Annotated in this window: 56 protein-coding genes (1 of these 56 running past the window's edge); 31 read left to right on the forward strand and 25 right to left on the reverse strand. The window is 52.9% G+C overall.

All coding sequences use genetic code 11. The annotated features are described in order from the left end of the window. Positions 1-159: 159 nt before the first annotated feature. Entirely contained in the window at positions 160-540 is a 381-nt protein-coding gene (locus tag LIO64_RS06070) for a hypothetical protein (protein WP_290548545.1), read from the reverse strand. A gap of 8 nt (positions 541-548) precedes the next feature. Beyond that, a complete protein-coding gene (locus LIO64_RS06075; RefSeq protein ID WP_290548546.1) occupies positions 549-905 on the reverse strand; it encodes a hypothetical protein in 357 nt (118 codons plus the stop codon). 545 nt (positions 906-1,450) lie between these two features. On the opposite strand from LIO64_RS06075, the gene LIO64_RS06080 reads away from it, so the two are divergent. From LIO64_RS06080 to LIO64_RS06090, 3 genes are all read left to right on the forward strand, one after another. Next, complete coding sequence (locus tag LIO64_RS06080; RefSeq protein ID WP_290548547.1) at positions 1,451-3,316, forward strand: SLC13 family permease; 1,866 nt, start codon at positions 1,451-1,453, stop codon at positions 3,314-3,316. Positions 3,317-3,439: 123 nt separating this feature from the next. Further along, positions 3,440-3,676: a hypothetical protein gene (locus tag LIO64_RS06085; RefSeq protein WP_290548548.1), complete on the forward strand. Its 237-nt coding sequence runs from the start codon at positions 3,440-3,442 to the stop codon at positions 3,674-3,676. An 87-nt stretch (positions 3,677-3,763) separates the two neighbouring features. Then, positions 3,764-4,276 (forward strand): hypothetical protein, encoded by a 513-nt coding sequence (locus tag LIO64_RS06090; RefSeq protein WP_290548549.1) that lies wholly within the window; start codon positions 3,764-3,766, stop codon positions 4,274-4,276. 38 nt (positions 4,277-4,314) lie between these two features. Here LIO64_RS06090 and LIO64_RS06095 read toward each other — a convergent pair whose 3' ends face one another. Beyond that, positions 4,315-5,346 (reverse strand): glycosyltransferase family 10, encoded by a 1,032-nt coding sequence (locus tag LIO64_RS06095; protein WP_290548550.1) that lies wholly within the window; start codon positions 5,344-5,346, stop codon positions 4,315-4,317. A 421-nt stretch (positions 5,347-5,767) separates the two neighbouring features. Continuing rightward, positions 5,768-6,769, reverse strand: coding sequence for a glycosyltransferase family 10 (locus tag LIO64_RS06100; protein ID WP_290548551.1), 1,002 nt, complete (start codon positions 6,767-6,769; stop codon positions 5,768-5,770). Positions 6,770-7,224: 455 nt separating this feature from the next. On the opposite strand from LIO64_RS06100, the gene LIO64_RS06105 reads away from it, so the two are divergent. After that, positions 7,225-8,307 carry a glycosyltransferase family 8 protein gene (locus tag LIO64_RS06105; protein WP_290548552.1) on the forward strand — a complete coding sequence of 361 codons (1,083 nt, stop codon included), beginning with the start codon at positions 7,225-7,227 and terminating at the stop codon, positions 8,305-8,307. 342 nt (positions 8,308-8,649) lie between these two features. On the opposite strand, the gene LIO64_RS06110 is transcribed toward LIO64_RS06105, so the two are convergent. Both LIO64_RS06110 and LIO64_RS06115 read right to left on the reverse strand, forming a co-directional pair. Beyond that, positions 8,650-9,399, reverse strand: coding sequence for a hypothetical protein (locus tag LIO64_RS06110; RefSeq protein ID WP_290548553.1), 750 nt, complete (start codon positions 9,397-9,399; stop codon positions 8,650-8,652). Between the two features lie 59 nt (positions 9,400-9,458). Further along, complete coding sequence (locus LIO64_RS06115) at positions 9,459-10,613, reverse strand: glycosyltransferase (RefSeq protein ID WP_290548554.1); 1,155 nt, start codon at positions 10,611-10,613, stop codon at positions 9,459-9,461. 299 nt (positions 10,614-10,912) lie between these two features. On the opposite strand from LIO64_RS06115, the gene rfaD reads away from it, so the two are divergent. From rfaD to LIO64_RS06135, 4 genes are read left to right on the forward strand one after another with little or no spacing between them, the layout of a single operon-like run. Then, complete coding sequence (gene rfaD, locus LIO64_RS06120) at positions 10,913-11,899, forward strand: ADP-glyceromanno-heptose 6-epimerase (RefSeq protein ID WP_290548555.1); 987 nt, start codon at positions 10,913-10,915, stop codon at positions 11,897-11,899. Between the two features lie 20 nt (positions 11,900-11,919). After that, on the forward strand, positions 11,920-12,894 hold the full coding sequence (locus tag LIO64_RS06125) for a glycosyltransferase family 9 protein (protein ID WP_290548556.1): 975 nt from the start codon (positions 11,920-11,922) through the stop codon (positions 12,892-12,894). Further along, positions 12,891-13,916 carry a glycosyltransferase family 2 protein gene (locus LIO64_RS06130; protein ID WP_290548557.1) on the forward strand — a complete coding sequence of 342 codons (1,026 nt, stop codon included), beginning with the start codon at positions 12,891-12,893 and terminating at the stop codon, positions 13,914-13,916. The genes LIO64_RS06125 and LIO64_RS06130 overlap by 4 nt, the downstream gene beginning before the upstream one ends. Before the next feature lie 21 nt (positions 13,917-13,937). Beyond that, the gene (locus tag LIO64_RS06135) at positions 13,938-14,921 is read left to right on the forward strand and encodes a glycosyltransferase family 8 protein (protein WP_290548558.1); all 984 of its coding nucleotides are present in this window, start codon (positions 13,938-13,940) and stop codon (positions 14,919-14,921) included. Between the two features lie 13 nt (positions 14,922-14,934). Here LIO64_RS06135 and LIO64_RS06140 read toward each other — a convergent pair whose 3' ends face one another. Together LIO64_RS06140 and LIO64_RS06145 are read right to left on the reverse strand one after the other, a co-directional pair. Continuing rightward, entirely contained in the window at positions 14,935-15,147 is a 213-nt protein-coding gene (locus LIO64_RS06140; RefSeq protein WP_290548559.1) for a hypothetical protein, read from the reverse strand. Between the two features lie 87 nt (positions 15,148-15,234). After that, complete coding sequence (locus LIO64_RS06145) at positions 15,235-16,086, reverse strand: metallophosphoesterase (protein ID WP_290548560.1); 852 nt, start codon at positions 16,084-16,086, stop codon at positions 15,235-15,237. Between the two features lie 220 nt (positions 16,087-16,306). On the opposite strand from LIO64_RS06145, the gene LIO64_RS06150 reads away from it, so the two are divergent. From LIO64_RS06150 to LIO64_RS06185, 8 genes are all read left to right on the forward strand, one after another. Further along, on the forward strand, positions 16,307-16,474 hold the full coding sequence (locus LIO64_RS06150) for a hypothetical protein (protein ID WP_290548561.1): 168 nt from the start codon (positions 16,307-16,309) through the stop codon (positions 16,472-16,474). Positions 16,475-16,561: 87 nt separating this feature from the next. Then, the gene (locus LIO64_RS06155; protein WP_290548562.1) at positions 16,562-17,575 is read left to right on the forward strand and encodes a bifunctional oligoribonuclease/PAP phosphatase NrnA; all 1,014 of its coding nucleotides are present in this window, start codon (positions 16,562-16,564) and stop codon (positions 17,573-17,575) included. Continuing rightward, positions 17,572-18,306 (forward strand): tRNA pseudouridine(55) synthase TruB, encoded by a 735-nt coding sequence (gene truB / locus LIO64_RS06160; RefSeq protein ID WP_290548563.1) that lies wholly within the window; start codon positions 17,572-17,574, stop codon positions 18,304-18,306. Before LIO64_RS06155 ends, truB begins: the two co-directional genes overlap by 4 nt. Positions 18,307-18,310: 4 nt before the next feature. Continuing rightward, positions 18,311-19,246: a riboflavin biosynthesis protein RibF gene (ribF, locus tag LIO64_RS06165; protein ID WP_290548564.1), complete on the forward strand. Its 936-nt coding sequence runs from the start codon at positions 18,311-18,313 to the stop codon at positions 19,244-19,246. Positions 19,247-19,319: 73 nt separating this feature from the next. Then, entirely contained in the window at positions 19,320-19,658 is a 339-nt protein-coding gene (locus LIO64_RS06170; protein ID WP_290548565.1) for an aspartate 1-decarboxylase, read from the forward strand. A 41-nt stretch (positions 19,659-19,699) separates the two neighbouring features. Beyond that, a complete protein-coding gene (gene secG, locus LIO64_RS06175; protein ID WP_290548566.1) occupies positions 19,700-20,194 on the forward strand; it encodes a preprotein translocase subunit SecG in 495 nt (164 codons plus the stop codon). Positions 20,195-20,358: 164 nt separating this feature from the next. Further along, positions 20,359-21,000: a prepilin-type N-terminal cleavage/methylation domain-containing protein gene (locus LIO64_RS06180; protein ID WP_290548567.1), complete on the forward strand. Its 642-nt coding sequence runs from the start codon at positions 20,359-20,361 to the stop codon at positions 20,998-21,000. A 157-nt stretch (positions 21,001-21,157) separates the two neighbouring features. Then, positions 21,158-22,225 carry a 3-deoxy-7-phosphoheptulonate synthase gene (locus LIO64_RS06185; protein WP_290548568.1) on the forward strand — a complete coding sequence of 356 codons (1,068 nt, stop codon included), beginning with the start codon at positions 21,158-21,160 and terminating at the stop codon, positions 22,223-22,225. Positions 22,226-22,334: 109 nt separating this feature from the next. Here LIO64_RS06185 and LIO64_RS06190 read toward each other — a convergent pair whose 3' ends face one another. From LIO64_RS06190 to guaB, 6 genes are all read right to left on the reverse strand, one after another. Next, a complete protein-coding gene (locus tag LIO64_RS06190; RefSeq protein ID WP_290548569.1) occupies positions 22,335-22,817 on the reverse strand; it encodes a hypothetical protein in 483 nt (160 codons plus the stop codon). Positions 22,818-23,026: 209 nt separating this feature from the next. Further along, positions 23,027-24,013 (reverse strand): AEC family transporter, encoded by a 987-nt coding sequence (locus LIO64_RS06195; protein ID WP_290548570.1) that lies wholly within the window; start codon positions 24,011-24,013, stop codon positions 23,027-23,029. Between the two features lie 54 nt (positions 24,014-24,067). Further along, on the reverse strand, positions 24,068-24,715 hold the full coding sequence (locus LIO64_RS06200; protein WP_290548571.1) for an HAD hydrolase-like protein: 648 nt from the start codon (positions 24,713-24,715) through the stop codon (positions 24,068-24,070). Then, the gene (locus tag LIO64_RS06205; protein WP_343230505.1) at positions 24,712-25,317 is read right to left on the reverse strand and encodes a sugar O-acetyltransferase; all 606 of its coding nucleotides are present in this window, start codon (positions 25,315-25,317) and stop codon (positions 24,712-24,714) included. Before LIO64_RS06205 ends, LIO64_RS06200 begins: the two co-directional genes overlap by 4 nt. Positions 25,318-25,389: 72 nt before the next feature. Then, entirely contained in the window at positions 25,390-26,913 is a 1,524-nt protein-coding gene (gene guaA / locus LIO64_RS06210) for a glutamine-hydrolyzing GMP synthase (protein WP_290548573.1), read from the reverse strand. Positions 26,914-26,925: 12 nt separating this feature from the next. Continuing rightward, positions 26,926-28,377 (reverse strand): IMP dehydrogenase, encoded by a 1,452-nt coding sequence (guaB, locus tag LIO64_RS06215; RefSeq protein ID WP_290548574.1) that lies wholly within the window; start codon positions 28,375-28,377, stop codon positions 26,926-26,928. A 194-nt stretch (positions 28,378-28,571) separates the two neighbouring features. Here guaB and LIO64_RS06220 point away from each other — a divergent pair, with 194 nt between their 5' ends. From LIO64_RS06220 to LIO64_RS06270, 11 genes are all read left to right on the forward strand, one after another. Beyond that, positions 28,572-29,066, forward strand: coding sequence for a low molecular weight protein-tyrosine-phosphatase (locus LIO64_RS06220; protein WP_290548575.1), 495 nt, complete (start codon positions 28,572-28,574; stop codon positions 29,064-29,066). 333 nt (positions 29,067-29,399) lie between these two features. Continuing rightward, positions 29,400-30,065 (forward strand): hypothetical protein, encoded by a 666-nt coding sequence (locus LIO64_RS06225; RefSeq protein WP_290548576.1) that lies wholly within the window; start codon positions 29,400-29,402, stop codon positions 30,063-30,065. 718 nt (positions 30,066-30,783) lie between these two features. After that, positions 30,784-31,386, forward strand: a complete 603-nt coding sequence (locus LIO64_RS06230) for an RHS repeat-associated core domain-containing protein (RefSeq protein WP_290548577.1) — start codon at positions 30,784-30,786, stop codon at positions 31,384-31,386. Between the two features lie 178 nt (positions 31,387-31,564). Then, complete coding sequence (locus LIO64_RS06235; protein ID WP_290548578.1) at positions 31,565-32,095, forward strand: hypothetical protein; 531 nt, start codon at positions 31,565-31,567, stop codon at positions 32,093-32,095. Positions 32,096-32,325: 230 nt separating this feature from the next. Then, positions 32,326-32,553 carry a hypothetical protein gene (locus tag LIO64_RS06240; RefSeq protein WP_290548579.1) on the forward strand — a complete coding sequence of 76 codons (228 nt, stop codon included), beginning with the start codon at positions 32,326-32,328 and terminating at the stop codon, positions 32,551-32,553. Positions 32,554-32,975: 422 nt separating this feature from the next. Continuing rightward, positions 32,976-33,491 carry a hypothetical protein gene (locus LIO64_RS06245; RefSeq protein WP_290548580.1) on the forward strand — a complete coding sequence of 172 codons (516 nt, stop codon included), beginning with the start codon at positions 32,976-32,978 and terminating at the stop codon, positions 33,489-33,491. A 364-nt stretch (positions 33,492-33,855) separates the two neighbouring features. After that, positions 33,856-35,121, forward strand: a complete 1,266-nt coding sequence (locus tag LIO64_RS06250; protein ID WP_290548581.1) for a hypothetical protein — start codon at positions 33,856-33,858, stop codon at positions 35,119-35,121. A 193-nt stretch (positions 35,122-35,314) separates the two neighbouring features. Next, positions 35,315-35,824 carry a hypothetical protein gene (locus LIO64_RS06255; RefSeq protein ID WP_290548582.1) on the forward strand — a complete coding sequence of 170 codons (510 nt, stop codon included), beginning with the start codon at positions 35,315-35,317 and terminating at the stop codon, positions 35,822-35,824. 296 nt (positions 35,825-36,120) lie between these two features. Beyond that, a complete protein-coding gene (locus LIO64_RS06260; protein WP_290548583.1) occupies positions 36,121-36,375 on the forward strand; it encodes a hypothetical protein in 255 nt (84 codons plus the stop codon). A 144-nt stretch (positions 36,376-36,519) separates the two neighbouring features. Next, complete coding sequence (locus tag LIO64_RS06265) at positions 36,520-36,822, forward strand: hypothetical protein (RefSeq protein WP_290548584.1); 303 nt, start codon at positions 36,520-36,522, stop codon at positions 36,820-36,822. A 323-nt stretch (positions 36,823-37,145) separates the two neighbouring features. Continuing rightward, positions 37,146-38,201: a glycosyltransferase gene (locus LIO64_RS06270; RefSeq protein WP_290548585.1), complete on the forward strand. Its 1,056-nt coding sequence runs from the start codon at positions 37,146-37,148 to the stop codon at positions 38,199-38,201. Positions 38,202-38,231: 30 nt separating this feature from the next. Here the strand turns inward: LIO64_RS06270 and LIO64_RS06275 are convergent, their stop codons facing one another. From LIO64_RS06275 to obgE, 3 genes are all read right to left on the reverse strand, one after another. After that, positions 38,232-39,257, reverse strand: a complete 1,026-nt coding sequence (locus tag LIO64_RS06275; protein ID WP_290548586.1) for a hypothetical protein — start codon at positions 39,255-39,257, stop codon at positions 38,232-38,234. 130 nt (positions 39,258-39,387) lie between these two features. After that, entirely contained in the window at positions 39,388-40,545 is a 1,158-nt protein-coding gene (locus tag LIO64_RS06280; protein WP_290548587.1) for an aminoglycoside phosphotransferase family protein, read from the reverse strand. A 28-nt stretch (positions 40,546-40,573) separates the two neighbouring features. Then, complete coding sequence (gene obgE / locus LIO64_RS06285; protein WP_290548588.1) at positions 40,574-41,680, reverse strand: GTPase ObgE; 1,107 nt, start codon at positions 41,678-41,680, stop codon at positions 40,574-40,576. 618 nt (positions 41,681-42,298) lie between these two features. Here obgE and LIO64_RS06290 point away from each other — a divergent pair. Next, positions 42,299-42,895, forward strand: coding sequence for an FHA domain-containing protein (locus LIO64_RS06290; RefSeq protein WP_290548589.1), 597 nt, complete (start codon positions 42,299-42,301; stop codon positions 42,893-42,895). 25 nt (positions 42,896-42,920) lie between these two features. On the opposite strand, the gene LIO64_RS06295 is transcribed toward LIO64_RS06290, so the two are convergent. Then, complete coding sequence (locus LIO64_RS06295) at positions 42,921-43,469, reverse strand: methylated-DNA--[protein]-cysteine S-methyltransferase (protein WP_290548590.1); 549 nt, start codon at positions 43,467-43,469, stop codon at positions 42,921-42,923. 144 nt (positions 43,470-43,613) lie between these two features. Between LIO64_RS06295 and LIO64_RS06300 the strand changes: the two genes are divergently transcribed. After that, a complete protein-coding gene (locus LIO64_RS06300; protein ID WP_290548591.1) occupies positions 43,614-44,531 on the forward strand; it encodes a glycoside hydrolase family 16 protein in 918 nt (305 codons plus the stop codon). 427 nt (positions 44,532-44,958) lie between these two features. Here the strand turns inward: LIO64_RS06300 and ilvE are convergent, their stop codons facing one another. Further along, on the reverse strand, positions 44,959-45,825 hold the full coding sequence (gene ilvE / locus LIO64_RS06305) for a branched-chain-amino-acid transaminase (RefSeq protein ID WP_290548592.1): 867 nt from the start codon (positions 45,823-45,825) through the stop codon (positions 44,959-44,961). 211 nt (positions 45,826-46,036) lie between these two features. Here ilvE and typA point away from each other — a divergent pair, with 211 nt between their 5' ends. Beyond that, positions 46,037-47,872: a translational GTPase TypA gene (gene typA, locus LIO64_RS06310; protein WP_290548593.1), complete on the forward strand. Its 1,836-nt coding sequence runs from the start codon at positions 46,037-46,039 to the stop codon at positions 47,870-47,872. Positions 47,873-47,945: 73 nt separating this feature from the next. Continuing rightward, complete coding sequence (locus LIO64_RS06315) at positions 47,946-49,046, forward strand: polysaccharide pyruvyl transferase family protein (RefSeq protein WP_290548594.1); 1,101 nt, start codon at positions 47,946-47,948, stop codon at positions 49,044-49,046. A 95-nt stretch (positions 49,047-49,141) separates the two neighbouring features. Here the strand turns inward: LIO64_RS06315 and LIO64_RS06320 are convergent, their stop codons facing one another. The 6 genes from LIO64_RS06320 to LIO64_RS06345 form a co-directional block, all read right to left on the reverse strand. Further along, positions 49,142-49,540, reverse strand: coding sequence for a hypothetical protein (locus LIO64_RS06320; protein WP_290548595.1), 399 nt, complete (start codon positions 49,538-49,540; stop codon positions 49,142-49,144). 112 nt (positions 49,541-49,652) lie between these two features. Beyond that, complete coding sequence (gene fbaA / locus LIO64_RS06325) at positions 49,653-50,684, reverse strand: class II fructose-bisphosphate aldolase (protein WP_290548596.1); 1,032 nt, start codon at positions 50,682-50,684, stop codon at positions 49,653-49,655. 87 nt (positions 50,685-50,771) lie between these two features. Next, a complete protein-coding gene (locus tag LIO64_RS06330) occupies positions 50,772-52,424 on the reverse strand; it encodes a beta-N-acetylhexosaminidase (protein ID WP_290548597.1) in 1,653 nt (550 codons plus the stop codon). 191 nt (positions 52,425-52,615) lie between these two features. Further along, complete coding sequence (locus LIO64_RS06335; RefSeq protein WP_290548598.1) at positions 52,616-54,142, reverse strand: trehalase family glycosidase; 1,527 nt, start codon at positions 54,140-54,142, stop codon at positions 52,616-52,618. A 309-nt stretch (positions 54,143-54,451) separates the two neighbouring features. Next, a complete protein-coding gene (gene lysA, locus LIO64_RS06340) occupies positions 54,452-55,741 on the reverse strand; it encodes a diaminopimelate decarboxylase (protein WP_290548599.1) in 1,290 nt (429 codons plus the stop codon). Between the two features lie 3 nt (positions 55,742-55,744). Further along, on the reverse strand, positions 55,745-55,964 hold the final stretch of the coding sequence (locus LIO64_RS06345) for an AI-2E family transporter (RefSeq protein WP_290548600.1). 893 nt of this gene lie beyond the right edge of the window; 220 of the gene's 1,113 nt are visible here — the last part of the coding sequence; its start codon lies beyond the right edge, outside the window; its stop codon occupies positions 55,745-55,747.

Raw genomic sequence — 55,964 nt, forward strand, 5'->3', positions numbered from 1 at the left:
TTCTTTGGCTTGCGGCTCTGTTGACGGCTCATCCACCGATTTTGATGAAGAGCCTGATTTTCTCGATTCCTTTTTTTCTCTTGATTCAGCCTTACGGATGCTCTCCTACCGATGTTGAAGAAGAGCCAGAAAACAATGTGGAAAGGAGTAAGGTTGTTTTCATGGCATTTGGAGGTAGACTTGGGCAGTGTCCAGTTGCCAAGCGCCGTCACTTAGGAAACCTAGTGCAGGAAGTAGGAGGATGCCTCCTGCCGCGTCCAGAATGCCAGTGGTGGATATGCTGTAGTTGATGGGCGCACTGGCGAAGCGGTTGCCCTTGATGGCGGTGATGGTATGAGTTTTTCCCTTGGAGAGAAGAGTGGTGGCTTGTCCGTGCCCAACGTAGGCATTGTCAACATAGATGGCCGCGTCTTTTTCAGATGCGGTGATGGAAACGGATTGTTTGCCCGAAACCATGAGGGAACAGGAGGAGGTGATAGAAGAGGCGACAGCCAATAATGAGGCTGTCGCCCGGAAGAGTAGTTTTTGTAGAGAGGTCATGAAAGGGTTTAGTCTTTTCTCATGATGGGATCACCTTCCGCGACGAAGGAAATCTGCCCATAGATGAAAGGTATGTAAAACCATTTTTCTTCAAGCGTGGCATTGGTGAGACCGACGCAGTTTGGACCGTTTTTTTCAATGGCGTTATCAATGGCTTCCTTGACGTTAGGGAAGCCCGTGGGGAAGAAAAGAACGATGTGTTTTTTGTCTTCCCCTTTGGAACGTACATTGTAGTTGGTGGTGTACCCGGCAGTATGTTTCAGGTCCATGTTTTTTGTGGAGGCGACTGTGAGATCAGCCAAACGGTTGGTGCATGATACGGCCAGGAGAGCGAAGCTAGCTAACAGCAAGTGTTTTATCTTCATATCTATACAGTCTGAAATGTTTCAGTTATGTATGCAATATGTTTTCGTAGGACGTATATATTATGTTTGTTATATCTTCATTTCTTATTTTTCTAACAAATAATGTATGTTTCCTGCAGAAGGTAGTGTTAAGCCTCCTCCCTGTCCCGAAGGCCACGGGGCGCAGCATCCCAGTAAAGTGACTGGACGCCGCATTCAGCAAAGAGGAGCAATATAAATGGAAACCAAGGGGAGGAAAATGGATAGAGTTCTATGAGCGAACTGGTAATGCAGGAATGACTTGCCTCCTCTGTGGAATAAGCCAAGCAATCTTGAGGAAATGGTTAAAACGTATCATAAATACAGTTGCTATCCATTATACCCTTTCTGTGATTCGTGATGTTCGCGGAAGGGAAAGGGGCAGTCTGCGTACGGCGCATGGGCCGTTTTCCTTTGCCGGATGAAGTCACGTTGCCATCACGGATGACTTGTTCGGCCTATCGACAAGGCAAACGGGAAATGTTAGAAAACCTCCTTTATTAATTTTTACCTCCGCCGTTCTTGACATGTTGACCACGCTGCTCATTCTGGGAGTATCCGCCGTTTTGTTTGTTCAGGGGAGAATCCGTTCGGATATTGTCGCGTTGTGTGCCCTGTTGTGCCTGATCGTGTTTGGGATTTTAAGCCCGGACCAGGCGCTTTCCGGTTTTTCCAATTCCATTGTGGTCATGATGGTGGGGCTTTTTGTAGTGGGGGGAGCCATTTTCCGGACGGGCCTGGCTAAAATGCTGGGCGGCAGGATCGTAAAGCTGGCCGGCAAGAGCGAACTGCGCCTGCTGGTGCTGACCATGCTTGTTACAGCCGGGATAGGAGCGTTTGTCAGCAATACGGGAACGGTGGCCCTGATGCTGCCCATCCTGGTGAGTCTGGCCGCGGACAATGGCATTCAGACCAGCCGCCTGCTCATGCCCATGGCGTTTGCCAGCAGCATGGGGGGCATGCTGACGCTGATTGGAACGCCCCCCAACCTGGTTATCAACAACCAGCTCCAGGAGGCCGGATTGGAGGAGCTGGGCTTTTTCTCGTTCACTCCTATCGGCCTTATTTGCATCGTGACGGGCGTTGTGGTACTGATCCCGCTCAGCAGGAAGTTTCTGGGCCATCATGAGGACAGGACGGAGCATGAGGCCAAGGGCAAGTCCCTCAGCCAGCTGATTGACGAGTACCAGATCATTAACAATCTTTACCGCCTCCGGGTGCTGGATGAGTCCCCGTTGACGGAGCATCCGCTGCAAGACCTCCATATTCCGGACCGTTACCATGTCAACATCGTGGAAGTGCGCCGCAGGCATTCCAACCGCCATTCCTTCCTGCAAACGGTCAGCCAGACCATGGCGGGGTCAGATACGCAGGTGGCGAGGGGAGACGTTATTTACGTGATGGGGGATTTCGATGATGTGGAACGTTTTGCCCGGGAATACGGCTCGGTGATGATTAACCGGAAAACGTCGGAAGATACGGATTCCATCCTGAAAAGCAAATTGAAGTTTGATGAAATAGGCATTGCGGAAATGCTGCTCATGCGCAACTCGGACCTCATTAACATGCCCGTGAAGTCTTCCGGCCTCCGCGCCAAATACGGGGTCAACATTCTGGCGATCCAGCGCGATAATCATTACATTTTCCACAATTTGAAGGATGTGAAGCTCCAGTATGGGGACACGCTCCTGATTCAGGGCACTTGGGCGGATATTGCGCGCCTGAGTGAAAAAACCTTTGAATGGGTCGTGGTGGGGCAGCCGCTGGCGGAGGCGTCCAAGGTAACCTTGACGCATAAGGCACCCCTGGCCGCCGGCATCATGCTGCTGATGATTGCGGCCATGGTGTTCAACTGGGTGCCTGCCGTGGCGGCCGTGCTGATTGCCGCCGTCCTCATGGTGCTGTGCGGCTGCCTGCGCAACGTGGAGGAGGCGTACCGGACGATCAACTGGGAAAGCATTGTGCTGATTGCCGCCATGCTGCCCATGTCCGTGGCGCTGGAGAAGACCGGCGCCTCGGAGGCCATTTCCCATGGGCTGGTGGCCGGGCTGGGGGGCTTCGGGCCGTTCGCCCTGATGGCGGGCGTTTATTTCACAGCCTCCCTCCTGACCATGTTTATCAGCAATACGGCCACGGCGGTGCTTCTGGCTCCCATCTCCCTGCAATCCGCAGTGAGCATGGGCATCAGCCCCTATCCGCTGCTGCTGGCGGTTTCCGTGGGCACGAGCATGTGCTTTGCTTCCCCCTTTTCCACGCCGCCGAACGCCCTGGTCATGCCGGCGGGCAAGTACACGTTTATGGATTACGTGAAGGTGGGCGTTCCCCTCCAGGTCATCATGGGGCTGGTCATGGTGTTGGCGATTCCATTGTTCTTCCCCTTCGGAAAGGCCTGACCGGAAAGCCCGTTCACAAAGGAACAAGGGTGCATGGCAGGGTAATTTCCGTGCATTACGAAAAAAAGAGAGACAAAGGGGGCGTGTGGGAGTAGAAGAAGGATATTTAAGAACCCCCATTTTATGATGAAGTATTTGCTTATTGTTCTGGCCGCGGCGTTTGTCATGCCTTCCATGGCGGGAGAAGACGCTCCCAAAAAAATGACTTCCGCAGAGAAAAAGGCCGCCCTCCTTGAAAAATATGATACCAACAAGGACGGCAAGCTGGATGCCGAAGAAAAGGCCAAGATGAAGGAAGACATGAAGAAGCAGAAAGAGGAGGAACGTGCCAAGAAGCATGCCTCCCGCAATGCTGATTAATGTTTTTGCCTTGTTTGATCATTTGTTTTCCGGACGGCTTGAATCAGTTTCAGGCCGGAGGGGAGTCATGCACCTGTTTTTAAAGAAATGAGATACGGGAATTGGACCAGATGGGCCGCTGCGGCCGTGCTTGCCACCCTGACTGCATGTACGGCGGAAGAGTGGGCGCAGTTTAACCGCGATATGGAGCAGAGCCAGCAGGCCGCCGCCAAGCGCCGGGTCAAATACCGCAAGGTCAGAGTCCAGTGCTCGGATTGGGACATGGCGGATACGGCTGCGGACTCCCTGTCATCCAAGGGCTTCCAGGTCATGTACCCCGGAGAGGACGGGTACGGGGCCGTGGCGACCGTCAGCAAGACGGCGCAGGAGCATGTGCTGATTCGCAACGGGAATTATTTTACCACCATTCCCGGCCCCAATACGCGGCCTGGTTATAAGACGAAAGTAACGGTGACCGTGCACGATTTGGCAGGGAAAAAACTGGGGGAATACCAGGGGGAAAGCGTTCCTTCCGAATCCTTCCACCGTTCGGAGGCAGCCCGGTCCGCCTGCCGAAAGGCGATAGGCAAAATGCCGTCCAGCAGTTCCATTTACTGGTAGGGGATGTTTTTGCCCGCACCCTGGAACCGGAGTCCGGCTTACGCTCCGGTTCCGGTCCTGCGTTTTTTGCGTGACCTGATTTTATAGGCCAGCGTGTCCGCCAGTTCCCGGAGGGCGTGGAGCGGGTTTTTCCGCAGAACGTGGCGTCCCTTCAGCGTGGCGCCGGGCCGGACGGCTCCCGTTCCCCGGTGATGATGGATAACATCCGCCGTCTGGGAGAACATGTTGTATTTTTCCAGAACCAGTCGTCTCGCCTCGCGGATGGCAGGCAGCCTTTTTTCGTATTCTCCGTCGTCCATGGCCTTGCGGATGATTTCAAAGGCTTTCTGCGGATCGTCCAGAGGGATGGGAATAAAACTTTCCGGCGGGAAGCATTCCGTCGCCAGCGGATCTCCGGCGTAAAAGGGAAGAGTCATGGCAACAAAGGCGTCAGACAGTTTTTCCGTCCAGTGATGGGGTTCCAGATGGTTTTCCACGCACAGATGGTATTTGTAGTCATCCATGGCGATGGTTTTGTTCTCTATCTCCTGAATGCCGTGCCCGAACCAGTCCAGTTCCGGCAGGCGGTCCGCCAGGTAGCGCGTGAGGTCATAGCGCATTTTATGCATGGTATGAGTATGCTGCTTGGCGGAGCAGATGGTGGAAAGCATCTTGGATTTGGGAAATTCCGTCTGATTCAGAATATCCTGCATGGGTTTGATGTACAGCCATTCCAGGCATCCCCGGCCCAGGATGTGGTTGGGGTGCGGCAGGTCCCGTGAAGAATGGGTGGTCAGAACGGCGCCGAACTGGCTGGTGTAGGCCCGGCTGTAAATTTTGATGGACGGGGGCTCCACCGTGATCAGGATGGTCTGGTCCGGAGGGCAGCGCAGGGGTTCCGTTTCATTCTTGATGGTGCCTATGGAATTTCTCGGGAATTCATCATACACCAGCACCCAGTCATAATCCGTCATGGCGGCGTCCGTACAGAACAGGCAGTCCCCCCATAGCAGGGAATCCGTTTTGTCCGGGGAGGCCTTGGTGGATTTTCTAATGACCTTGATGCGTATGGGGCGGGAAGAATCCTGCATGGGAGTAGAGACGTTGAAAAGACGTATGAGCTGGCAGCCGCTTTCCGGATAGTTTTATCCGGAGGCAAAGCGGAATACCGTTGTATGGCGCCAGTGTATGGGGCCTTCCTGCCTTGTCAATGTCAAAGGATTGGGTGTTGTCCCTGCCGGGGACTCCCTCGGTTGGACGCTGTTTTTTCCTTTCCCCGGCAAAAGCTGCTTCATGGTAACGGCACCCATGTTGCTGGAACCGTAGGGGAGGTGGCCGTCACAGGGCACCATGGTCCTCATCTTCCTTCCGCCGCTGTACGGCTTGATGAAAGATGATGCGGAGGGGGATCACGCGGCGCAGGCCGGTGATTTTCCCCCTCTACGTCCATTTAAGCCAATTTTCCGGCAAGCTCCGGCATGAGGCAGGATGTGGGGAGATCCGGAATTTTTGTTATTGGCGGCGCAGGCGGTTTTTTAGCCGCCGCCATGCCAGGCGCAGCCTGTGGCCTCGTTTTAAAAAACGCTGATAGTAGGAAATCCAGGTTCCGTCCCCCTTGCGGCGGGCTTCTTCCGGAGATTGGTCGAATATCCTGTAAAGCTTGGCCGTTTCCCGGGCCGTTTCTTCCAGAAAGCGGGCTTCCTGCTCCGGAGTTTTCCACGGGCGGGACATGATTTCACACCACAGGTCATCATCTTCATCCACCTTTTTTACGTAGGCCACGGCGTCATCCAGCGTGGGAAAGTCATGGCAGTTGATGAACGCTCCGGAATTGAATTCCAGGCCGATGTCCGGATTGCCCCAGTAAATGGGGATGGTGCCGGCAAGCATGCTGGTAACGATTTTTTCGCTGGTATAGCCGGGGTACCATGCGTTTTCAAAGGCGATGGAGAATTTGTACGGCTTTTTCATCCGGATGGAGGAGGTGTACCAGTCTTCCTCCTGGTGGCCGTCTCCGGGCGTATTATTGAGGTGGGGGCCCAGGGAATTGACGAATTGGCAGGCGGAGAGCTTGTGGAAGATGGCGTCCCGGTTGGGGTGGGATTTGCGATTGGAGTAAATGAAGTTGCAGAAAGCCGTTTTCGAGGCCAGAAGAGCCCGGACGTCCAGTCCTTCCTTGGTCCCGTGCACTTCCTGCAGATGGTGGCGCAGGAAAGGGAGTTTGACGGTGCGGTCGCTTCCGGGTACGGTATCCAGCCCGATGTAGTAGTCAAACAGCATGAAATCCGGGGCGATGGCTTCATGACAGCCGTACATGATAGTGATATGTCCCGGAGCCCGTTCCAGAAAGTCGTAAAATGCCTCCCTGTTGACGTAAAACCAGGGGGTGGCGACCAGGTAGTCAAAGTCGGAGTCGTCTTCCACCACGTGATACCGGTCTTTCAGGAGCTGATGGATGCCTTCCCTGCCGAAATCCGGGGTGGATTGTAAAAAGGAAATTTTAAGCGTTTTCATGGGAGGAGGCGGGATAGGGGAAAAACAAAGTGTATGGTGCGCCCTTTTCTTGTCAATGACAAAGGGCTCGGAGTTTGGAAGCGCTACAGAAGGGAAAAGAGAAATTTCAACATTGCGGAATATGTTGTTTTTCTATTGTTTCTTTGTCGTGCCGCTTTTTAATGACTGGATGGCCTTTTCTTTCCGGAAAGCCATTCCCCTTACTGTGAGAAAAGTTTTTCTATTATCTATTCTGGTAAAGCCATATCCAGGAGAATAGAGTCTGGGGTCATCTTCGGATTTAGTGATCAAGTAGTTCAAGAAAAAATCCATTTTAAGTTCTGCTTTGGCTTGATGAATGAAGCATATGGATGAGATTTGAAAAATGGGTGCGTATCTTTTGTTCCAATATCAATTAAGTTATTTACTTTCAAAAATTATCATTGACACTAAAGCCGTGTTTTAACATGATAAACATGTTAATGAGTATTCAATATCATATTCCGATTGTATTTTCTACGAACGAGTCTTGGGCTCCTTACGTTGGCGTAGCTGTTCATTCCTTGTGCAAAAAAATAAATCCGAATGATTGTTATGATATCTGGGTGATGCATGACGGGCTTTCTCCAGAGGTAATGGAGGAATTGGTGAAGGTAACGGAATGTTATGAGAATGTGGAACTGAATTTCCGAACATTGGAAAAACTTCAACAGGAAAAACTAAATAATAAGAATTTGCATGCTATCGCATATTCTTATTACCGATTATGGCTGGGGATGCTTTTTCCTGAATACGACCGAATGATTTATCTGGACGTAGATGTTCTTCTAAATGCTGACATTGCAGAATTGTATCGTACGGATCTTGGAAATGCGCTCATTGGGTCGGTAACAGATACCTCCATATTGAAGTCTTTGTCTTTAGGGGAGTCTGCGTTGAATCCCAATATACAGCTTCTTGAACAATTGGGAATCAAGGATATTCGTCAATATTTCAATAATGGAGTACTTGTTCTTGATTTAAAGAGAATCAGGGAAGAAAGAAGGGAGGATGTTTTAATGAAGCTGTTAAGCCGGGATACATTTTTCAATCATGACCAGGATATATTCAACATAGCCTTTTTCGGTTTCCGCAAGCATCTTCCTGTAGAATGGAATTTTCAATTTGAGCCGTATTTGAAAGATGAACCTGATACCGCAAGATGGAAAGGGACAGAATTTTCCGATGTTCCGACCATTCATAAAGAAAAATCATGGAAAATACTTCATTTAATAGAAAGCAAGCCCTGGGATGTGAATTCCAAAGCAGTTGCCAATGTCGTCCATGGTCTCCTTTGGTGGAAAACGGCGTTCAGCATGCCGAGTTTCCAGGCTCATTTGAAAGAAGTGTTTGATTTGTCTTTGAAAGCTGTGCGGAAAAATTTGAATCAGCATCAGTGGAAGATATTTTGCTCTTTTGGTCATGCGCGGACTAAAAGAAAACGAAGAATAAAAGCGCTGGAAGAATATTTAAGTATGCTGGAACAGCTGGCTGACGAAAATGGTATCCGAAAATATTAACGTAGATAGGATACTGGAATAGAGAATTCGCCATGGATTTTTCCAATTAAAGCTGCTTTGTTTTTCTATAGTGCTTTCCCAGACTCAATGTTATTCAGGTTTAATGATGTCTTGGCGGGAGCGTGCTTGAAGTTTGTATGAATAGTAAAATAGCTTTATTGCAGAACAGTTTTATTGTCCCGATCGTGCTCCCTTGATAGCTCCTGTATGATGATTGCAGCTTGTTAGGGAGTTTAAGCGTTACCGGATGTGAATATGTGGAAGGAAAGTTTTCCTATTCCATCATTGCATTCAAGATGCGAAGTTGTGTGGGAAGTATGGAAGATGATGATACGAAGGAGATCAGCTCATTTTCCTGAATAACCGTTGCCAACAAGTTGCTGCATTTTTCTGAGGTGCTGGATCCCCCTTGTCACGCCTGTCCTGGAAAGGAAAGGAGGAAAGCCTCCCCCAGTCTTCCGCATAGGTTTCCGCGCTGTCCAGAGTGGTAATGCCCCGCAGTTTGCACAAAATGGAGAAAATGCTCTGATCGTACCGGTTCTCCACAAATCCCGGCAGGTTGGGGGAGACGGAGCGGGAATTATCCACCAGATGCAGATGGTCGTAAAAGATATGGAGCCATTCCCGGATCAGGTTTTCCGTGAGCGGGTTCTTTTTCAGAAAGACGTGCCCCCCTGCAATTTGCTGGGTATGGGTGATATGGGTGTCTTTCCCGGAAATACCGAAGTGGTGGAAAATGTCTCCCTTGGTCCATTTGTATTCCGGCTGCCCGTTGGCGAAAACCAGCATGCCGCGGCTGTCCCGGTCCAGCATGTCCACGTATTCCCGGAAGCGGGCCGCTCCGTTGATATTGATATGGCATCCGGCATCCAGGTACAGAAGGCGGTCGCCTTCCTGCATCTGCCGCAGAACATGGTTGATCGCCCAGGGCTTCCAGGACCAGTAACCGAATCCCCGGCAGGACGGAGTCAGGTATTTCCCCATGCGGCTGGTGAATTCTGCGGAAAGGTCATGTTCCGTGAATAGAGTGATTTCATCAAAAAATCCCAGCGCTTGCGCCTGCCTGCCCAGCCGTTCCAGTGCGGCTGACATGCGGGAATCTGCGAATGAAAGAAAGCGGTTCATTGGTCCGGGAGGGAGGATACGGCAATTTACAGGGAAGGCGGCCGTGTGTCAAACGGCGTCTGGGGAGGTGCGTTTTTCGTTTGGGAACTGTCGGAAGGCGCCTGGGAAAAGTGGTGTGCAAGCATTCTCTTGCAGAAATAATAACGTCCTTTCTGCCCGGGAATCAGGGAAAATGCGGCCAGAAGGATACGGCCCCAGCCGCTGGCGGGCGTTTGAGCCGAATTCAGCAGTTCTACCAGCTGCCTGTCCCGGTCCAGCAGGACGGAAAGGAAACGCGCCCCTTCCGCTTTCTGGTAGAACAGGTGCCACCAGTCCAGAAGGGACTGTTGCTCAACGGCGGTCATCTGGTGGAAGAGAGGGCGCTTGGAGACAAAGAAAGGTCTGATTTTCCGTACCCCATAGGCAAACAGGCCTTCATTCTGCCAGCCGTGTTCCTTCCAGTAATCCACAACATACATCAGCCGCTGGAATTCCTGCACGCACTTGAAATAGGTGGAGGCATGGCAGTGGCGGGAAAGGGAGCCTCTCCGCATAAGGCGGTAGTAATACAGGCAATCCGGAATAAACAGAAGGCGGGAGGCGTGGGGAACGGCCATCAGCCGGAATGTCTCATCCTCCGCGCCGGATTTCAGGTTCACATTGAAGCGGAGGCCGTGGGCGTCCAGCATGCTTTTCCGGAACAGCTTGCTCCACACGCAGATGTCCATCTTTCCCCAGATGGAGTCCCGGAAGAAGCTGTCCGGTGAAGCGTCCTGCTCAAAATGCCAGGAAGGGGACCGCCTCTTGCCCTCAATCAGCTGGGCCGATGAGTCCGCAAAGACATGGTTGCCGCATTCCACAATGTCCGCATCATGTTCCAGGGCAGCGGAAAAAAGACGGGAGTACATTTCCGGATCCACATAGTCGTCCGGGTCTGCAAACCCGACGTAAAGTCCTCGCGCCGCATCCAGCCCCGCATTCCTTGCGGCGGAAACGCCCGCATTCTGCTGTTCCAGAAGAATGATTCTGGCATCCTTTTCCTTCCAGCGGAGCAGGTGGGCCCGGGTATCGTCCGTGGAGCCGTCATTGATGCAGATGATCTCAATATTCCGGAGAGTCTGCCGTACCAGGCTGTTCAGGCATTCGTCCACGTAAGCGGCTACATTGTAGCAGGGAACGATAATGGAAACGTGGGGAAGCATGAGAAGTTTTAATGATGTAATGGATTTACAATCCGCGGTCAATGATAAATTGAAAAAGTCAGTGAGTTAAAGGCTTGTCCATCGTCATGACGGGGAAAGAGGGATGCCCTCCGTGAGCGGGCGGGTGATGCGGAAAGGGCGTTTCCGGAATCTTCCGCAGAAGCCGGATACGGATTGGAGTACCCGAAGACCGAATTCGTTGAGAACAGGGCTGCCGGCAGCATCTCAAATGGCAGTTGCCTAGGGGCAGTGGAGTGTGATACAAAAAGCCGTACAACTTCTTCATTTATTCTTCTATTATGATTATTGTTACGGGTGGAGCCGGATTCATCGGCTCAAACATTGTCGCCGCCTTGGAAAAGGCGGGGAAAAAGGATCTTGTGGTGGTGGATGAGCTGGGCTCTTCCGATAAGTGGAAGAACATCGCCAAGAGGGAGCTGTGCGCCGTGGTCCCTCCGGAGGACATGCTTGACTACATGGAGGCTCATGCGGAGGAGATTGAGGCGGTCATTCACATGGGAGCTATTTCCGCTACTACGGAGACGGACGCCGATTTGATTATCCGGACGAATTTCACCCTGAGCTGGTATCTGTGGGAGTTCTGCGCCCTGTACGGCAAGCAGTTTATTTATGCCTCCTCCGCGGCTACGTACGGGGATGGCTCCATGGGGTTTGACGATGACGCTTCCCTGGAACATGTCAACGCGCTCCGTCCCCTGAACGCCTATGGATGGAGCAAGGCCCTGTTTGACCGCAAGGTGGCCCGGGAGGTGAAGGAAGGGCGTCCAACCCCTCCCCAGTACGCCGGACTCAAGTTTTTCAACGTGTACGGCCCCAATGAATACCACAAGGGAGGGCAGAAGAGCGTGGTGGCCCACATTTTCCCGCAGGTGAAGGTGAATGAAACGGTGAAGCTGTTCAAATCCTACCATCCCGACTACCGGGACGGCTGGCAGCTCCGGGATTTCGTGTGGGTGGGGGACTGCGTGAACGTGGTGCTCTGGCTGCTGGACCATCCGGAGGTGAGCGGCTTGTTCAACGTGGGGTCCGGCGAGGCGCGTTCCTTCTATGATCTGGCGAAGGCGGCGTTCAACGCGCTGGGGCTTCAGGAAAAGATCGCCTACCGGGAGATGCCGGAAGAGCTCAAGGGCAAGTACCAGTATTATACGCAGGCTGATCTTTCCAGATTGCGCGCCGCCGGGTATGCCGCTCCCATGACTTCCCTGGAGGAAGGCGTGCGCCAGTACGTGCAGAAGTATCTGGACAGGGAGGACAGCTACGTTTAACCTGCACCCTTTTCCCGCCCATGCCTGCCCAGCGTATTCTGATCATCAAGCACGGAGCCCTTGGCGACGTGGTGCTCGCCATGGGGACGATGAAGCGCCTCCGGGAGCTTCATCCGGAAGCCCATCTCACGCTGATGACCATGGGGATGTTTGTTCCCATGGCGGAGCAGCTGGGGGTATTTGACGATTTCATTGTGGACAACCGCCTTCCCTACCGGAAGCTGGGAGCCACCTGGGGAGCCATCCGTTCCATCGTGAAAGGGAATTTTGACGTAGTATACGATCTCCAGGAATCTTCCCGCACCAGAAAGCGTTATTATCCCGCCGTGCGTTTTCTGCTGGACCATGACATGGACTGGGTGGCCTGCAATTCCGGGGAACGGCGCAGGCTGCTGAAAAAGGGCGCTTTCCGCTTTGGCCGCGTGGAGAGGGAGAGGTTTCATTTGGAACGCGTTCTGACTGATCTTTCCTTCATGCATGGGGAAGGACTTCATTTTGACGAGCTTCCGGAACGCTACGTGATGATGATTCCCGGCTGTTCTCCCAACCATCCCTACAAGCGCTGGCCTGTGGAAAATTTCTGCGCCCTGGCCCGGCGTCTGGCGGAACGGGGCATTGCCTCCGTCGTGATCGGCACCCGGGCGGAGGCTACGGAAGTGGAGGCTATTGCCGCCAGCTCTCCCCTGGCTGTCAGCTTTTTGGGAAAATCCACACTGATGGATATTCCGCAGATGGCGCTGCGTTCCCTGGCTTGTGTGGGCAACGATACGGGGCCCACGCACATGTGCGCCTATACCGGGGTTCCGGTGGTCGCCATGTTCTGCCACCGGACGCGCAAGTCCGCCATTACGGCCCGCTGCATTTCCAACCTCATTTCCCCGGGAGCCATTGAAGAGATTACGGTGGACCAGGCATGGTCTGCGCTGGAACCCTTCCTGCCCCCGCAGGAAGAAACTGAATTTGCGGAAACAACCGGCACCCCCCAGACGCCATGACGGCTCCCGTGAAGATTTCCGTTTTGGTTCCGGTATACAATGTAGAGCCGTATCTGGCCCAGTGCCTGGAGAGCATTTGCGCGCAAACGCTCCGGGAACTGGAAGTGATTTGCGTGGACGACGCCTCCACGGACGGCTCCCTGGCCATTCTGCGGGAGTTTGCGGAGCGGGACCCGCGGATCAGGGTAATTCAGGCTCCTAGCAACGGAGGCCTTTCCCGTACCCGGAACTTGGCGATGAACCATGCGGAGGGAGAATACCTGATGCTGGTGGATTCCGACGACTGGCTGGAAACGGATTTGCTGGAGGAGATGTATGGCCGTGCGAAGGCGCTGGACGCCGATAAGCTGGTGTGCGGATTCCGGTATTATTACGAGTCCGACCCTGAACGGGAGGACCGGTTCCTGCCTGAGGACGTGGCAGCTCCGGACAAGGGCTGGATTCCCTGCACCCCGGAAACGATTGGGAAAATACATCACGGAGCGGGAGGCATGATGATCCGGCGTTCCATCGTAGAGGAATATGGAATCCGGTTCCCGGAGGGCGTCGCCTGTGAGGACCTGTATTTTCACTATGCCTCCTTTCCCTGGTGCAAAAGGGTCTGCGTCGTCAGCAGGGCGGCGTATGTTTACCGCAAGCGTTCCGGATCCATCACGAGCGGGTTTGCCTCCGGCAGTTCCCTTCAGTCGCTGGATTACCTGACAGTAGCCCGGCTGGTGCTGGAAGAGTGGAAACAGTCCGGTATTCTGGAGGAGTACAGGGAGGCGTTCCTGAAAATGCTGGTGATGGGTGTGCGGAATATCCGCAAGTACGCTCCCCATGCCGTCCAGAAGGAGGTCACCCGGAAGGTGTCCCAGATGCTCCGCAGAGAAAACCTGTACCGTCCCGGGGAAGGTAGTTCCAGCCTGTCCCTCCGGGAAGACAAATTGCTGAAAACCTGGCTGGCTGGAAAATCCGGCTTGGACTTTTCCTATTACTGGAAGAGAATGCGCAAGGCGGCCGCCCGCACGCTGCGCCGCTGACGACACCCGAACGATCGACCGATGAAAAAGAATGAATTTGCCGTCGTCCTGGCCAGCGACAACCGGGGCGTTTTGCCTTTAAGCGTTACCATTTTTTCCCTGCTGAATACTGCCGGACCGGAAACCTTTTACAAGATTTACGTGCTTTCCGACGGCATTGACGGGGAGAACCGGAACAGCCTTGAGCGGATGGCGTCCCGGTTTGAGTGCCGGCTGGAGTTCATTGACGTTTCCGGCATTCTGGAAGATCATGACTTCCCCCATACGGAACAGTGGCCCGTGCCCGCCTGGGGACGCGTGTTCATTCCGGAATTATTGAAGGAGGAGAAGGGCAACATTCTGTATCTGGACATTGACGTGCTGGTCTGCCGGGATTTGACGGAACTGTTCGGGACGGATATGTCCGGAAAGGCGGTGGGCGTGGTGTTTGAGAATTTTTCCAAGCCCGGTTCCCATTTCAACGAGCGTCTGGAAATGCCGCTGACCTGTACGGGATATTTCAATTCCGGCGTGCTGCTGATGAACGTGGACGTTTTCCGGGAAAAGAATCTGGTCACAGCGGTGCTGGATTATGCCTTCAGCCACCGGGACAGGCTGACCTGCCCGGACCAGGACGCGCTGAACGGCGCCCTGTGCGAGCTGACCGTGCCGCTGCATCCGCGCTGGAACTGGCATGACGGCCTGACGCGTCGCATCCTGAAGAATGACCCCAGGGAACGGTTCTGGCGCGGCGTTACTCCCCGCCAGGCGGTGGAGGCGGCTCTGGAACCGGGCATTCTGCATTACCAGGGGGTGCACAAGCCCTGGCGGTATAATTGGCGCTATGAAGGGGAACGCTATGAACGCGCCATGCGTGAAGCCGACTTGCTGCATGGCCCGCTGCCCGGAAGAACTCTCCCGGCCATCTTGAAAAAACACCTTTACAAGCCTGTTTACCGGATGACCAGAAATAAAATTCTCAAGCTGCAAAAGCAGTTTGAGAAAGAGGATGGCCAGTGTTCCTAATGCCGGATGGAGTTTAATGCTCCTGCTCTATTCTGGATTGGATATCGCGTAAAACTGCCTTGTAGTAGTCTGCGTATTCCGTGTTTGCCGCATTTTTTCCGGGAGGCTTGGGCGAAGAGGAGCATACCTCCACATCAAATTCTTCCAGAAGCGCTTTCATGGCTTTGGCCGGTTGTCCGTAGAAAACGATGCGGTGAGGCATGAAAACAATGAAACCATTCTGCATGCTGGCTTATGGCCGCGGAAAATCAAGGAATAAAGAAAACTCCCCTTCCCGCCGCCGTTTTATCAGGGATGGAAAGGCAGCCCGGAATCAATGCAGTTCCAGCAAATAAATCTCCGGGGGGCAGTTGAAGCGGAGGGGCAGCGTGCTGGTTCCCAGCCCCTTGGTAATCAGATAGGTGTTCCCTCCGGAAATATGCCAGGGGTAGGAATAGGCCTCGGCGTGTTCAGGACTGGCTTCAAACCACAGGAAGTTGAAGGGGAGGCGTATCTGGCCTCCGTGGGTATGGCCGCTGATGACGATGTCTGCGTCTCCATGGGAAAGCATGCGGTCCACTTCCGGACGGTGGGATAGCAGGAAGTGGGGGATGTCCGGAGACTGGCGTTTGGGGAACCGTTTTTTGGAATTGCGCGAGGTGTCCAGTATTCCGGAGAGCTGAAGCTGCCTTCCATCCTTGAATGTAATCAGGACGCTTTGATTTTCCAGCACGGTGATGCCGGCCCGGGTCAGTTCCCTGCGCCAGTTGTTCCAGCCAAAAGTGAAATCATGGTTTCCCTGGATGGCGAATACCCCGTAGGGGGCCGATAACCCGTGAAGCAGCCGTGCAGCGGCGGCGGGGCTGATGCTGGCGTTGGTGCTGCTTCCGCGGGCGTAGTCCCCCGCCAGCAGGATCAAGTCCGGTTTAAGTTGCATGATTCTCTGGACGTAGCGGAGCGCCCTCACTTCATCAAAGGCCGTGGGCGTCAGGTGAAGGTCTCCGGCAATGACGACTTTCAAAGGTTTTCCCCGGCCGTCCCATTGGGGAACGCGGTAGTCCACCTCCCGGACGAGCAGGAGATTGGGTTCTATCAGATAGGCCCACGTCATGCCAGCCACTCCGAGCGCGCATGCGCCCAGCAGCAAGCTGCCGAAAAGCCGGAGTATTCTGAGGGAGAATGGCATGGAAAGGAAACGGCGTGAAATAGCCTATCACTCCTGATGGACGTAAGCGAGCGATTTATGCGTTCTGCCATTTGATAAAGGCCTGTTTGCAGGGCAAAACAGGCGGAAAGGCGGTCCCTGGGGAGATTTTCGCAAATTTGATTGACGGGCGGCCGCATGGTATGCTTTTATGCTCCAAGATATTTCCATATCCTTTATCACCCATCATTTAACCACGCATATGAAGAAGATTACCGTTATGGCTCTTTCCGCTTTTGCGGCAAGCATCATGGCTTCCTGCTGCTGTCAGGATCAGGGTGCCCCCCCCCTGACCCCCCTTCCGAAGTTCAATGACCTGAACCAGCCCGCCGCGGATGTGGCTCCGGTGGTCATGAAGTCCAAGAAGTAATCCTCTTCCGGGATTAAATACGACTTTTCAAGCCGCACTTGGTGATTGTCCAAGTGCGGCTTTTTCTATAAAAACGCGGCAGAACATATGGAAGATTGGAAACATTGTCCGGAATTTGCCCCTTTGGCGGACCTGATCCGCACCCATGACAGCTTTGCGGTCATTGCCCATGTGCATCCGGACGGCGACGCCATTGGTTCCACGCTGGCCCTTGGGGAAGCCCTGAAGCAGATGGGCAAGAAGGTGATCATGATGAATGAGGACGGCGTGCCTTCCAATCTGGCCTTCATTCCGGGCGTGGAGAATATTATCCCCACGCCTGATGAAGCGGTGAATGTGGAGGTGGCCGTTTCCGTGGACAACGGGGCGTTTAAGAGGCTGGGCGAACGCAGTCTGAAGGCGCTGGAGGGAGTCAGGGTGTGGGCGAATATCGACCACCACCAGACCAATGAGCAGTTCGGGGACGTGCAGTGCGTTCTGCCGAACGAGTGCGCCACGGGTGCGGTGCTCTATTATTTTTTCAAGTATCTGGGCATTCCCATTACCCCGGTGATGCGTGACGCCCTTTACGTGGCCGTCAGCACGGATACGGGATCTTTCCAGTACCAGATGACGACGGCAGCCGTGATGGAACTGGCCGCGGATTTAATCCGGATGGGCGTTGACGTCCAGGATATCAACCGCCAGCTGTACCAGGAAAAGCCCTGGGTAAGGATGCAGCTGATGCGTGAAGCGCTGAACGGCATGAGGCTGACGCCCGACGGCAGGATCTGCACTTTTTGCCTGACGAATGAGGCGAAGGCCCGGATCGGATGCCGTCCGGAAGATACGGAAGGCCTGATTGACCTTTTGCGTTCCGTGCAGGGAGTCTGGCTGGCCGCCTATCTGGAGGAAGCGGAGGACGATCCCCGCATCCGCATTTCCCTGCGGTCCAAGACCCCGGAAGTATCCGTGGCGGAGCTGGCCTCCCGTTTTGGAGGCGGAGGCCATGCCATGGCCGCCGGAGTGCGCATCAGGGGCCCCATTGAAGAAGTGCGTCTCACCATCCTGAAGGCTATGCAGGAGGAAGTGGAACGCGTGCTCCAACAGCAGATTTCATGAATACTTCCGATTCCATGCAAGTTCCCTCGGGCGTGCTTCTGGTTGACAAGGCTCAGGACATGACCTCCCACGATGTGGTGGCGATTGCGCGCCGGTCCCTGGGGATAAAGAAAATCGGCCATTGCGGCACGCTGGACCCCATGGCTACGGGATTGCTGATGCTGGTGGTGGGAAAGGCGACGAAGCTTCAGGACAAGCTGATGTGCGAGCACAAGGAGTACGCCGGAACCCTCATGCTGGGGGTGGAGACCTCCTCCCAGGACGCCATGGGGGAAGTAGTGGCGGAGTATTCCGTGGACGGCGTGACGGAACAGTCCGTCCGCGAGGCGTTTGACCGTTTTGACGGTGCGTTTGAGCAGATTCCTCCGATGGTTTCCGCCATTAAGAAGGATGGCGTGCCGCTGTACAAGCTGGCCCGGAAAGGGCAGGAAGTGGTGCGGGAGCCGCGCCCTGTGGAGGTGTTCGGCCATCAGATTTCCCGGGTGGCCATTCCGGAAGTGGATTTTACCGTGCAGTGCTCCAAAGGTTTTTACGTGCGTTCCTATGCGTATGACATCGGGAAGGTTCTGGGCTGTGGCGCGCATTTGAGCGCCCTGCGGCGCACCAGGTCCGGTTCCTTTACCCTGGAGCGCGCTGTTACGGTGGATACGCTGAAAACCGCCCCCAGGGAAGAGCTGTTCTGTGCCATGCTTTCCTTGGAGGAGCTGGCGGACATTCTGATTGCCAGGTAAGAGCATGGTTGTTTACCAGGAGTTCAAGGACTTGAAAGGCGTTTCCTCCCCCGTGCACTGGGCCATGGGAATGTTTGACGGGCTGCATCTCGGGCATGCGGGGGTGATTGCCGCTGCGGTGGAAGGCGCTGCGCGTGACGGCGGGATTCCCGCCGTGCTGACATTCCGCACCCATCCGCTGGCGCGAGTCCGGCCGGAAAGCGTGCCGGCCGCCATCATGGCGGTGGAAGCGGAAAAGTTTGCCCTGATGGAAGAACTGGGGGTGCGGATGGTGCTGAATCTGGAATTTTCCTCTCGGCTGGCCTCCATGAGTCCGGAAGAGTTTATCGGGGAGCTCTGTTCCTCCTGCCGGGTGGCGGAGATTGCCGTGGGGGAAGACTGGCATTTTGGCCGCGGCCGTGCGGGCAATGTGGAAACCCTGCGCCTTCTGGCAGGCCGCTGCGGGTTCCGGGTGACGGCCGTTCCCCCCATTCTGAAGGATGGGGAGCGCGTGAGCAGCACCCGGATCCGCGAAGCTGTGCGCGCGGCGGATTTTTCACAGGCGTCCGCCATGCTGGGCCGTCCCTACCGCTGGAAGGGACGGGTGGTTCATGGCCGCCAGCTGGGCCGCCAGCTTAATTATCCCACAGCCAATATGAAACCCGGCTCCGGCGTGCAGCCTCCCCATGGGGTTTACGCCGTGCGCGCCCGGGTGAATGGCTCGGAATACGGGGGGGTGGCCAATCTGGGGGTGCGTCCCACCGTGGAGGAAAAAGGAGGAGAATTGCTGCTGGAAACCCATTTGTTCGGGCAGCCGGGGGATATTTACGGGCGGGAAATGGAAGTGGAGCCGGTCCGGTTCCTGAGGCCGGAGGCCAAATTCCCTTCCCTGGAGGAGTTGAAAAGCCAGCTTGCCCGGGACGCCGCCAACGCCGCAGAAGTGTTGAAACGGGAAGAGTAAGACACAGAAAACTGTAAAATGAAGGATGACGGCTTGACCGCAGGGGCGATCGGGGTTTTGTTGTTCGGACGTCATGTTGGTTGAGCAGTTAAAATCAAAAATCCACCGCGCCATGGTCACCCGTGGCGATGTTCAGTATGAAGGCAGTATTGAAATTCCTGCCGATCTGATGGCCGCTGTGGACTTATGGCCCGGAGAAAAGGTTCTCGTGGCGTCCGTTACTTCCGGAAACCGTCTGGAAACGTATGCGCTGCAAGGGCCTGCCGGTACGGGAAACATCATCATGAACGGCGGCGCGGCTCACCTGATCAAGACGGGCGAGCGGGTGGTCATCATGAGCTTCGCCCTGTCCGACAAACCGATCATTCCCAAGAAAATCGTTTGCAACGAGCATAACGAAATCATTTCCTAGACTTTACAAACCGTCGGAATTCCCACATACTCCCCGCGCTCATGAACCTTTTTTTAGCAAATTCACTCAATATCAGCATTCAGTTACTCTTTGCCGTTCTGGTGATTGTGTCACTTCTTCTTTTGGGCGTGGTACTGATGCAGAGACCCAAGCAGGAAGGGCTGGGAGCCGCCTTCGGCGCTGCCATTACAGACCAGGCTTTTGGCGCACGGACTACGGATGTGCTGAAAAAAGCCACGGTCTACTTCGGGACCGCCTTCATGGTTCTTTGCCTGGTGCTGGGCATGCTGATCAACCGGCAGCACGTCAAGAGCTCGGAAAGCCTGCTGAGTCCTGAAATGATGAAGGCCGCCGCCAAGCAGGAAGCCTCCGTTCCCGTCAAGACGCCGGAAGAACTCCAGCAGGAAGAATTGCGCAGGCGCGCCGCCGAGGCGGAAGCCGCTTCCTCCCAGGCGCCGGCTCCCGCTGTTCCGGAAGTGCCTGTCGCTCCGGAAACCCCCGTGGTTCCGGAAACTCCTGCAGCCCCTGCCAACTAAGGGAATCTTTTTTCCAAACACCCCGGTTGCCGGATGGCGCCGGGGTGTTTGCATGCCGGGGGGATGCACGGCATGTCTGCCGTCCCGGAAGTACGTTTTGAAATTGGCGGTTCCGCACGTTTTCCGCTTGCCCTGAACTGTAATTGCGCTACTCTTGGCAAAGTATGAAGGCACCTTTTTTGAACCGTAAATCCAAGGGATTCACGTTGATTGAATTGCTTGTGGTAATCGCCATTATCCTGACGCTGGCCGGTATTGCCATGACGGTGGTGAATGGCGTGATGGAAAAATCCCGGGTTACCACGGCGCGGAGCGACTGTAACGGTTTGCAGACGGCCATTGAAAATTACATGCTGGACAACGGCCGTGTTCCCGTGGCCTGGAACGGCCGGGAAATGGCCAAACAGGCCCGCAGGGACGGACAGTTTTACATAACGACGGCTGTGGACGACGACAGCCGCATCATGAGCATCCTGACCAATTATATGGACCGGGCGGATGAGGACAGGAAACTGAACCCCAAAAAGACGGCCTATTTCAACACCACGACCACGGATGTGGAAGGCTCCCCCGGCCTGTTCTTTGAAAGCCGCGGACGCGTGGGCCTGATGGACCCGTGGGAATCCCCCTATCACATTATTCTGAACGCCAATCCTGACGACCGTACTCCCCGCGTCCAGGTCGGCTCCCGCATGGTGACCAAGAACGTGGCTGTTTACAGCACCGGCAAGGACAAGCAGGGCAGCACGGTGGATGGCCACATCAACAATCCGGAATTGACGGAAGATAACGTGACTTCCTGGTAACGCATTCCCGGACCGTCCGTTGAGAGGCGGTTCCGATTTATTTTGCGGGGCTTCCGGCGTATGGCCGCGAGGCCCCGCGATATATTCAGGCATATTGCCTCCAAACCGTATTTTTTTCTTTTCAACCACTCTCAAAAACCCCTCAATAAGCCCAGACATGAACTGGTTCAAAACAGACGACGTACGCATTCAAGACATCGAGCCCCTGATTTCCCCCGCCATCCTGATCAAGGATTATCCGGCGACCACGGAAATCGCCAAAATGGTGGCTACGACCCGCAAGAATGCGGAGAACATCATTTCCGGCCACGACGACCGCCTGCTGGTGGTGGTGGGGCCGTGCTCCATCCATGATCCCCAGGCCGCAGTAGACTATGCCTCCCGCCTGAAGGAACAGATGGCGCGCTTTGAAAAGGATCTGGTGATCATCATGCGCGTGTATTTTGAAAAGCCCCGCACTACGGTGGGCTGGAAGGGCCTGATCAATGACCCGTTCATGAACCACACCTTTGACATCAACCGCGGCCTTCACATGGCCCGCGGCCTGCTGCTGCGCCTGGGAGACATGGGCATTCCCGCCGCCACCGAGTTCCTGGATACCATCACTCCGCAATATATCGCGGACCTGATTACATGGGGAGCCATCGGCGCGCGCACCACGGAAAGCCAGGTGCACCGTGAACTGGCCTCCGGACTTTCCATGCCTGTAGGGTTCAAGAACGGCACCAGCGGCAGCCTCCAGATTGCCGTGGACGCCATTATTTCCTCCTCCTGCCCGCACTGCTTCCTTTCCGTGACCAAGCAGGGCGTTTCCGCCATCGTCTCCACCACGGGCAACAAGTCCTGCCACCTGATTCTGCGGGGTTCCTCCCTGGGGCCGAACTTCGATGACGAGCATGTGAAGGAAGCCTCAGAAGCTTTACAGAAAGCTGGCATCAACAACCGCATCATGGTGGATTGCTCCCATGGCAACAGCTGCAAGGATTACCGCAAGCAGCCGGCCGTGGCCGCCAGCATCGCGGAACAGATTTCCAACGGATCCGACCAGGTGGTGGCCGTGATGATTGAAAGCAACATTGTGGAAGGAGCCCAGCCGCTGAGTTCCGACCTGGTGTACGGCAAGAGCATCACCGACCAGTGCATCGGCTGGGACAGCACGGTGGAAGTGCTGGAAACCATGGCCGCAGCTGTCCGCAAGCGCCGCGCCAAGCGGCAGGAAGCGTGAGGCCTTTCACCTCCGGGTGAAAGACGGCGCAAGAGGCAGAGGATTTTTTAATCTTTCCTTCTTGGCGTTTAGCGATTTATATTGACCCTTCGGCGTTTCCGCCGGAGGGTCAATGATCGTCCCCCCACAGGTAGGAGTGGCTTTCGGAAATCGTCTTGCCGTGGTGGTCCTTCAGGAGGAGTTTCCAGGCCAGAATCTCGCCTTTTTCCTTGGCTTCATCCCCGGTGAATTTAAAAACGGGGGTTTGCGTTCCGCCCTTCCTCCCCGCGGGGTAGGAAATGGATTTGGTCAGAACGGTTGAGCCTGTTTTTCCCTGGCGGTACATCATGACCAGGGTGGCCGGCTGTTCGGGATTTGCATCATTCCAGGTGACAAAGTAGTATTGCCCCAGGCGCTGGAGGCGCTCTTTTTGGGAAACGGCGCCATGCAGGAGATAAGTGGCCTGGGAGCGGTGCATGCCGACGTCTTCCGCAGGCACCACCGTTGTTTTCAAAGGAACTTCCCGCACATACTCAATCCGGGAACCCTGCTCCGCACAGGAAAACAGGACCGGCATGATGACGGCGGCGCAGAGGAGGGCAGGAAACTTCATGGAACCCATTCAATACATATCCGCCCGGGGAGTCAACACAAAGGTGGGTGCTCCCGCCGCACAGGGAAAGGCAGCCGTCCATCCGGGGGCGTGAAGCGTTTCTCCCGGCCATTTCTACAGGATTTCTGCCGCAGGTGGCGGAGAAAGGCAGGAATAAAGGCCGTTTGAAAATGAAGGAAAGCGGCAGGCCGCCAGGACCGGACAAGGTTTTAGTACAACGGCACGACAAAGGAGGAACCCAGCGCCAGCCAGCAGGGCAGCGTGAGGAAGGAAGCTACGGTGGTGGTCAGCAGGATTTGAGTGCCCAGGTCGGGATGGCCGCCGAAGCGTTTGGCCAGAATGACCGGAATGACGGCGGAAGGAATCGCCGCCTGGATGATGATGACGCGTTTGATATAGTCGTCCACCGGCAGGAAATAAGCCATCAGAAGCAGAAGGGCCGGAGCCAGCCCCAGGCGCGTCAGCAGGCCACAGACAATGGGTTTGGGCTCCCATTTCATGTTGTGCCACAGGTCCCTCATGGAACAGCCGAACAGGATCAGGCAGAGGGGCGTGGCGCAGTTGCCGATCATCTCAAAGGTCTTCATCAGGGGTGGCTGGGCTACGTAAGTTCCCAGCCCGGACCAGGCAAGCGCCAGGCCCACGATGACCGCCAGCAGGGGGCCGCGGAAGAAGACGCCCATGTTCAGGTTGCCGGGGCCTCCGGCAATGATGATGACGCCGATGCTCCAGACGACCAGTTCACACCCCACGTTGTGGACGAACAGGACGCCCAGCGTGGGATCGTTGCTGGCCGTGAACAGCATCTGGATGATGGGAATGACGAAAAAGGCGTAATTCTGCACCCCTGCCGTCAGGGTGAAGGTCCGCAGCCCCGTGCCGATGCGCATGCGCAGCATTTTGGCGACCAGCCATGCGGATGCAATACCCAGAAGGAGCTCCAGCGCGCCTGCCGCAATGGCCTGGAGGGAAAAGGAAACGCTGCTGAGCGTCTCATTCCCGGAAAGCACCATGTACTTCATGATGCTGTGAAAAACGAGGCAGGGGTAGGCCACGTCCATCGCAATGCGCATGATGGGCGCATCGTGGTCCGCCTGGATGACCTGCTTGTGGCGCAGGTAGAAACCCGTGGCGAAGAAAAGGTAAACGGGGATGGTGGAGAGGAAGGAAGTGAGGATGATGGAACCGGTGTCCATGGCGGGAAAATGGCGGGGAGGGATGGGTTGAGGGAAATGAAAAAGCGGGGAGGGTTACGCTCTTTTCCTGATCCGGCACAGGAAATGCGCCAGGTCCTTGATGCTGGAAAATACCTTTGAAGGATTGGCCTCTTCCAGAGCGGCGGTATCGGCAGTAGTGGCCCAGGCGGCGGACAGGCAGGCGACGCCTGCTTTGTTGCAGGCGGCTACATCCGATACCGTGTCCCCGACGTAATAAAATTCATCTTTTTCCAGATGGTAGGCATGCAGGAGCTCTTCAATAGCTTCCGCTTTATTCGGCCTGTCTTCCGCACCTGTCTTGATGGAGCGGAACAGGCCCTGCATGCCGAATTTTTCCAGCGTGATGCGGCAGCTTTTTTCTCCCTTTCCGGTAATCAGTGCGACCAGTACTCCCTCTTTGTTCAGGTCGTTGATCAATTCGCAAATGCCCTCGTACGGTGCCGGGCATTCCTCATGCATTTTTTCATAAACCGGGTAGAAGTCATGAAGGGCATCCCGCCATTTTTCCCCGGCGACCATTTTGATCATGCCGACCTCATTCAGGCCGAAGGTCTGCGTGATTTCCCGTTCGCTCAGCGTATGGCCCGCGTAGGGGGAGACTGCCTGCTCAAACGCCCTGATGCACATGAGGACCGTCTCCCCTATTGTGCCGTCCAGATCAAAGGCCACCAGTTTAATCATTGTTCTGCGCTCCCGTTGATTTTACGGATCACCCTGCAGGGATTCCCTGCCGCCAGGCTGTTGGGGGGAATATTCTTCGTCACCACGCTTCCGGCGCCGATGACGCTGCCCTTTCCGATCGTGATTCCGGGCAGGATGATGACGCCGCCGCCAATCCAGCAGCCGTCTTCTATAGTGACCGGGAGGGCAAAGGTATGGCGGACGTACTCGACGCCCTCCGCCGTTTCCACGGGGGTGAGGCGTTCATTCAGGTCAACGGGATGCGTGGCGGTGTAAATCTGCACATTGGGGGCAATCAGCACATTGCTGCCGATGGTGATCCTGTTGCAGTCCACGAAGGTGCATCCCGTATTGACGGTGACGTTGTTCCCTATATGGATATTGCAGCCGTAGTCGCAGATGAAGGAATGGCCTATAGAAACTTTTGTGCCGATGCTGCCGAGCATTTCCTTCAGCACCTGGTACTTCTCCTCCTTATGGTCGTAAGGCAGGGAATTGTACTTCATCAGCAGCCGGTGGGCCTTGTTCTTGAATTCCAGAAACACTTTGTCATGGCAGTCGTACCACTCGCCCGCCAGGCATTTTTCCAGTTCAGTCATGATGGTTCTCCTTTCATTACCGGCTGTATGGCGGCAGGCACCCTGCTGCGCGTTCGTCAGCAGGGTGCGGAGGCCTTATTCCCACTCAATGGATGCCGGGGGCTTGGTGGAAATATCGTAAAGGACCCGGTTGATGCCCTTCACTTCATTGAGGATGCGGTTGCTGGTTTCACGCAGCAGGGCCGGGGGCAGTTCCACCCAGTCCGCCGTCATGGCGTCTTCCGACACGATGGCGCGCAGGTTGGTGGCCCATTCATAGGAGCGTTCGTCTCCCTTCACGCCCACCGTTTTCACTGGGATGAGGCCGGCATAAGCCTGCCAGACCTTTTCATACCAGCCGTATTTCTTCAAATTGCCGATGAAAATGGCGTCGCACTCCCGGATGATGTCCAGGCGGTCCTTGGTCACCACGCCGGGGCAGCGTACGGCGAGGCCGGGGCCGGGGAAGGGGTGGCGCCACAGGATGTCGTGCGGGATGCCCATGGAGGCGCCCAATTCGCGCACTTCGTCCTTGAACAGTTCCGCCAGGGGTTCCAGCACCTTCCCCTGCGCCTGGAGTTCCAGCACGCGTTCCACGCGGTTGTGGTGGGTCTTGATGACGGAGGCCTTGGACTTGGCGTTGGAGGCGCTTTCAATCACGTCCGGGTACAGGGTTCCCTGGGCGAGCATTTCCGCGTCTCCCACGGCGTCCCAGAACACGTCGATGAACAGGCCGCCGATGATGCGGCGCTTCTTTTCCGGATCACCTTCTCCGGCCAGGGCCGTCAGGAAGCGTTCGGAGGCGTCCACCGTTTCAATTTCCACGTTCATGCGGGCGAAATTGGCGCGGACTTCATCAGCCTCATTCTTGCGCAACAGGCCGTTGTCCACGAAAATGGCGCGCATGTTCACGCCTGCCTCATGCAGCAGGACGGCCAGTACGGTGCTGTCCACCCCGCCGGAGACGCCGCAGACCACCTGCTTGTCTCCCACGCGCTCCCGGATTTCCCGGATAAGCTGCCGCTTGAAGTCGCCGATGTCGAACTTCTTGAGGTTGGCGGCGCAGGAGAGGAAATTGCGCAGGATGGTGCGCCCTTCATGGGAATGGGTCACTTCCGGATGGAACTGGATGCCGAAGGTGGTTTCCCCCCATTGGAGGGAGACGGGGACGCCTTCCGCATTGCGGGCGATGACCCGGCAGCCTTCCGCCAGATGATCCACCGTGTCCGAATGGCTCATCCATACTTGGGAGGAGGGGGACATGTCCTGGTACAGGCCCGTGCAGGCTTCCGGAAGCAGGGCCGCAGGGCCGTATTCCCGCTTGTTGCTGGCCTTCACGGAGCCGCCGTGCTTGATGTTCAGTAGCTGCATGCCGTAGCACACGCCCAGGACGGGAACGTTCAGGCTCTTGAGCCATTCAAAATCAATATCCGGGGCGTCTGCGTCCGTGGTGCTCTTAGGGCCGCCGGAAAGGATGACAGCGCCGGGTTCGTGAATCTGGTCCAGATCTTCCAGCGCGTACAGTTTGGCCATGTAGCCCAGTTCGCGTACGCGGCGCACAATGAGCTGGGTGTATTGGGAGCCGAAGTCAATGACGGCTACGAGGTGCTTGTCGTCCATGGGAGAGAGGGTTTAACAGGAATAGTTGATGGGTTCTTCCGTGATAGTGATATCGTGGGGGTGGCTTTCCTTCAGGCCGCCGGAGGTGATTTGAACGAACCGGGCCTTGTCCCGGAGTTCCGTCAGGCTGTGCGCGCCCAGGTAGCCCATGCCGGAGCGGAGGCCGCCCATGAGCTGGAAGACCACGTCCGCCAGCATGCCCTTGTACGGAACGCGCGCTTCCACGCCTTCCGCAACGAGCTTGCCGGAGCTGTTCTGTCCGTAGCGGTCGCCGGAACCGCGGCGCATGGCGCCCAGGGAGCCCATGCCGCGGTACTGCTTGAAATGGCGGCCCTGGTAGTGGACCACCTTGCCGGGGCTTTCTTCCGTGCCTGCCAGCAGGCCGCCCAGCATGACCAGGTCTGCGCCGGCCGCCAGGGCCTTCACGATGTCGCCGGAGTAGCGGATGCCGCCGTCTGCAATGACGGTGACGCCGGCCGGACGCGCTACGGAGGCTACCTCCTGAATGGCGGTGAACTGGGGCATGCCCACGCCGGAAATGACGCGGGTGGTGCAGATGGAGCCGGGGCCCACGCCCACCTTGATGGCCTGCACGCCCGCCTTGATAAGGTCGGAAGCGCCTTCCGCCGTAACCACGTTGCCGGCCACGATGGGGCGGTCCGTCAGCTTGCGGAGGTTGGAAACCACGTCCATGACGCGGGTGGTGTGGCCGGTGGCGGCGTCAATGAACAGGGCGTCCGCCCCGGCGGAAATCAGAGCCTTGGCGCGGTCCAGGTAATCGGGACCCACGCCCACGGCCGCACCGCAGCGCAGGTGGCCGTGCTCGTCCTTGGAGGCGTCTGCGAACATGGCGCGCTTCTGGATGTCCGTTTCCGTGATGAGGCCGGCCAGTACGCCGGTTTCATCCACCAGGGGAAGCTTTTCAATGCGGTGGGTGTAAAGAATATGGCGCGCTTCCTCAATGGTGGTGGTGGGGGCCGCCGTAACCAGGCGGGAAAGGGGGGTCATCACGTCCTTGACCCGGATGTTCTGGTAATCGTCCACGCCGCGCATGTCGCGTCCAGTGACGATGCCTTCCAGCCGGCGGTTGGCGTCCACCACGGGGAAGCCGGAATAACCCTGGTCCATCATGATTTGGTGGACTTCTTCCAGCGTCATGTCCTTGTTCACCGTGACGGGATTCGGGATAACCGCGTTTTCAAAACGCTTCACGCGGGAAACCATGGCCGCCTGGATATCGATGGGATTGTTGCGATGGATAACGGCCAGGCCGCCTTCACGTGCCAGCGCAATGGCCAGTTCCGATTCGGAAACGGTATCCATGGCTGCGGACAGCACGGGAATTTTCATGTCAAAACCGGGAACAAGCTGGGAACTGATGTCCGCATCACCGGGAAGAATCGCGCTCAGGCGGGGCAGCAGGAGCACGTCATCAAAACTTAATCCAAGAGGGAGATCTGCCATGCGATAATCTACAGCCAAACACCCCCTGGCGCAAGCCGAAACACAGGAAAATTTTGTTGATGGCTGGTGCGTAGGCGTTCTGCCGCAGGCGTCATGCGGGGTTTGGGCGTACTGCTGCTTTCCTGCGCTGGAAGTTCTTCCCTCTTGATCTGGGGAATCCTCTTCCCTATCCTGAAAGAAAAGAAATACCTTCCATGAATGCTCCCCATCCTTACCGTGTCCTGTTCGTCTGTCTGGGCAACATCTGCCGTTCTCCCGCCGCGGAGATCATTTTCAAAAAAATGGTCGGAGAACAAGGGGTGGAAAGCCTGATTGAAAGCGATTCCGCCGGCATGATCGGCTATCATCGCGGCTGTCCTCCGGATGCCAGGATGCTTGCGGCCCTGGAAAAATACGGATACGCTGATCCGGGTATCAAATCTCGGCCTGTGAGGAAGGATGATCTGGAGCAATTCGATTTGATTGTGGGCATGGACCGGGAAAACCTGCGGGCATTGAAACGGCTGGACAAAAGCGGGCAATGGGAAGACAAGATCGTGCCGATGTGTTTTTTCACAACCCGTTTTCTGGATGAAGAAGTGCCGGACCCCTACTATGGAGGGCAGGAAGGGTTTGAGCACGTAGTAGAGCTTCTGGAAGACGGCTGTTTCCATTTGCTGAAAAAATTGGAAAAGAGGCTGAACGTATAAAAAGCGGTAGTCATGCCGGAGAGGCCTTTCCGTTTGACCTGGCAGCCTTTTCCAAGAAACAGGAAGGAATATGCAATGTTATTTCGCTAATATATTATATTGATTGATTATAAAAGATATATGTAGTTTTATCAGTGTTCCCGCCCCGATTGACGAAAAGGGCCGACAGACGCCTTTGAAAAAAGCTGGGACTGGTCTTTCGAGGTCCGGGAACTGGACCGAATGAAACGGCCGAGTATGGCTGACAATTCGGTGACAATTGGTATTGGCTGGGGATTAATTTTAGGGGGATTGTGAAAATTAAATAGTTATATGTGTTTCCAGGATAAGAAAATGTCGATTAATCTATTTCTTCTTATTTCCGATAATATAGAGAATGAATCAATACAGAGTTTAATATATAAATTTCAAGAAGTTCAAGGACTGGATCCTGATGTATTAATTTCTCGATCAAAACAAACTGTTGCACTAAGATGGCAATGTGATGATTTTTTCCCAGAAAGAGCTTCAATTATTCATGTCGCGCTAGAATATGTCTACATAAGATATTTCGATTTATTATTTTCAATGCGCGAACCGTTTACCTTCTATAGCAATGCTGATTTTCCGTATTTGACGTTACTTGGAAATTTTATTCCCCAAAGTTTTCCAGTAGAGAAAATAGAAAATGTTAATGATTTTATCATTGAAAATGAATTTGTTGTGGAAAGATTAAGGGAAAAAGGTAATTTCGCATTTTATGATTTGTACAAGGAGCATTGCAATATGTGTTTGTTTATTATTGATAAAATAAAAAACAATAATGAAAGAATGAATACTTTTATGACAATCTTAGCTGTCTATTATCAATCGTGTTATGCCTTGTTGCAAGCGGTTTTGTTTAGTGGTGAAGATAAGCCAAAAAATTGGGATCAACATTTTTTACATATCATAAAAAGTATAAAAGAAATTCGAACTTCCGATAGCGATTCTTGGATATCAATGATACAAAGACAGTGAGTTCTGTCATTGGTGATTTAAGAAAAAGGGGGGGCAGACGATGTTGTATACCCGCAAAACTCTGACTAACAATTAAAAGTATGGCGAAGAAACCAAATTCACGCCATCGCATTCCGGCAGGAGATGGAAGATCATCTCAGGAAAATTCAAAAGAAGAACCAAGGTGATTCATACTATGTGACGGATTTGGGCGTTAGTACAGAGGAATTAAGGAATTGGTGTAGTCAAATACAGACTGCTGTCTGTGCATGCATTAAAATAACCAATCGTGAAATCTTACACTCCCTCACTGATCGGATGGATAGCACTGCTTCCGATAGCCTGTGTAACACTATTCGACAAAAACCTCCGTTTTCCTGTCTCTCTATCTATAACATTAGGATTGGCAATCTTCATCGGTCAATTCACAAGCCTGTTCTGGGGATTGTGTGGTATCATCGTGAATTCGAACAGAAAAGATGATCTTATTGCGCTTATGTTGTCGGGAACATGGCTTGCCATCATGATCATAGGGTTCGCGATAGGTTCGTAACACGAAGTAATCGGTAAAATTTTTATTAAGGCGTCTATGAAGGAGAATTCGTCTGTCGAAGAAATGCTTCATCTATAACGGCTACCTGTAGATCGCGGAACTGGACGCAGCTGGCGTGTAACCAGAAACGGCAGCGTCCGTGTTGCGTAAAACCTATTTGTGGGATCCGATGGAACTGGTCGCCATATGCATTGCATTTTGGCGATGACCATATTCAATGAAACAGGAATTTATGACGAAGACCTGTACTACACCTATGACCTGTTGAAAAACACAACGGCTCTGCTTGGGATTCAGGCGGGACGCCGTGCCTTGTATGAATATGGAGCGTATGGAAATGTTGTGAAAATGGAAGGCAATGCCGCACAAGATAATCCTTTTCGATTCTCCAGCGAATATGCCGATGATGAGCTGGGACTTGTGTATTATAATTACAGGTATTACAATACTATAAAAGGTAAATGGTTGAATAGGGAGCCTATCGGAAAGGATGATAATTTCAATTTATACAGAATGGTTTATAATAATCTTTTCACGTTTATCGATTATACTGGAAGTATTGCAGTGAAGACACCAGATGCTGCGATAAGCAACTCTCCTTCTTATGTCGAGGATATAGCGAGAGCGACTCGAGGCATTACATCATCTTCTAATATATCTCGAAGAGCTGCAAGAGCTGCGGCTGTTATTATCTCTACCCGAAAAGGCTGTAAACCCTGTAAGCCACCGGCTGGATCGAAACGGCATGAAATCGCCAACCCAGGATCCAGAAAAAGAGGAGCCTTATAGGTCACGTAGGTATGGACGATGAATCAGGCTCCATTTCCATCGTGCATATGCAATTGGAATGGTCTGTTACTTTGGAAAACACACAAACTCCACCAGAAGGAAGTACCCTGGATGGCCCCTCCCCTCCTAATCCCGCTCGTGGCGGAGGTCCTTTATAATATAAGACAAGAATAATTCTATGCAAAAAACTATTTATTATCCCGAAGGCTTGACAGTTAGAACAGGCGATGTTGTATGGAATAATGAGGGGGTGAATGTACGCAAAGTGATAAGTATTGTTACGGAAGAAGAAGCTAAGCATGTGTTTGTTGCAGATGGCGTGACAGACGGGGCCGGATTTTTCTGGTCGCGTTATATTGGTGAATCGGATTTAGGTATTCTGGGGTTTGAATCGAAAGAATCTTTTGAAGAAGAAGGCGTAGGAAAACTCTCTCGACCAGAATTATTATGCGTGAAATTTTTATTCCATTTACTGGGAAAGCAGATTGGTTTGAATATATGGGATAATAAAGATTATCTGTATTATCCTGTTCTGTGGCCAGAGGAAAAGGAAGATGGAAAATATGAATGGATATGGTATTTGTTTTTCCAACCGTATCACCCACCAGTCACATCGTTTGATGAAGAACAGTGCTTTCGGTTTGATGAACATTCATGGCATTTTGAAAAAGTGGAGCGGAAAAAGCAGGATTTGGTTCGAGGTCTGTAACAAGTATTTATTGATCAATAACTGAAACTTGGCATTTTGGATGCCTTCGTTTTCTATAATGGAAACAGGATGCGGGTTCTATCATTAGATTAATATTTAGGAAACATATGTAATAGATAAAGAATATAAGGACCAAATAAGATATTTATAATTGTTGGTACTAATATAATAAATTCAAAATAAAAATTAATCGAAATAATGGCCTATACACCCATGATATTTTGGCAAGTATGATTCAGAATGTGGAAAAAGAATTTCCTTTGAAAAATTCTATTTTTCCAACAAGTAACATTCGTGATCTTATTGCAAATCATGACTATTCGGATGATGAGGGCCGAGAATGTGGCGAACCGTTTTTGAGGCAACGATGGATTGATGTTCCTGATACACAGTGGTGTGATAGCACTGAGTTTTTAAGTTTTGCTACAAGTAGCGCTCTTGCCTATTTTTTCCCTTGATCATAAGGCTTTCTTATCTTGAGGAAATAGCAAATGAAAAGAGGTACATGAGTGATGCCATGGAATGGATTCTATTATCGAATAGAAGGCATAACGATGAAACTGGTTGTGCACATGCGTTAGAGCTGATAGACAAGACAAGAAAAAGATTTTAAATATGAGCTATCCCCATTTTAGTAAATTTTGATTATATGAGGGATAGGCATATGAAATAAACTGTTACCGGTGTTTTTTACTTTCCTTCATATTTTGGAATGAGCGCGAGAGCAACTCAAAGGTTTAATTTATCATTCGATTTCTCTTTTTAACTTGGCTCACTGTTAATGGTATCGTTTGACAAAAAGTAATACTTTCGATTTGATGAATAGAAAGATAGCCGGGATAACAAGTTTTATTTAATTTATTATAGTTTAATAGTTCAAATGAATACCAATTTTTTATCTTATCAATCCTTTCTTGATATAATGAAGGTTATATATCCTGTGTTTCCGCTTCCAAATAATAAACAATTCAAAATATGCATTGATTCTATAAAGTCTGAATCTTTTGCGCTACCTGCAATTGAATTTTGTGAATATGTTCATATTCATAAAATAAATTGGTTAAAATGTTCGTGGGAGAATGATTTAATGCCACTTGAATATGATACAACAATTTTGCCGTATTACATATTTTCGACGTCTTTTCTTAGGTATTATTTTCCGTCATGTTTAAACCTGACCATCAAATATTTTTTTGGCGATTATTATAAATATGAAGTTGGAAATATCGATTCATTTGTAGAATATACAATTGATGCCATCATCGAAAATTATAAGGATTTGAATGAAAGTGAAAAGAAGCTGGTGGAAGGAATATTAAAACTAATGGAAAACAATTCATTTCATGATTATAAAAATGAATGTATAAAATTAAAAGATAAAATTATGAATAATTAGATATAATAATTTATATGATCATCCCTCTTCAAGGAGAGATAATAAAACCAAATTAAGGTCTGGAATCGGATAGAGATGGGTATTCACGTCATCTCCATCCTATAGAATGTCGGCCAGGTTAAGTTGTACCCGATTAACAGTATCTATCTTTATGCATTTTTAGCGATGATTTTTACAGCGTAGCAGAAGCATACGCATGACCTGCTAAAACATGACGGTTTTGTTTGGTACAAACGTAGGACGACAGAAAGGTTAGGGATCGGGGATCATATGTGTAAATGTAAAAATGGGAAAAATATGATGTTGGCAAGATGGCGCGACGGGAGCTGTAAAAATTTGAGTTTAAAAGTTTATCCTCCTTGCAATGACGGAGATTCTGTGGCATTCACATACTGAGTCTGAAACTTTGAGCAAGGAAGATATGTTGATTTCCATTTTAGGGTTTTCCCATCCGTCAGCGAAGCAAAAAACAGACGCTGATTTATATACTAAGTGGGAAAAGGATCCAGAGAATGATCCTCTTCGGGTGCCTCCTTATACTTCAATATCGGCTGTTGTTGAGAGACAAGGTGAACAGTATAGCAAAACAATTGTTCCATCATCAAATAGTATTGATGAACATGTTGATAGACAATTGAAGTCAAGAGGAGAGGTTCCTGGTGCAATCTGGAATGAAGCAAGACAACTTGCACGCAAGGTTTCGAGGAAAATACTTCCACTATTGTTGTTATTGTCACTTCTCATGGGAATCGGCTATGGAGAGAATTTTAAATCAGACATGGAACAACAGGAAAAATCTCTGCTAACAAGACAAATGAGAGATGAGGAATTGTCCAGTGCTGAGAGAAATAGAGCTGAATTGAAACTAGATCTTCTTTGTATGAATAAGGAAGATATATCCCCTAATCATCCTTTTTGGAAACTTATTGACTTTAGAAAACATCCTTTTTATTCAACAATATCGAAAGAAGATATGAATTTAAATTTTGATCAAGCTTTTGATCCTCATTTGTTTCATTATTTTTCAAAAGCTATTCCGGAATATAAAATATTAATTATTTCTTCTACGACAGGTCAATATTCACCTGAATATTTATTTTTACAGAATAATGAACTGCATTTGTGGGAATGTTCGCGTGGGGAAAATTTTTCCAACGCCTATGTAGAACATTACTCTTTGCCTCAAATGAATACGGATGAGTTTTATGCAAGCAGTCCTTATATTGTAGAAAATCCACCTTATAAAATACGGAAATATTCAACTGATTTACCGGAAGATGTATGTAATAGAATTGTAAAAATATTCGGCGCGATAGAAAAAATAGTGGAAGGTCGTGACGAAACTCCTGTAAGCTGGACAGAATTAAAGAAAGGAGACAAAGAGTTCTTCTTGCATTCCCAATTGATGTTTTCCTTATTGGGACAGGTGTATGAATTCGGCCTGAATGATCATATTTTCGCAAGATGTCTGGATGGTGATTATTATGCTGAGGATTCTCTGTGTTATTATTTTATTCAGCTAAACGCAGCATTGAAGGATTATATTTTCAGCCCGGGAGGGAGCAATTCATTGGAAAGCTTAAATAGGATTAATGATCTTTTAAGAGTGCTGGAGGAAAAAATTAAGTAATTAGAGTTTTTTACATAGTGGATTCCAAATGGGGCATCGTGCCTCGTATGGATATGGAAAGTATGGAAATGTTATTAAGATGAAAGGAGAGGAAACTTTGGAATATCCAAGAAATCATGTGCAGGAATTAAAAATAGAATTAATTCTGTAAGAGAGTGTAAGAAAAGAATGAAAAAAATATGTGGAGAATAATATGAATTTTTTACCTACCAGGCAGGATATATTAGACGGACAAGATGACTTGGATATTAAGTGGGCATTAGAAGTTTTTGAAAATAAATCAACGGAAGATGCCTATAAATTGCTTATAGACAGAAAAATAGATCCTCTTCTATATAGTGAATTAATATCTTATATGGGAAATAAAGCATTTGCTTATTACTGCATTCCATTTTTTGATTATATTGACTCGGGCATATTCAAGATAAGATTGGAAGAAGAAGATGTGGATACTTATATGTATTTTTATGGATTAAATAATATTTGTGAAAGATATATTGGATTCTTAAATAAAGATGATTATTTGGATAAAGATATATTGTTGAATTTAATAAAATTATATCCATTTTGCATTAATTTTGTTTTTAATCTCTGTAAAAGGGAGCAAGAGGAAAATGATGATGATGATGATCATAATAAAATCTTGTATAAGGAATTATGTAAAAATTACAATGTGTTAAAAAATAGGATTTCGTTATATTAAATTTTCTAAAAAGGAAATTCTATATATTGTTTAAGTTGTATGTGCAAATGATCGTGATGGAAATTTCAACACAGCGGGAAGCTATGTAGAAAGTCTACATTACATAATCCCATCTGCTAAGGCATATGACGGCCTATACCGTGTTCCAGCCGGAGGCAGCTCGTAAGTCAGATCTTTATGGTAGTATACATTAAAATGGAAGGGAATACGTCTCAGAAAAATTCGTGCTGCTTCTTGAAAGAGTATGCCGATGACGAGCGTAGACTGAATTACTATATGTCCCAGGCCATAATCTTATGATAACTTCAGAAAAAATTCTTGAAATATTTAAAAACTCGTCGTCACTAAGTGTATATAGTAATCGGGAGAAAGAAGAATTGGCATTTCATCTTGGCGACATTATCAATGAGATGGATTCCTTGATAAAAATATTTAAAAACGAAACACTGGACGACAAGGAATTTGAGAAGGTTTATCAGATGATCGTTATTCATTGGCCCTATCACATGAAGGAATTAAGAAAAATATTAAAAAACTGGGAAAAGCTATAGAATAAGAAATCTTTATTTTCGGATCAAAGAGCTGGAATAAAGGTTTATTTTATGTTTTTTAAAAGAAAATAATAAACGTTAATATTCTAATTTTACAATCTGATGGTTATATAATAAAAATATTAACTTGCCAATGATAAATAAATGCCAAATGTCACTACTATTATTTTCCGAATAGAAGGTTGTCAAAGGCAGCCTGATAATCAATTAGAGCAAGTAGCTAATCCAGATCTTGGAATTTGGATTAAAGACTATGATATTTTACCTAATCAGCAAGATAGAGTGATTGGATGTTTAAAAGAAATAATAATTTTAGCATCAAGAATTGATTGTGGAGATAAATATATTCATATCAGCCTTACAGAAGGTAGAGCGTCGTTTAGGTTACCTCCCTCTCTTTTACAATCTATTTCAGATGCCGGTTGTATTCTTGAAATTGAAGTTTGATTAAGTATACACCAATCACCTTATCTTTCTCCATTCTATCCGGGGATGCTTCGAGTGGAAAGCGGCCGTTACACAGCTTGCAATGGAATTGCCGTGTAAAGAACGCGGCGGGTTATGTTTTTGTTTTTCCATCAATGGCGGATGAATGATATGAGATACGTCAATCGTACCAAGATGCAGGTCAACATAGCTGGCCACGGGGGGCTTGCTCTTTTATGAAAGCCACGTTCTATTTTATTGAGGTTTAGAAACACAGGGGATAGGATCGTGAAAGTGTTAAAAAAGCGTTGAAACGAATTCCCCAACAATAAAATAATCCAGCTATGAACCCTCTCTACGTTATTGGATTTCCGTCTCTTTACGGAGGGGCGGGGGCCGAACTTTATCATCAGATCAAGGTTTGGGGACATCTGGGGGTGGAAATGCACCTTATTCCCACCCAGAAGAACGCACACCGTGCCGAACTCTATCCGGAAATGGTTGAGCGGGGCGTTATCATACATGAGGGTTATGACTGGTCGGCCATTCCGGAAGGGGCGCCCGTCATCAGTTTTTGCAATGAGGAGTTTCTGGCGGCCCTCCCGGAGATACGAAAACGGACGAGAAAGACAGTTTTCGTCAATTGCATGACCTGGCTTTTCGGCAAGGAAAAGGAAGCCATGAAGCGGGGAGATATTTCCCTGTTCCTGTATCAGAATGACCGTGTGAGGGAGAACGTGATGCCGCGACTGAAAGCCTTGAATGCTGATCCGTCCATCCGGTTCATGACGTTCAAGCCGTATTTTGACACAACTGATTTTCCCTTTATTGCGCAGCGTTCCACGGACTGGTTCGGTGCGGGACACATTTCCCGGCAGGATGAGGATAAATTCAGCAAGGACACGTGGCACATTTACGAGCATTTTGCTTCACCCGTCCGGAAGAGAGGAACTTTTCTCGGCTTTGATCAGCGGAGCGAGGCGAAGACCGGAAGGCCGCCCGACTGGGTGGAGACTTTTCATGACCAGAAGTCCCTGTCCCAACAGGAGTTTTATCAACGGTGCCACATCGTTCTGCAACCCACGGATACGACAGAGAATTGGCCGCGCGTGGGCTTTGAGGCCATGGCGAGCGGAAGCGTGCTCATTGTGGATAAACGCGGGGGCTGGGAACAGATGGTGGAACACGGGAAGACAGGCTGGCTGTGCGAGAGCCCCGGGGATTTCATCACGTACGCCACTAAAATGGCGTGGGAGCCGCATTACCGGGAAGACATGGCCGCCGCCGCCCGGGAGCGCAGCAGAAGCCTGGGCGGTCTGGAGGCGTCCATGGAAAGCTGGCAGGAAGTGTTTGAAGCAACCAGCCGGATACCGGATGAATCCCTTCCACTTCTGCCATAATCGGAATGTGGGTTACCGCCTCCGTACGGATCATATGAGCCACGTGCCGTATTGGCAAAGGCCTTTCTGCCTGTTCATGCTGTAGGCGATGATGTATTTGAGCAGGTCTGCCTGGGAATAACCGTGTTCTGCGGCCGCCAGGCAGATGGAGCCGCTTTTGCCCAGGTGGCAGCAGATGTTCATTTCCAGGATGCGACGTTCGCCTTTTTCAAAGTCAATCCGGTAGTCGATGCGGAAATAGTCCATCGGCCCCAGGGCGTCCCAGACTTTACGGACATCGTCGGCGATGTCCTGTTCCAGGTCATGCACGGAAACGAGCTGGTAGCCCAGATGGTCGTGCAGTTTCAGGTCTTCCGTGATGATGCTTCCCGGTTTGTCGGATTTCGGCTGCACGTATCCCAGGATGACGGGTTTTTCTCCTCCCAGAACGGGAACGGTGACGTCGATGCCTTCACAGTATTGTTCCGCAAGCACTTCATGCCCTTCCTCCATGAGGCGCCGGGCACACGCAACAACCGCTTCCCAGGAGCCGCAGATGCTGTCTTCCCGGATGCCGCCGGATGCGGCGCCAAACCGTTTTTTGACAAAGTAGGGGCCGGAGAAGGGGGGATTGGCCGGAATGCCTTTTTCCCTGGAAAGGCCCATACCCTCCGGAATGTTCAGGCCCAGCGACCGGAATACCATCTTGGTCAGGAGCTTGTCTTCCGCAATGGCGCGGATGTTGGGGGCGGCGCCCAGATAGGGAACCTGAATGAATTCGCAGTAGGAGGAAATGAATATTTCAGGCTTGGACATGGCGAACCTGTTCATCAGGGAGAACACGTAGTCCACGTTTCCTTTGGCGAACTGCACGGAGTAGGGTTTGGAAGAGGAGACGACGTCGTAGCCGATGTCCTGGATAGCTTTATAGATATTATAGTGATACTGGGGATAACCTCCGTTGCCCGTGTAAGGCTTTTTGGAGAAATCGGGAGCGTCGGGGGCATACGGGGCCAGATACATGATCCTTGCCGGCTTGCCATATTGATTGAGTTGAATATCCGGTATTTCAAACATGGTCTGGGACGATTACGTGGAATGTTTCTTGGATTATGGAAATCGCCGCAGTGTTCAAATAATATAAATAATAAGGGACGGCAGCGCCGTCCCGGAGAGAAGGAAAAAACAGGGAAGAAAAGCAGCCCCCCTATTTTCTGGACAGCCCCTTGGCCAGGCGCTGGACGTATTGCTCCATGACCGGAAGTTCCTGTTCAATGCATTCCACCAGCTTGAGCTGCGTGCGGCAGCGGATGAGGTTGTGGTCCGGGCGGGATATTTTAAAGTACTGGTCTCCTTCCAGGTAGTCCGTCAGGAACCGGATGCCGATTTCCAGCGTGATGAGTTTTCCGGAGAAGGCCAGCTGGTCTATTTCCGCCTGAGTCAGGAAGCCGTGGGCGGCTTCCAGATAACCCTCTACGATGGATTGGAACATGGGCATGCGCATGCGCACCTTGTCCAGGTCTTCCTCATCTTCTTCCGTAGGGGGGGTGACGGTGCGCACCATGTCCCCGAAGTCGTACAGGACAAGTCCGGGCATGACCGTATCCAGGTCAATGACACAGACGGCATGGTCCGTGTCTTCATCCAGCATGACGTTGTTGATCTTGGTGTCGTTGTGAGTGATGCGGGTGGGAAGAACGCCGCTGGCCTGAAGGTCCAGCAGGCGGTCCACGTCCTGCTCGCGGGCCTTGATGAAGTCCAGCTCCGGAAGGCAGCTGGAAAGACGCTTCTGCGGATCCCGGGCCGCCACTTCCATCAAGCGGTTGAAGCGGTTCCGCGTGTGGTGGAAGCCGGGAATGGTTTCCACGATGTCGTCCGGGTTCATGTCGCTGATCAGATCCTGGAAGGAGCCGAACGCGAATCCGGCCTGGTAGGCTTGGCGGGTGTTTTCCACCACATCGTACGTGTGCGTGCCGGCCAGGTAGTTGTAGCAGCGCCAGATGCCGTCGCCGGGGATGTCGATGTAGTTGCGGCCGCCGCGGGCCGGATAGAGGTTAAGAGTCTGGCCGGCGGAATCTTTCAGGCGGCGCAGGACTTTCCAGTTGATGTGGCGCGTGACTTTCTCCACATTGCGCATGACGGCGCGGGGGTCCTTGAAGACGTAATCGTTGATACGCTGGAGGATGTAAGAATCTTCCGTACCGTCGCTTTTGCGGTAGGTGGCCTTGTAGGTGGTGTTGATATGGCCGCTGGGGATTTCCTTGCCGGTAACGAATTCCCCTTCAATGGCGAAGAGGTCTCCAATTCCGGCGATGCGGCACAAAAGCTGGTCGGGATCGGTCGTTGCGGCAAGCGGAGCGGTCATATCGGATAGAGAGAGGGGGAAGGATAGTTTAACGGACGAATTTATAGCCTACGAGTTCATCAAGCTTGCCCTTGAGCCGGGCAATGCCGTCCCCGTTCAGGGCGGAGATGGGAATGACGTCCACCTTCGGGAAACGCATGCGGAAGTTCTCCAGGTTTTCTTCCGCGCCTTCCAGGTCCATCTTGTTGGCGACGACGAACCAGGGCTGCTTGGCCAGGTCTTCACTGTACAGCTTGATTTCCGTGCGGAGGTTCTGGAGGTCCTCAATGGGGTCGCGGCCTTCGCTGCCAGCCATGTCCAGAACAAAGACGAGCACCTTGCAACGCGTGATGTGGCGCAGGAATTCATGTCCCAGGCCGCGGTTGTTGTGTGCACCTTCAATGATGCCGGGAATGTCTGCCACAATGCAGCGGCGGAAGCTGTTGAATTCCACTACGCCGATGATGGGCTGAAGCGTGGTGAAGGGGTAATTGGCGACCTTGGGCTTGGCTTCCGAGATGTCTCCCAGCAGGGTGCTCTTGCCCGCGTTGGGGTAACCCACCAGTCCGGCGTCCGCAATGCGGCGCAGTTCCATGAAGAAGACGCCTTCCTCTCCTTCCGTTCCCAGTTCGGCTTCTGTGGGCGCCTGGTTGGTCGCAGAGCGGAAATGCCAGTTGCCCTTGCCGCCGATGCCGCCCTGGCACAGCGTGAACCGGGTGCCGATTTCCGTCAGGTCCGCTATTTTTTCCAATTCAATGCCCTCTCCTTCCCGTTCCAGCCAGGTCGCCTCCGCCATGGAGGAAGCGTTGCTGCGGTAGATAATGGTGCCGGGGGGAACTTTCCCAATGACGGACTTGCCGTTCTTGCCATGTTTTTTAGCGCTTTGGCCGCCTACTCCATCCGTTGCGACCAGTTTGGGATCATAGAAAAAGGAACGCAGGTCATTGGTGTGCGGATCTACTTCCAGAATGACGCTTCCGCCATCGCCGCCATCGCCGCCGTCCGGGCCGCCCTTGGGCACAAATTTGGCCCTGCGGAAACTGACCAGCCCGTTTCCTCCTTTTCCTGCCTTGGCAAATATGCGGATGTTGTCAACAAACATGTTCTGAATATGAGACATTTCCACCTTAAAAGCAAGCCAAGTGGAGGACTGCATGGCTTTTCCATGGCATGTACGGCGGACTTTTCCAGTGAACCGGAAAACAGCCCGGGAAAAAGAAATTCCGGAGAATGACGGTAATTCCGGATATTTTTCCGAAGGTCCGTATTGGTTTATTCTCCCGCTGGCTGTCTTCACAGCAGCGAATGGGGAGAATCATACTCCGTACCAGTAGAGCCAGGAAGAACAGCAGAGTTCCTCTTTCGCCGATGTCATGCAGGCTCTGCATGTGACGGCCAGGGAAGGATCCGGAGAAATAATCCCCATGGCAGAATAGGAACGGAGGCCGGACAGCGGGTAAAAGGCTCCATGGAAGGCATGTGCTGTTGATCATTGAAAGCTGTAAGACGATCGGGAAAAATACTGGCAGCCACATTCCAGAGGAGAACGGCGGCGGTTTGTTCCAACACCCAGTATCTGTATTCCGAACGTATAACCCTCCCGGAAAACTCCGGCTCTCCAACAATGACGGGAAAATGAAGCCATAGGAGGGAACTGCATAGAATCCATTCCTCACCAAAGGACGGGCGCATGCCCTATTTTTTTCCGTGCATTCCGGGTAAACGGTCTTTTGGATTGAAAATGAGCATTGGCATGGCATCATGCCCGTGAATCATGCCTCGACTTTCCATCCAGCTGCCCAACGGTTCCGAAAAAACCATCGTTCTTCCGAAGAACGGAGAATATTTCGCGCGCATCGGGCGCGACGAACATTGTGAAATAGTACTGCCCTTTCAATCCGTTTCCGGGGAACACGCCCTGCTCCAGTTCAAGGAAGGCGGTTATGTCCTTGAAGACCTTGGTTCCACCAACGGTATTAAGATCAACGGGCTGACGCCCATGGGAGCCGCCTCCCTCTATGACGGGGACGAGATCGCCCTGGGGGACGCCCGCCTCCGGTTTACAGAAGAACCCTCTCCGGGGTTGGCTTCTGGACCGGATACAGGGGAAGAAGAAACAGTTGCTCCTTCCCCCGCCATGCGGAATTTGCAGCATCTGGCGGACCAGGCTACCCGTACGGCGCGGAAGAATTATATGTGGATGGCCCTGTATGCCGTCCTGGTGTTTTTCCTGGCCGTTTTCACCGGATTGACTTACCGGCATTACAAGGTAACGGGGGAATTGCTGCCCCTCCAGTGGCTCGGCATTGAGTCTCCCAAGGCCGCCTTGAAGTCCATGACTCCCCCTCAAACGGACGACGGGCCGCATTGAACAGGTTGGTGCCCGTGTGCCTTTTTCAAGAGTCGGCGGGGACATTCCGGAAAGTGTGTTCTGCATCCGGAAGCAGGATGAAGGGAGCCACGGCGCCCTGTTCCAGTTCCAGCAGATACTGCTTGATGCTCAGGCCTCCCGCATAACCAGTCAGTTTTCCGTTGGCCCCGATGACCCGGTGGCAGGGGATGATGATGCTGACAGGATTCTGGTTGTTAGCATGTCCCACAGCCCGGCAGGCTGACGGCCTTCCTATCTGCTGGGCAATGTCCGCATAGCTTCTGGTTTCCCCATGGGGGATGGTTTGAAGGGCTTTCCAGACTATTTGTTCAAATTCCGTTCCCTCAGGAGAAAGCGGCACGTCAAAAGTGCGGCGCATCCCTTGGAAGTATTCGTCCAGTTGATGGGCTGTTTGCCGCAGCAGGGGCGTTTCCTCCCATTTCACCTGTTCCGTCTGCGCCATGCGGCCGAAGAAAAGGTGCGTGATGGCCGTTCCATTTTCCACCATGACCATGGGCCCCACAGGCGTCTGGTGAAGAAGAGCCCAGCCACGGGGTGAAGAATTGGTCTTCATACCGCATGATATAACATAGAGTAGGAGAGGATTGCCATGCATTTATGCGGTATTTCCGCCATTCCGGAAGGAAGGAATGAGAAAAGAGTCTGACCGGACTATTTTGTTTGAAAGGCTGCGGTTCCCGGTACAGTATTGGTCCGTATGAAGAAAAGCTTGTTTGCCATACTGTTGACTGCATGCCTCTGCATGTCCGGAAAGGGAGAAAACGTCACGCCTCCGAAGACCCTTCCCGGCGGGTGGGTGTATGTTTGGGGGGATGAGTTCAATGGATCCAAAATAGATGCCAAGAAGTGGAAGCCGGAATTGGGCGTGGTGCGCAACCAGGGTTCCCAGCAGACCTATACTGAACGGTCGAAGAATATGAGGCTGGAGAACGGCTGTCTGGTTCTGGAAACCCATTTTGAAAAGTTCCCCAATGTCAATTACAAGAAGAGCCAGGCGGACTGGATCAAGAATACCAAGTTCATGCCTTATACGTCCGGTTCCGTCAGTACGATCAAGACGAAGACCTTCATGTTCGGCAGGCTGGAAGTACGGGCCAAGGTTCCCAAAACCAAAGGCATCTGGCCTGCAATCTGGCTGCTTGGCAAGAACAAGTGGGGTTGGCCCGTCAATGGGGAGATTGATATGCTGGAAAATATTTCCCAGCAGCCGGACGTGGTTTATTCCACCTTCCATTTAAGCCCGGACGGCGTGTCCAGGAAGGACGCTTCCCGCGGCGGCACCGTCAAGATTGATAATCTTTCCGATGATTTTCATACTTACGTCATGGAATGGGACAAGGATTCCATCAAACTGATGGTGGATGACAAGCTGGTGAAGTCCATTGATCTGAATACCACCAATTATGCCAATGAAGCTGGCAACCCCTTCCGGACGCCGTTTTACCTCATTCTTAATTCCGCCGTGGGTGGCAGCTGGTGTGAAAAGGCTCCGAAGGATGGCCAGGGTTATCCTGTAAAATTCCTGATTGATTACGTGCGGTTTTATCAGACGAAGGAACACGCCCAGCAGGCCAAGCAGTTTGATCCGGAAACCGGATTGCCGAAGAAAAAATAGTTCTGTCCTTTTTCAGTCAGGATGGGTTCTGCGCGGTTGACTGGAAAAGGAACGCAGGCGGGTTTTTCCTATGCGTGAGGTGAGATAAGGCGGAGGCTGTCTTAAAAAGGATTCCTCCGTTATGCTTGGAATGGGTGTACCATGAAGCCTGGGAAACCGGGCTTGCCAAACCTTTATTCCCAGGTGGTCCGCTTCCGTTGATGCCGTTGGTAACGTATTCTTTTACCGTGTTTTTATCATGGCCGAACTGCGGGGAACACGTGTTTGCACCTGTTCCCCGCGCAGATTTACTGATTTGGTGGTCTTCGGTGCTTTATTCTGCGTGAAGCAGCGTTGCCCGGTTTTTCGGTTCTGACACATCAGCACAAAAAAACGGCCCCGCTATTCGGCAGGGCCGTTTTTACCTTTTAAAAAGGGGCAGGGCACTTTAGAAGGCCGTTCCCGTGGTCTGGGTCAGTTCCTGGAAGCGAGCCAGGATGCGGGCCGTCACAGGGCCGATTTTTCCGGAACCCAGCTGGTAGCCGTCCAGTTTAGTGACCGGGACGCACTCTGCGGCAGTGCCGGTCAGGAAACATTCATCCGCACAGGTGATGGTAAAGCGGTTCATCGTTTTTTCCTTCGCCGGGATTTCCAGCTCCCTGCAAATTTCCAGCACGACGCGGCGTGTAATGCCGTCCAGGCAGCCGTCCGTGACGGGCGGTGTAAAGACGGCCCCGTCCTTCACGATGAAAATGTTGTCTCCCGTGCATTCGGCCACATTTCCCAGGTCATTCAGCATCAGGGCCTCCGCAACGCCCTGGCGCACGGCTTCCATCTTGGCCAGGATGTTGTTGAGATAATTGAGGGACTTAACCTGGGGGCAAACGGTGTCCGGACGGTTGCGGCGCACGGAGCTGGTGATCAGGGTCAGTCCGTTTTCATACACGGCAGGGTCATAAAGGGAAATTTTATCCGCGATGATGAAGACGCAGGAGCGCTTGCAGTTGAAGGGGTTGAGCCCCAGATTGCCAACGCCGCGGGTAACCACCAGGCGGATGTAACCGTCATCCAGGCCGGAGGCCGCCGCCGTGTCGCATACGGCCTTGGATAGCTCCTCACGGGTGTAGGGAATGTCCAGCAGCAGGTAATGGGCGCAGTTGTACAGGCGGTCCATATGGTCTTCCAGGCGGAAGACGCGTCTGTTGTAAAACCGGATACCTTCAAAAATGCCGTCTCCGTAGAGTGTACCGTGGTCAAAAACGGAGGTCTTGGCCTCCTCCTGTTCCACCAGTTTTCCATCTAACCAAATCTTCATCGTTATCTAAAATTGAGAAATTATTTATGCCGGAACAGGATAGCCCTATTTGGGAGCAGGGGAAAGCTATAAATTCACCGGAGGGAATAAAAGTTCCGTCACCTTTTGCGGCAGCGGCACGCGTGCGCGCCCAGGCGCGTCAAAAATATATGGAGGTATTCGTGGAGCAGGCTTGACATTTATTTTCCAGTGCTTTTAGCTCTCGCGCGCAATGTCAGATCCTTCCAAGTTCCGCAACCTCGCCATTATCGCTCACGTTGACCATGGGAAAACGACCCTGGTTGACCAACTTTTGCAGGCGGGGGGAGCCTACCGGGCCAACCAGGCCGTGCAGGAACGCGCCATGGATTCCATGGATCTGGAACGTGAAAAAGGCATTACGATCAAGGCCAAGAATACTTCCATCCTCTGGAATGGGTACACCATCAACATTGTGGATACTCCCGGCCACGCGGACTTCGGCGGGGAGGTGGAACGCGTGATGAAGATGGTGGACGGTGTGCTGCTGGTGGTGGACGCCTTTGAAGGGCCGCAGGCCCAGACGCGCTTTGTGCTCCGCAAGGCCCTGCAGGAAGGGCTGATGCCCATTGTGGTCATCAACAAGATCGACCGCCCCCATGCGGACCCGGCCGCCGTGCATGACCAGGTGCTGGAACTTTTCCTGGAGCTGGGCGCCACGGACGAACAGTTTGAAGCCCCCTTTGTGTACGGATCCGCCCGCGACGGCTATTTCATGAATTCCATGGAAGGGGAACCTCCCGTGGACTGCACGCCGCTTCTGTTCAAGATTGTGGAACACATCCCGGCCCCGAAGGACGCCGACCCGGAAGGGGATTTCAAGATGCTCGTTTCCAATATTGACTGGGACGATTATGTGGGCCGCGTGGCCATCGGCCGCATCACCTCCGGCACGGTGAAGAAGGGGGATACCGTCTGGCTCCACCAGAGCGACGGCTCCTGCATTTCCGGCAAAGTGACCCGCATGTTTGAATATTCCGGTCTGGGCACAACGGATTCCGCCATTGGCGTGGCGGGCAACATCGTAGGCGTGGCGGGATTTGAAAACGTGAACATCGGGGAAACCCTGGGCGGTTCCGCGGATACGGAGGCCCTGCCGTTCGTGGCGATTGACCCGCCTACCATTTCCATGGAGTTTTCCATCAACAACGGGCCTTTCGGCGGCCGCGACGGCAAGAACGTGACTTCCCGCGTGATCCGCGACCGCCTGATCAGGGAAATGCGGACGAACATTTCCATCCAGGTGGAGGATACGGACAAGGCCGGCGTATTCTCCGTTTCCGCCCGCGGGGCCATGCAGATCGCCGTGCTGGTGGAAACCATGCGCCGTGAAAATTATGAGCTGTGCGTTTCCCGTCCTACCGTCATCATGAAGAGGGATGAGAACGACCATCTTACGGAACCGTATGAAACAATTTACGTGGAAGTCCCGGACGAACACGCCAACGGCGTCATGAAACTCCTCAACGCCCGCAAGGGGCAGATGGAAGACATGGTGTGCAGGGAAGGCACGGGCCATACCTTCATCCAGGCCTACATTCCCACCCGCGGCATCATCGGGTTTGAGTTTGAGCTGGTCAACCTGACGTCAGGCCACGGCATCTTCTCCCACCTGTTCCGGGATTACGGTCCCTATGCCGGGGACATTACCACGCGTACCACCGGTACGCTGGTTTCCATGGAAACGGGCGTTTCCACGCCGTTTGCGCTGGTAGCCCTGGAAGAACGCGGCCGTTTGTTCGTGGGGCCGCAGGAGGATATTTACGAAGGCCAGATCGTGGGTGAAAACCCGCGCCAGATGGATATGCCGGTTAATCCGTGCAAGGAAAAGCACTTGAACAACATCCGTTCCGCGACCAAGGGGGACGGCATCCAGCTTTCCCCGCCCGTCGTCTTTTCACTGGAACGCGCCATTGAATACATTGAACCTGATGAACTGGTGGAGGCTACTCCCCATTTCATCCGCCTGCGCAAGCGCATCCTGAACGCCAACGACCGCGTGAGGGAGTCCCGCAAAGCCGGCAACTAGCCTCCCGGAACAGGAGAGGAGTGACCCGTTTCCGGAGTTGCGTCTCCGTTGAGGTTGGGATAGGATAAGGATCATGGATGATAGCCGGATTCCTTCTTCCCCAGCCTCCCTGCACACGCTTACAGAAATTTTGCGTGAGCTGGGCCCCTTCCTTTATATGATGAACCACGGCAATGTGGGGGATGCATTGATTGCGGCATCCACCGTTGCCCTGTTTGAAAAGGAAGGGCTGCCCTTCATTCCCTGTGGGCAGAATCTCCCTTCCGGCATGGAGGAAATCGTCCTGGTGTATGGAGGCGGCGGAGGTTTTGTTCCCTACTTCGGCATGCTTCCCCACTATGTGCAGCTTTTTTCCGATCCGCGTATCCGGAGATGCGTGATCCTGCCGCAGAGTTTCAGGGAATGTGATGAACTGGTGGACGTATTGGACGAGCGTTTTACCGTATGCTGCCGGGAACGGGCCAGTTATGAATATTGCGTGGCCCGGAATGGGAGGGCGCATTTCCTGCTGGCAGATGACATGGCCCTGGTGGCAGACGCCGGGATGTTGAAAAAACGGCGCATTCCTCTGCCGCTTCTGGAAATGGAGGAACGGGCATGGGGCAAATGCATGAAGAGAGATATAAATGTTTCCCTGGTCACGCTGGATAGAGGGGAAAAACTGGCCGTCTGCCTGCGACGTGATTCGGAAAGCACGGGCCGGGCTGAGGCTCTGGCCTCCCTTCCCCTGAATACGGATATTTCTGGTTATTTCATGCGTGTGATTGATGACATACCACATGCCTTTGCTTATACCCGGTGGCTTTTGAAGGCGCTGGACCAGGCGGACGTTATTTTGACGGACAGGCTGCATATAGGCATTTCCGGAGCGCTTCTGGGTAAGGAGGTTTTTCTGATGGACAACGTTTACGGCAAAATTTCCGGAATTTATGAATTGTCCCTGCGGGAGCGTTTTTCCCGCCTGCATGTGCTGGACAAATTGGAGGAGTTTCCCTGGCTGGACAAGGTTTTGGCTGTTCCGGACATGGACCGATGCCGGACAAAGAAAGCGGCGCACGCCCGGAAGATGGGGAAGGCGGCCGCTTTGTCCAAATACCTTTATTACCGCAAGGAGGAGAACGGAGTGCTCCGCATCAAAGTCTGCGGATTACGGGTCTGCAAGAAACGGCTGTGACCTCCTCCGGTGGGGAAGGCGGGGCCTTCTTCCTTTTAATGTCTGGACCACTGGAAAGACTGGGAGAGCCGTTTGCGGAAGTAAAGGAGGTTTTTCTAGTTCCGTAATGGTATACAGGGAATCCACCCCCACTGAGCCACCCGTGCCGGTGCGGAAGCCGGGAATGGGGGAAGAGCTTCTACACGAACTTCTCCAGCGTGTCTAATGGGTTTCAGGAAAGATCCTATTCCCGTCAGAATGTGGGTGAGAAGTCGTATTCCGAAGCGGTACAGGCGTGGGGAGATGGCAGGAAGGACGCGCACCTGCCCGCCTTGCTGGGAAATCCAGGGCAGCAAGGCCACAAGGGCTCCGTCCGCCCTGCGGGAATCCAAAAAGTCACGGAAACGGGAGTTTGCTGTAAATGAAAGCGTGCGGGGCTTCTTCCCGTCTTGAAGAATGGGATAGGAGATGGTGACCGTCTCTCCCTCTGTCTGCATGGATGGATGATCAATCATGATCATGAACGTTGGAAGAGCCGGCGAATTTTATGTCTGCAGGCCGTCTTCAAGCAAAACGCCCGGTCCCTTTCGGGAACCGGGCGCTGCGTAAAAGCCGTTGAAAGGCGTTTTAGATTTTGCCGAAGAGGGTTTTGCCGGCGGACATGAGGTTGTCTGCGGCTTCCTGCAGGCGGGCGGCAACTCCCTTTTCGCCCTTGGCGAGGTAGGAGCGGGGATCGTAGTCCTTCTTATTGCCCACTTCACCGTCAATCTTGAGCACTCCGTTGATATGTTCGCACATGTGGGAGACGATCGGGCGGGTGAAGGCGTACTGCGTGTCCGTGTCGATGTTCATCTTGACCACGCCGTAGGAAACGGCTTCACGGATGTCGGAAAGTTCGGAACCGGAGCCGCCGTGGAAGACGAGGGGCATGCGGGCCGCTTCACCGTGCTTGGCGGCGACGGCGTCCTGCCCGTCGCGCAGAATGCTGGGCTTCAGCTTGACATGGCCGGGCTTGTACACGCCGTGCACGTTGCCGAAGGTGGCGGCCAGCATGAACTTGCCGAGGGGAGCCAGGGCTTCGTACGTCATCAGCATGTCTTCCGGAGAGGTGTAAAGCTTGTCGGCGGGATGGCCGGAATTGTCCACGCCGTCTTCTTCGCCGCCCACGACGCCGATTTCAATTTCAAGGACGATGCCCAGTTCGGCGCATTCCTTCAGCAGTTCCCGGGAAAGCTTGAGGTTTTCTGCCATGGGAAGGGTGGAGGCGTCCAGCATGTGGGAGTTGAAGAGGGGGGCTTCACCGCGTTCCACGCGGCGGCGGGATTCGGCGATCAGGGGGCGCAGGAAGGTGTCCACGTGTTCGGGCTGGCAGTGGTCTGTGTGCAGGGCCACAAATACGTTGTGCTTTTCAGCCAGGCGGCGCGTAGCTTCCGCCAGAACAATGGCGCCAAGGGCGGAGTTGCCGATGGAGGTGCCGGAGGCGAATTTGCCGCCGCCGATGGAAACCTGGATGATACCGTCGCTCTTGGCTTCGGAGAAGGCGCGGAGGGCGCCGTTGATCACTTCGATCGTGGTCACGTTGACGGCCGGATAGGCATAGCCTTCCTTCTTGGCCGTTTCAAGCATGGTAATGTATTGTTCTGGTGTGGCTATTGGCATAACGGGGACATGATAGGTGTTTTTTTCCGGGAGGGCAAGGCTGAACTCCGGCGTGCGCAGGGGCCGCGGCGCTCTTGCGGGGCATGTTTATTCGCGGAGCATTTTGGCCTTGGGCTGCGCCGGTTCCCCGGAATCCGTGCGGTAGTTGACGCGCAGTGCGTCCAGGAAGGGCTTGTGCCGGTCCAGGCGTTCCTTGAAGTTCGTGAAATCCTTGCGGTCGGGTTGCGTCCAGCCCAGTTCCGCCATGGCGAACATGCGCGGAAATACCATGTACTGCCATTTGGCCAGGGTGGTCATGTATTCGCTCCAGCAGCTTGCCTGCACGCCCAGGACGTTCTTTTCCTGTTCCGGGGTGAGGCCTTGCGGGACGGGGTTCATGTTATAGACCTTCTGCAGGGGAATGGTGGAGAATGTCGCCATTTCGTATTCGGGGCCCTCCGGATGGGGCCCCTCCTGCCGGATCAGGTAAGTGCTTTCAAAAGGGGTCATGATGACCTTGTTCCCGTTCTTGATGGCTTCTTTGGCGATGCCGGGATCGTGCCAGATCATCAGGGTGGCCGTCCTGGAAAGACCGCCTTCCCGGATTTCATCCCAGCCGATGATCTGCTTGCCGCGGGCGTTTGCAAGTTGTTCCACGCGGTGGATGAAGTAGCTCTGGAGCTCCTGTTCGTTTTTCAGGCCGTTTTTCTTCATCACCTCCTGGGCCTGTGGCGAGTTCTTCCACTGCTGCTTGGGGGCTTCGTCCCCGCCTATGTGGATGTAGGGGGAATCCGGGAAAAGCTGGCAGACTTCCTCCAGAATGCCGTCCAGGAACTTGAACGTGGGTTCCGTGGGGCTGAACGTGAAGGGAAGGATGCCCCAGCGCGTCGCCACCCGCGGCTTGTAGCCGGGAATGTCCTTGTTGCCGAATTCCGGGTAGGCCGTGATGGCTGCGGCGGCATGCCCCGGCGTTTCTATTTCCGGAACGATGGTGATGTGCCTGCGTCTGGCGTAGTCCACCAGTTCCTTCACTTCCTTCTGGGTATAGAAAAAGGTGAAGGGTTTTCCGTCCCCCTTGTTGCGGTTGCCGGGGATGGGGCTTTCAGGCCGGGTGGCCCCGATGGAAGTAAGCTTCGGGTATTTTTTGATTTCCAGCCGCCAGCCCTGGTCTTCCGTCAGGTGCCAGTGGATAGTGTTCACCTTGTACCGGGCAAGCAGGTCGATGATGGTTTTCAGCTCCGCAATGGAACGGGGATTGCGCCCGCTGTCAATCATGATGCCGCGCCAGGTGAAGCGCGGGCTGTCCGTGATGGTCATGCAGGGAAGGGCCCAGTGGCCGGCGGCGTCTTTTTCCAGGGATTGCTGGAGGGTCTGCGCCGCATAGAAGGCTCCGGCGGGAGAAGTGCATTCAATGGTGACGCCTTGCGTGGTGACCTTGATGGAATACCATTCCGGAGACGGGAAAGCGTCTTTTTTCAGGAGAATCTGCACGGCATTTGCCGCAGAAGGGGCCGGGGCGACCTTGATGTGATGGATGTTGTTGGAGAATCCCGTCACGAAGGAGGCAAGGCATGCCTTGTCTCCGGTTTTGGAGAGGGGCAGCGTGGTGTTGACCAGAAACCCTGGCTTGTCCTTTTCCACATCCAGCACTGACGGAAGGGGAATGATGGCCGGATCGCCCGGTACGGGCTTGGAGGGGAGGGAAAAGGCGGCGGAGGCGGACAAGAGGCCGGCGGCTAAAAAGAGGCTTCTGGGAAACATGACGGAAAAAGGGGAGGAAAAAGTTTCACCGTGAATAATATATTCCAGGGAACTGCGCAAGACAACTTTACGGGGTTTGCCTTGGATGGAATAAGAAGGGCCTTTCCCCGGTGCCGGGAATGGCCGGAACGCCGCAGGACCGATGCCGTGAAGTGGATGCCCGGAAATCCGGCAATATCCAATGGAACAGGTTATTTCAGGATGATGGAAGTGGTTCCGGGTTTGATGGTGTATTTTTTGCCGTTGATCACGAGGGAATAAGGGTTGTTGCTGCTGACGTCAACGGTATTCGTTCCGTCAAAAACCACGTCGGTCGTGGTGGTGCCGAAGTGGAGGTTTTTCAATCCGTGCCTGCCTTTCTCCTTGTTCAATCTCCAGTGGACTTCATTCCGGGGCGCAGAGACCTGATGGAAGCCCAGGACGTTTTCAATGAAGAGGGAAATGGGCCCCAGCGCCGACCAGCCGCAAAATTCCGGACGGGCCCTGCGGCCATATTCCGTGGACGGTTCGTTGGAACTGGGGCTGTAGCATTCCCAGATCGTATGGGGTTCCATACCGTGGTAAGCGGCAAGCTGCTGGCGGACGATTTTTTCAGCTATCCTGTCGGCTTCTGCATGGTAGCCGTATCCTTCAAGCGCCTTGACGGTCATGTACGTCGTAGGCAGCCAGATGCCGCCGCGCCAGTAGTCCCCTGTTTGGTCATGGTAATCCTTATCCCGGCGGGAGAGCGTGGGGGTGGGGTAGTCTCCGCCGAATTCCTGCGGATCCAGAAGGTGTTTTACCATCCTTTCCGCCTGGGCCGGTGAGGCAACTCCGGCTAACAGCGGCCAATAGGAGGCCATCGTTCTGATGCGGCAGGGCTGTTTGTCTTCTATTGCTACATCATAATAGAATCCGTCCTGTTCGTCCCAGTAGAGTTCGTTGATTTTGTCTTTCAGCTTGTTGTAGATGGTCCTCCATTTCCCGGCTGCGTCCGTATTGCCCAGTGATTCCTCCATTTGGGCAATGCAGCGTGCGCTCAGGGCCTGCTGGGAAATGGCGTCAATCCATAAAATCTTATTGAAGCCGCCGGCGTCCCGGCCTCTGGGCGTGTTGTCCATGCCGCTGGCGCGCCCCGTCCATGTAAAACCATCTTCACCGATGGCGTTCAAGTGGATGTTTTGGGGGGAGCATTCGAAACGTTCCCCCGCTTTGGCATGGGAAAACCAGTCAAAATGTTTTTGGAGGTACTGTTGCTGATTCAGGATTTCATGAAGGCGGTTTTTGTTTCCGGTAAAGTCGTAATATTCTTTTTCAACCCAGGCAAATAACGGAGGGTTGTCAACGAAGTGAATGAGAAGCGGAGTTTTTACCTTATCCCAGATGGGCTTGTAGAGGTTGTCCATGCTTTTCTCTCCGGGAAATGAATTCGGCGCATACTTGGCAAAAAGCATCATGAAGCAGGTATCCCAAATCCAGATTTGATCTTCGTAGCAGTTTTCATCCATGTAGGGCGACCCCGGAAGGCCCTCGGGGCCTCTTCTTACCCGTCCGGCCGCGATTTCCCATGTTTTATGGTAAAGGTCCACAAGTTTTTTATCGGGGTAAACCGGCTGGGGAATTTCCTCTTTCCAGTTTTCCTTGATGCAGCTGTCATGATGGGCCGTCGCTCCAAAACCCTGCATGCAGGCAATTGCCCCCAGGATGACGCCGCATGCTGTCTGCAAGAAATATTTCATTTCCAGTATACGGTTAAAGAGGCGGGAAAATATCGTTTTTTCTCCTCGCATGGCGGGTTGAACACTTTTCCGTGCCGTCACATTCTTCTGGCGGGTCAATGATAAGAGCATGGACCTGTCCTCCGGAACATCAGGATCACTGAGGGCGGCGTTGCCGCTGGAAGAATGGACGCAAGGCAGCAGCATGGCGGCAAAGGGAAAACGATTCTTTCCGTCAACATGGAACAAGAAAAAAGGGGAGCGTCTCTCTTCCGGCTTTTACCTTCATGAGACGCCCCCTGAAAGAGAGGAAAGATGGAATGCGGGAGATTATTCCGGAATGGATTCCCCCCGGATGATATCTTCCCAGGTCTGGCGGGTGCGGATAATGCTCCACTGGCTGCCGTCCACCAGGACTTCTTCCGCCATGGGGCGGGAATTGTAATTGGAGGACATGGAAAAACCGTAGGCTCCGGCGGACAGTACGGCCAGGAGTTCTCCCTGGCGCACGTCCGTCATGTTCCTGTTCTGGGCCAGAAAGTCCCCGGATTCACAGATGGGGCCCACGACGTCCGTGGTGATGCAGGATTCGGAAAGGTGTTCCTTTACCGGAATGATTTCATGGTAACCTTGGTAGAGGGCGGGGCGGATGAGGTCGTTCATGCCGGCGTCCACGATTTTAAAGGTCTTGGCCTTTCCCGCCTTTTCATACAGGCAGCGGGTAATGAGCGCGCCGGCGTTCCCCACGATGAGGCGCCCCGGTTCCACGATGATGTGCAGCCCCAGAGGCTGAAGAGTGGGCATGACGGCCTGGGCGTACGTGCTCAGCGTGAGTTGGGCGCAATCTTCGTTCCACCATTCCTGGACGCCGGAATCCAGCGTGTTCTGGTAAACGATCCCGATGCCCCCGCCGATGGAGAAGAATTCAATGCCGTGCTTTTCTTTGAGCGCGGCGGCCAGCGGGGCCACTTTCCTGACGGCTTCCAGGAAGGGCTTCGCCTGGGTGAGCTGGGAGCCGATGTGCATTTGCAGCCCCTTCAAGTGAAGGTTCGGAAGTTCGCGGGCCGCCATCTCGTAAAGGGATTCGATGCGTTCAAAGTCCACGCCGAATTTGTTTTCAGCCTTCCCGGTAGTGATGTATTTGTGCGTTCCCGCCTCCACGTTGGGATTGACGCGCACGGCTACCGGGGCTTTCACTCCCATGGATGCGGCGATGGCGTCAATGGCGCGCAGTTCCGCCTCAGACTCCACATTGAAGCAGTAAATGCCCTGTTCCAGCGCGTAGCGGATTTCCGGCTCCGTTTTTCCCACGCCGGCATAGGTGCATTTGGCCGGGTCTCCCCCGGCCTTGATGACGCGGAAGAGTTCGCCGCCGGAAACGATGTCGAACCCTGCGCCGTTGCGGGCCATGAGGTTCAGGATGGCGATATTGGAGCAGGCCTTGACGGCATAGGCCACTTCCGCGTGAAGGGGCGCCAGGGCCTCCCTGAGGCGGTGGAAATGGTTCAGAATGGTCTGCTTGCTGTAAACGTACAGGGGAGTGCCTTCCTTGTCCGCCAGTTCCTGGAGGTTGACGTTTTCACAGTAGAGCGTGCCGTTTTTATAAGCGAATGAGTGCATGGGTTATTCCTTGGTTGTGCTTTCGTTGGTTTTCCCGGAATGGAGAGGAGGGAGCGGGAATCTGGGCGTAGGAGGGTTGTCAATGAGCTGCGCGATCCAGGCGAGGTCCTTGGAGCTTTCCAGACCCAGCTTGATCAGCATGGTGATGGGGACGGCCAGAAGCATGCCGATGGGGCCCCATACCCATCCCCAGAAGATGACGGAGAGCAGAACCATGCTGGTC

Origin of the sequence: Akkermansia sp. (assembly GCF_020860705.1) — a bacterium.
Taxonomy (GTDB): Bacteria; Verrucomicrobiota; Verrucomicrobiia; order Verrucomicrobiales; family Akkermansiaceae; genus Akkermansia.

Bases quoted from the DNA above. Each gene is read 5' to 3' on its own strand.
- LIO64_RS06130 (WP_290548557.1), top strand. From the start codon at position 12,891: ATGACGGCTCCCGTGAAGATTTCCGTTTTGGTTCCGGTATACAATGTA.
- LIO64_RS06220 (WP_290548575.1), top strand. From the start codon at position 28,572: ATGAATGCTCCCCATCCTTACCGTGTCCTGTTCGTCTGTCTGGGCAAC.
- LIO64_RS06275 (WP_290548586.1), bottom strand. From the start codon at position 39,257: ATGTTTGAAATACCGGATATTCAACTCAATCAATATGGCAAGCCGGCA.
- LIO64_RS06155 (WP_290548562.1), top strand. From the start codon at position 16,562: ATGGAAGATTGGAAACATTGTCCGGAATTTGCCCCTTTGGCGGACCTG.
- LIO64_RS06320 (WP_290548595.1), bottom strand. From the start codon at position 49,540: ATGATTGATCATCCATCCATGCAGACAGAGGGAGAGACGGTCACCATC.
- LIO64_RS06195 (WP_290548570.1), bottom strand. From the start codon at position 24,013: ATGGACACCGGTTCCATCATCCTCACTTCCTTCCTCTCCACCATCCCC.
- LIO64_RS06135 (WP_290548558.1), top strand. From the start codon at position 13,938: ATGAAAAAGAATGAATTTGCCGTCGTCCTGGCCAGCGACAACCGGGGC.
- LIO64_RS06140 (WP_290548559.1), bottom strand. From the start codon at position 15,147: ATGCAGAATGGTTTCATTGTTTTCATGCCTCACCGCATCGTTTTCTAC.
- LIO64_RS06300 (WP_290548591.1), top strand. From the start codon at position 43,614: ATGAAGAAAAGCTTGTTTGCCATACTGTTGACTGCATGCCTCTGCATG.
- truB (WP_290548563.1), top strand. From the start codon at position 17,572: ATGAATACTTCCGATTCCATGCAAGTTCCCTCGGGCGTGCTTCTGGTT.
- guaB (WP_290548574.1), bottom strand. From the start codon at position 28,377: ATGGCAGATCTCCCTCTTGGATTAAGTTTTGATGACGTGCTCCTGCTG.
- LIO64_RS06170 (WP_290548565.1), top strand. From the start codon at position 19,320: ATGTTGGTTGAGCAGTTAAAATCAAAAATCCACCGCGCCATGGTCACC.
- LIO64_RS06110 (WP_290548553.1), bottom strand. From the start codon at position 9,399: ATGTCAGCCGCACTGGAACGGCTGGGCAGGCAGGCGCAAGCGCTGGGA.
- rfaD (WP_290548555.1), top strand. From the start codon at position 10,913: ATGATTATTGTTACGGGTGGAGCCGGATTCATCGGCTCAAACATTGTC.
- LIO64_RS06295 (WP_290548590.1), bottom strand. From the start codon at position 43,469: ATGAAGACCAATTCTTCACCCCGTGGCTGGGCTCTTCTTCACCAGACG.
- LIO64_RS06145 (WP_290548560.1), bottom strand. From the start codon at position 16,086: ATGCCATTCTCCCTCAGAATACTCCGGCTTTTCGGCAGCTTGCTGCTG.
- LIO64_RS06180 (WP_290548567.1), top strand. From the start codon at position 20,359: ATGAAGGCACCTTTTTTGAACCGTAAATCCAAGGGATTCACGTTGATT.
- LIO64_RS06100 (WP_290548551.1), bottom strand. From the start codon at position 6,769: ATGAAAACGCTTAAAATTTCCTTTTTACAATCCACCCCGGATTTCGGC.
- LIO64_RS06255 (WP_290548582.1), top strand. From the start codon at position 35,315: ATGAATTTTTTACCTACCAGGCAGGATATATTAGACGGACAAGATGAC.
- LIO64_RS06230 (WP_290548577.1), top strand. From the start codon at position 30,784: ATGCATTGCATTTTGGCGATGACCATATTCAATGAAACAGGAATTTAT.
- LIO64_RS06250 (WP_290548581.1), top strand. From the start codon at position 33,856: ATGACGGAGATTCTGTGGCATTCACATACTGAGTCTGAAACTTTGAGC.
- LIO64_RS06085 (WP_290548548.1), top strand. From the start codon at position 3,440: ATGATGAAGTATTTGCTTATTGTTCTGGCCGCGGCGTTTGTCATGCCT.
- ribF (WP_290548564.1), top strand. From the start codon at position 18,311: ATGGTTGTTTACCAGGAGTTCAAGGACTTGAAAGGCGTTTCCTCCCCC.
- LIO64_RS06080 (WP_290548547.1), top strand. From the start codon at position 1,451: ATGTTGACCACGCTGCTCATTCTGGGAGTATCCGCCGTTTTGTTTGTT.
- LIO64_RS06125 (WP_290548556.1), top strand. From the start codon at position 11,920: ATGCCTGCCCAGCGTATTCTGATCATCAAGCACGGAGCCCTTGGCGAC.
- lysA (WP_290548599.1), bottom strand. From the start codon at position 55,741: ATGCACTCATTCGCTTATAAAAACGGCACGCTCTACTGTGAAAACGTC.
- LIO64_RS06330 (WP_290548597.1), bottom strand. From the start codon at position 52,424: ATGTTTCCCAGAAGCCTCTTTTTAGCCGCCGGCCTCTTGTCCGCCTCC.
- LIO64_RS06115 (WP_290548554.1), bottom strand. From the start codon at position 10,613: ATGCTTCCCCACGTTTCCATTATCGTTCCCTGCTACAATGTAGCCGCT.
- guaA (WP_290548573.1), bottom strand. From the start codon at position 26,913: ATGGACGACAAGCACCTCGTAGCCGTCATTGACTTCGGCTCCCAATAC.
- LIO64_RS06315 (WP_290548594.1), top strand. From the start codon at position 47,946: ATGGATGATAGCCGGATTCCTTCTTCCCCAGCCTCCCTGCACACGCTT.
- LIO64_RS06075 (WP_290548546.1), bottom strand. From the start codon at position 905: ATGAAGATAAAACACTTGCTGTTAGCTAGCTTCGCTCTCCTGGCCGTA.
- LIO64_RS06070 (WP_290548545.1), bottom strand. From the start codon at position 540: ATGACCTCTCTACAAAAACTACTCTTCCGGGCGACAGCCTCATTATTG.
- LIO64_RS06245 (WP_290548580.1), top strand. From the start codon at position 32,976: ATGAATACCAATTTTTTATCTTATCAATCCTTTCTTGATATAATGAAG.
- LIO64_RS06270 (WP_290548585.1), top strand. From the start codon at position 37,146: ATGAACCCTCTCTACGTTATTGGATTTCCGTCTCTTTACGGAGGGGCG.
- LIO64_RS06290 (WP_290548589.1), top strand. From the start codon at position 42,299: ATGCCTCGACTTTCCATCCAGCTGCCCAACGGTTCCGAAAAAACCATC.
- LIO64_RS06225 (WP_290548576.1), top strand. From the start codon at position 29,400: ATGTCGATTAATCTATTTCTTCTTATTTCCGATAATATAGAGAATGAA.
- LIO64_RS06235 (WP_290548578.1), top strand. From the start codon at position 31,565: ATGCAAAAAACTATTTATTATCCCGAAGGCTTGACAGTTAGAACAGGC.
- obgE (WP_290548588.1), bottom strand. From the start codon at position 41,680: ATGCAGTCCTCCACTTGGCTTGCTTTTAAGGTGGAAATGTCTCATATT.
- LIO64_RS06190 (WP_290548569.1), bottom strand. From the start codon at position 22,817: ATGAAGTTTCCTGCCCTCCTCTGCGCCGCCGTCATCATGCCGGTCCTG.
- secG (WP_290548566.1), top strand. From the start codon at position 19,700: ATGAACCTTTTTTTAGCAAATTCACTCAATATCAGCATTCAGTTACTC.
- LIO64_RS06185 (WP_290548568.1), top strand. From the start codon at position 21,158: ATGAACTGGTTCAAAACAGACGACGTACGCATTCAAGACATCGAGCCC.
- LIO64_RS06335 (WP_290548598.1), bottom strand. From the start codon at position 54,142: ATGAAATATTTCTTGCAGACAGCATGCGGCGTCATCCTGGGGGCAATT.
- fbaA (WP_290548596.1), bottom strand. From the start codon at position 50,684: ATGCCAATAGCCACACCAGAACAATACATTACCATGCTTGAAACGGCC.
- LIO64_RS06280 (WP_290548587.1), bottom strand. From the start codon at position 40,545: ATGACCGCTCCGCTTGCCGCAACGACCGATCCCGACCAGCTTTTGTGC.
- LIO64_RS06260 (WP_290548583.1), top strand. From the start codon at position 36,121: ATGATAACTTCAGAAAAAATTCTTGAAATATTTAAAAACTCGTCGTCA.
- LIO64_RS06095 (WP_290548550.1), bottom strand. From the start codon at position 5,346: ATGCAGGATTCTTCCCGCCCCATACGCATCAAGGTCATTAGAAAATCC.
- LIO64_RS06240 (WP_290548579.1), top strand. From the start codon at position 32,326: ATGATTCAGAATGTGGAAAAAGAATTTCCTTTGAAAAATTCTATTTTT.
- LIO64_RS06090 (WP_290548549.1), top strand. From the start codon at position 3,764: ATGAGATACGGGAATTGGACCAGATGGGCCGCTGCGGCCGTGCTTGCC.
- LIO64_RS06105 (WP_290548552.1), top strand. From the start codon at position 7,225: ATGTTAATGAGTATTCAATATCATATTCCGATTGTATTTTCTACGAAC.
- LIO64_RS06265 (WP_290548584.1), top strand. From the start codon at position 36,520: ATGCCAAATGTCACTACTATTATTTTCCGAATAGAAGGTTGTCAAAGG.
- LIO64_RS06150 (WP_290548561.1), top strand. From the start codon at position 16,307: ATGAAGAAGATTACCGTTATGGCTCTTTCCGCTTTTGCGGCAAGCATC.
- LIO64_RS06200 (WP_290548571.1), bottom strand. From the start codon at position 24,715: ATGATTAAACTGGTGGCCTTTGATCTGGACGGCACAATAGGGGAGACG.
- ilvE (WP_290548592.1), bottom strand. From the start codon at position 45,825: ATGAAGATTTGGTTAGATGGAAAACTGGTGGAACAGGAGGAGGCCAAG.
- typA (WP_290548593.1), top strand. From the start codon at position 46,037: ATGTCAGATCCTTCCAAGTTCCGCAACCTCGCCATTATCGCTCACGTT.